The organism is Shewanella indica (assembly GCF_002836975.1).
Lineage (GTDB): Bacteria > Pseudomonadota > Gammaproteobacteria > Enterobacterales > Shewanellaceae > Shewanella > Shewanella indica.
In genome coordinates, this window is the sequence record NZ_NIJK01000019.1 from 1 (window position 1) to 55,653 (window position 55,653).

At 51.5% G+C, this 55,653-nt stretch carries 60 protein-coding genes and 1 pseudogene (1 of these 61 only partly in view); 26 read left to right on the plus strand and 35 right to left on the minus strand.

The features are described from left to right. The 3 genes and pseudogenes from CX650_RS04245 to CX650_RS20230 form a co-directional block, all read right to left on the minus strand. A pseudogene (locus tag CX650_RS04245) lies at window positions 1–642 on the minus strand (transposase); the annotation flags it as partial. A gap of 148 nt (window positions 643–790) precedes the next feature. Then, complete coding sequence (locus CX650_RS04250; RefSeq protein ID WP_208622103.1) at window positions 791–2,050, minus strand: AlbA family DNA-binding domain-containing protein; 1,260 nt, start codon at window positions 2,048–2,050, stop codon at window positions 791–793. A 47-nt stretch (window positions 2,051–2,097) separates the two neighbouring features. Next, window positions 2,098–2,559, minus strand: a complete 462-nt coding sequence (locus tag CX650_RS20230; RefSeq protein ID WP_208622104.1) for a DUF262 domain-containing protein — start codon at window positions 2,557–2,559, stop codon at window positions 2,098–2,100. A gap of 687 nt (window positions 2,560–3,246) precedes the next feature. Between CX650_RS20230 and CX650_RS04255 the strand changes: the two genes are divergently transcribed. The 6 genes from CX650_RS04255 (at window position 3,247) to CX650_RS04280 (ending at window position 5,824) form a co-directional block, all read left to right on the plus strand. Then, window positions 3,247–3,525 carry a hypothetical protein gene (locus CX650_RS04255; RefSeq protein WP_101095105.1) on the plus strand — a complete coding sequence of 93 codons (279 nt, stop codon included), beginning with the start codon at window positions 3,247–3,249 and terminating at the stop codon, window positions 3,523–3,525. A 3-nt stretch (window positions 3,526–3,528) separates the two neighbouring features. Then, entirely contained in the window at window positions 3,529–3,945 is a 417-nt protein-coding gene (locus CX650_RS04260) for a GNAT family N-acetyltransferase (RefSeq protein ID WP_093983237.1), read from the plus strand. Between the two features lie 127 nt (window positions 3,946–4,072). Further along, window positions 4,073–4,741: a DUF445 domain-containing protein gene (locus tag CX650_RS04265; RefSeq protein ID WP_044735846.1), complete on the plus strand. Its 669-nt coding sequence runs from the start codon at window positions 4,073–4,075 to the stop codon at window positions 4,739–4,741. A 110-nt stretch (window positions 4,742–4,851) separates the two neighbouring features. Then, window positions 4,852–5,202: a VOC family protein gene (locus CX650_RS04270; protein WP_025011943.1), complete on the plus strand. Its 351-nt coding sequence runs from the start codon at window positions 4,852–4,854 to the stop codon at window positions 5,200–5,202. Between the two features lie 34 nt (window positions 5,203–5,236). Then, complete coding sequence (locus CX650_RS04275; RefSeq protein ID WP_096141831.1) at window positions 5,237–5,581, plus strand: 5-carboxymethyl-2-hydroxymuconate Delta-isomerase; 345 nt, start codon at window positions 5,237–5,239, stop codon at window positions 5,579–5,581. 9 nt (window positions 5,582–5,590) lie between these two features. Next, window positions 5,591–5,824, plus strand: a complete 234-nt coding sequence (locus CX650_RS04280) for a DUF1289 domain-containing protein (protein ID WP_101095106.1) — start codon at window positions 5,591–5,593, stop codon at window positions 5,822–5,824. A 132-nt stretch (window positions 5,825–5,956) separates the two neighbouring features. Here the strand turns inward: CX650_RS04280 and asnB are convergent, their stop codons facing one another. The 5 genes from asnB to purM form a co-directional block, all read right to left on the minus strand. After that, entirely contained in the window at window positions 5,957–7,621 is a 1,665-nt protein-coding gene (gene asnB / locus CX650_RS04285; RefSeq protein WP_101095107.1) for an asparagine synthase B, read from the minus strand. 321 nt (window positions 7,622–7,942) lie between these two features. Further along, a complete protein-coding gene (locus tag CX650_RS04290; RefSeq protein WP_101095108.1) occupies window positions 7,943–9,589 on the minus strand; it encodes a M28 family metallopeptidase in 1,647 nt (548 codons plus the stop codon). A 131-nt stretch (window positions 9,590–9,720) separates the two neighbouring features. After that, complete coding sequence (locus CX650_RS04295) at window positions 9,721–10,467, minus strand: HAD-IIA family hydrolase (protein ID WP_039035484.1); 747 nt, start codon at window positions 10,465–10,467, stop codon at window positions 9,721–9,723. Between the two features lie 311 nt (window positions 10,468–10,778). Continuing rightward, a complete protein-coding gene (purN, locus tag CX650_RS04300; protein ID WP_101095109.1) occupies window positions 10,779–11,423 on the minus strand; it encodes a phosphoribosylglycinamide formyltransferase in 645 nt (214 codons plus the stop codon). Next, complete coding sequence (purM, locus tag CX650_RS04305) at window positions 11,423–12,460, minus strand: phosphoribosylformylglycinamidine cyclo-ligase (protein WP_071476868.1); 1,038 nt, start codon at window positions 12,458–12,460, stop codon at window positions 11,423–11,425. The genes purN and purM overlap by 1 nt, the downstream gene beginning before the upstream one ends. 260 nt (window positions 12,461–12,720) lie before the next feature. Between purM and upp the strand changes: the two genes are divergently transcribed. After that, window positions 12,721–13,347 carry a uracil phosphoribosyltransferase gene (gene upp / locus CX650_RS04310; RefSeq protein ID WP_039035481.1) on the plus strand — a complete coding sequence of 209 codons (627 nt, stop codon included), beginning with the start codon at window positions 12,721–12,723 and terminating at the stop codon, window positions 13,345–13,347. Window positions 13,348–13,439: 92 nt separating this feature from the next. Here the strand turns inward: upp and CX650_RS04315 are convergent, their stop codons facing one another. From CX650_RS04315 to CX650_RS04330, 4 genes are all read right to left on the minus strand, one after another. Further along, window positions 13,440–13,769, minus strand: a complete 330-nt coding sequence (locus CX650_RS04315; RefSeq protein ID WP_039035480.1) for a multidrug/spermidine efflux SMR transporter subunit MdtI — start codon at window positions 13,767–13,769, stop codon at window positions 13,440–13,442. An 11-nt stretch (window positions 13,770–13,780) separates the two neighbouring features. Then, on the minus strand, window positions 13,781–14,170 hold the full coding sequence (locus CX650_RS04320; RefSeq protein ID WP_101095110.1) for an SMR family transporter: 390 nt from the start codon (window positions 14,168–14,170) through the stop codon (window positions 13,781–13,783). A gap of 199 nt (window positions 14,171–14,369) precedes the next feature. Continuing rightward, the gene (locus CX650_RS04325; protein WP_039035478.1) at window positions 14,370–15,299 is read right to left on the minus strand and encodes a LysR family transcriptional regulator; all 930 of its coding nucleotides are present in this window, start codon (window positions 15,297–15,299) and stop codon (window positions 14,370–14,372) included. A 299-nt stretch (window positions 15,300–15,598) separates the two neighbouring features. Next, the gene (locus tag CX650_RS04330) at window positions 15,599–16,948 is read right to left on the minus strand and encodes a dihydroorotase (RefSeq protein ID WP_071476872.1); all 1,350 of its coding nucleotides are present in this window, start codon (window positions 16,946–16,948) and stop codon (window positions 15,599–15,601) included. 213 nt (window positions 16,949–17,161) lie between these two features. Here CX650_RS04330 and CX650_RS04335 point away from each other — a divergent pair, with 213 nt between their 5' ends. The 3 genes from CX650_RS04335 (at window position 17,162) to CX650_RS04345 (ending at window position 20,627) form a co-directional block, all read left to right on the plus strand. Then, window positions 17,162–18,046 (plus strand): 6-carboxytetrahydropterin synthase, encoded by an 885-nt coding sequence (locus CX650_RS04335; RefSeq protein ID WP_039035476.1) that lies wholly within the window; start codon window positions 17,162–17,164, stop codon window positions 18,044–18,046. 203 nt (window positions 18,047–18,249) lie between these two features. Continuing rightward, window positions 18,250–19,086 carry a M23 family metallopeptidase gene (locus tag CX650_RS04340; RefSeq protein WP_101095136.1) on the plus strand — a complete coding sequence of 279 codons (837 nt, stop codon included), beginning with the start codon at window positions 18,250–18,252 and terminating at the stop codon, window positions 19,084–19,086. A 140-nt stretch (window positions 19,087–19,226) separates the two neighbouring features. Further along, complete coding sequence (locus tag CX650_RS04345) at window positions 19,227–20,627, plus strand: GGDEF domain-containing protein (protein ID WP_101095111.1); 1,401 nt, start codon at window positions 19,227–19,229, stop codon at window positions 20,625–20,627. A 17-nt stretch (window positions 20,628–20,644) separates the two neighbouring features. Here CX650_RS04345 and CX650_RS04350 read toward each other — a convergent pair whose 3' ends face one another. Continuing rightward, a complete protein-coding gene (locus CX650_RS04350; RefSeq protein ID WP_101095112.1) occupies window positions 20,645–21,211 on the minus strand; it encodes a VOC family protein in 567 nt (188 codons plus the stop codon). Between the two features lie 14 nt (window positions 21,212–21,225). Further along, a complete protein-coding gene (locus CX650_RS04355) occupies window positions 21,226–21,729 on the minus strand; it encodes a L,D-transpeptidase family protein (protein ID WP_039035474.1) in 504 nt (167 codons plus the stop codon). Between the two features lie 252 nt (window positions 21,730–21,981). Between CX650_RS04355 and CX650_RS04360 the strand changes: the two genes are divergently transcribed. Together CX650_RS04360 and CX650_RS04365 are read left to right on the plus strand one after the other, a co-directional pair. Beyond that, the gene (locus tag CX650_RS04360) at window positions 21,982–22,842 is read left to right on the plus strand and encodes an ion transporter (RefSeq protein WP_101054519.1); all 861 of its coding nucleotides are present in this window, start codon (window positions 21,982–21,984) and stop codon (window positions 22,840–22,842) included. A gap of 94 nt (window positions 22,843–22,936) precedes the next feature. Continuing rightward, window positions 22,937–24,373 (plus strand): MATE family efflux transporter, encoded by a 1,437-nt coding sequence (locus CX650_RS04365; RefSeq protein ID WP_229800101.1) that lies wholly within the window; start codon window positions 22,937–22,939, stop codon window positions 24,371–24,373. 32 nt (window positions 24,374–24,405) lie between these two features. Here the strand turns inward: CX650_RS04365 and CX650_RS04370 are convergent, their stop codons facing one another. From CX650_RS04370 to CX650_RS04380, 3 genes are all read right to left on the minus strand, one after another. Then, window positions 24,406–24,639, minus strand: a complete 234-nt coding sequence (locus tag CX650_RS04370; protein WP_039035473.1) for a DUF2986 domain-containing protein — start codon at window positions 24,637–24,639, stop codon at window positions 24,406–24,408. A gap of 126 nt (window positions 24,640–24,765) precedes the next feature. After that, window positions 24,766–25,122, minus strand: a complete 357-nt coding sequence (locus CX650_RS04375) for a hypothetical protein (RefSeq protein ID WP_039035472.1) — start codon at window positions 25,120–25,122, stop codon at window positions 24,766–24,768. Window positions 25,123–25,188: 66 nt separating this feature from the next. Beyond that, a complete protein-coding gene (locus tag CX650_RS04380) occupies window positions 25,189–25,623 on the minus strand; it encodes a hypothetical protein (RefSeq protein ID WP_101095114.1) in 435 nt (144 codons plus the stop codon). Window positions 25,624–25,770: 147 nt separating this feature from the next. On the opposite strand from CX650_RS04380, the gene CX650_RS04385 reads away from it, so the two are divergent. Next, on the plus strand, window positions 25,771–26,466 hold the full coding sequence (locus CX650_RS04385; protein ID WP_039035470.1) for an energy-coupling factor ABC transporter permease: 696 nt from the start codon (window positions 25,771–25,773) through the stop codon (window positions 26,464–26,466). Between the two features lie 37 nt (window positions 26,467–26,503). Here CX650_RS04385 and CX650_RS04390 read toward each other — a convergent pair whose 3' ends face one another. The 5 genes from CX650_RS04390 to CX650_RS20610 form a co-directional block, all read right to left on the minus strand. Next, entirely contained in the window at window positions 26,504–27,034 is a 531-nt protein-coding gene (locus CX650_RS04390) for an RDD family protein (RefSeq protein ID WP_082014346.1), read from the minus strand. A gap of 102 nt (window positions 27,035–27,136) precedes the next feature. Next, complete coding sequence (locus tag CX650_RS04395; RefSeq protein ID WP_101095115.1) at window positions 27,137–27,493, minus strand: glutathione S-transferase N-terminal domain-containing protein; 357 nt, start codon at window positions 27,491–27,493, stop codon at window positions 27,137–27,139. A 254-nt stretch (window positions 27,494–27,747) separates the two neighbouring features. Beyond that, on the minus strand, window positions 27,748–28,644 hold the full coding sequence (gene cdd / locus CX650_RS04400; RefSeq protein ID WP_101095116.1) for a cytidine deaminase: 897 nt from the start codon (window positions 28,642–28,644) through the stop codon (window positions 27,748–27,750). Window positions 28,645–28,733: 89 nt separating this feature from the next. After that, entirely contained in the window at window positions 28,734–29,963 is a 1,230-nt protein-coding gene (gene sbcB, locus CX650_RS04405; protein WP_420876320.1) for an exodeoxyribonuclease I, read from the minus strand. After that, a complete protein-coding gene (locus tag CX650_RS20610; protein ID WP_420876319.1) occupies window positions 29,845–30,249 on the minus strand; it encodes an exonuclease domain-containing protein in 405 nt (134 codons plus the stop codon). The genes sbcB and CX650_RS20610 overlap by 119 nt, the downstream gene beginning before the upstream one ends. A 183-nt stretch (window positions 30,250–30,432) precedes the next feature. Between CX650_RS20610 and CX650_RS04410 the strand changes: the two genes are divergently transcribed. From CX650_RS04410 to CX650_RS04420, 3 genes are all read left to right on the plus strand, one after another. After that, a complete protein-coding gene (locus CX650_RS04410) occupies window positions 30,433–31,233 on the plus strand; it encodes a hypothetical protein (RefSeq protein ID WP_039035466.1) in 801 nt (266 codons plus the stop codon). 42 nt (window positions 31,234–31,275) lie between these two features. After that, complete coding sequence (rlmA, locus tag CX650_RS04415) at window positions 31,276–32,079, plus strand: 23S rRNA (guanine(745)-N(1))-methyltransferase (protein ID WP_101095118.1); 804 nt, start codon at window positions 31,276–31,278, stop codon at window positions 32,077–32,079. A 253-nt stretch (window positions 32,080–32,332) separates the two neighbouring features. Then, window positions 32,333–32,542, plus strand: a complete 210-nt coding sequence (locus CX650_RS04420; protein WP_025009607.1) for a cold-shock protein — start codon at window positions 32,333–32,335, stop codon at window positions 32,540–32,542. 386 nt (window positions 32,543–32,928) lie between these two features. On the opposite strand, the gene CX650_RS04425 is transcribed toward CX650_RS04420, so the two are convergent. Both CX650_RS04425 and CX650_RS04430 read right to left on the minus strand, forming a co-directional pair. Next, window positions 32,929–33,606, minus strand: a complete 678-nt coding sequence (locus tag CX650_RS04425; RefSeq protein ID WP_101095119.1) for a hypothetical protein — start codon at window positions 33,604–33,606, stop codon at window positions 32,929–32,931. A 129-nt stretch (window positions 33,607–33,735) separates the two neighbouring features. Beyond that, a complete protein-coding gene (locus CX650_RS04430; protein WP_039035463.1) occupies window positions 33,736–34,338 on the minus strand; it encodes a YybH family protein in 603 nt (200 codons plus the stop codon). Between the two features lie 115 nt (window positions 34,339–34,453). Here CX650_RS04430 and smrA point away from each other — a divergent pair, with 115 nt between their 5' ends. From smrA to CX650_RS04445, 3 genes are all read left to right on the plus strand, one after another. Next, window positions 34,454–35,044 carry a DNA endonuclease SmrA gene (gene smrA / locus CX650_RS04435; RefSeq protein ID WP_039035462.1) on the plus strand — a complete coding sequence of 197 codons (591 nt, stop codon included), beginning with the start codon at window positions 34,454–34,456 and terminating at the stop codon, window positions 35,042–35,044. A gap of 111 nt (window positions 35,045–35,155) precedes the next feature. After that, window positions 35,156–35,803 (plus strand): TetR family transcriptional repressor PsrA, encoded by a 648-nt coding sequence (gene psrA / locus CX650_RS04440; RefSeq protein ID WP_039035461.1) that lies wholly within the window; start codon window positions 35,156–35,158, stop codon window positions 35,801–35,803. Between the two features lie 10 nt (window positions 35,804–35,813). Next, window positions 35,814–38,090: an acyl-CoA dehydrogenase gene (locus tag CX650_RS04445; protein WP_039035460.1), complete on the plus strand. Its 2,277-nt coding sequence runs from the start codon at window positions 35,814–35,816 to the stop codon at window positions 38,088–38,090. Window positions 38,091–38,265: 175 nt separating this feature from the next. Here CX650_RS04445 and pyk read toward each other — a convergent pair whose 3' ends face one another. Together pyk and CX650_RS04455 are read right to left on the minus strand one after the other, a co-directional pair. After that, window positions 38,266–39,705, minus strand: coding sequence for a pyruvate kinase (gene pyk / locus CX650_RS04450; protein ID WP_101095120.1), 1,440 nt, complete (start codon window positions 39,703–39,705; stop codon window positions 38,266–38,268). Between the two features lie 186 nt (window positions 39,706–39,891). Next, a complete protein-coding gene (locus tag CX650_RS04455) occupies window positions 39,892–40,746 on the minus strand; it encodes a MurR/RpiR family transcriptional regulator (protein WP_028781506.1) in 855 nt (284 codons plus the stop codon). A gap of 315 nt (window positions 40,747–41,061) precedes the next feature. Here CX650_RS04455 and zwf point away from each other — a divergent pair, with 315 nt between their 5' ends. The 5 genes from zwf (at window position 41,062) to CX650_RS04480 (ending at window position 46,661) form a co-directional block, all read left to right on the plus strand. Further along, window positions 41,062–42,534: a glucose-6-phosphate dehydrogenase gene (zwf, locus tag CX650_RS04460; protein WP_025010246.1), complete on the plus strand. Its 1,473-nt coding sequence runs from the start codon at window positions 41,062–41,064 to the stop codon at window positions 42,532–42,534. A gap of 9 nt (window positions 42,535–42,543) precedes the next feature. Beyond that, window positions 42,544–43,248: a 6-phosphogluconolactonase gene (gene pgl / locus CX650_RS04465; RefSeq protein WP_044734564.1), complete on the plus strand. Its 705-nt coding sequence runs from the start codon at window positions 42,544–42,546 to the stop codon at window positions 43,246–43,248. Window positions 43,249–43,257: 9 nt separating this feature from the next. Further along, a complete protein-coding gene (edd, locus tag CX650_RS04470) occupies window positions 43,258–45,084 on the plus strand; it encodes a phosphogluconate dehydratase (RefSeq protein WP_101095121.1) in 1,827 nt (608 codons plus the stop codon). Between the two features lie 19 nt (window positions 45,085–45,103). After that, a complete protein-coding gene (locus CX650_RS04475; protein WP_096141904.1) occupies window positions 45,104–45,745 on the plus strand; it encodes a bifunctional 4-hydroxy-2-oxoglutarate aldolase/2-dehydro-3-deoxy-phosphogluconate aldolase in 642 nt (213 codons plus the stop codon). A 499-nt stretch (window positions 45,746–46,244) separates the two neighbouring features. Continuing rightward, on the plus strand, window positions 46,245–46,661 hold the full coding sequence (locus tag CX650_RS04480; protein ID WP_025010249.1) for a hypothetical protein: 417 nt from the start codon (window positions 46,245–46,247) through the stop codon (window positions 46,659–46,661). A 73-nt stretch (window positions 46,662–46,734) separates the two neighbouring features. On the opposite strand, the gene CX650_RS04485 is transcribed toward CX650_RS04480, so the two are convergent. The 9 genes from CX650_RS04485 to CX650_RS04525 all read right to left on the minus strand — a co-directional run bounded on the left by CX650_RS04485 (window position 46,735) and on the right by CX650_RS04525 (window position 54,182). Further along, window positions 46,735–46,953, minus strand: a complete 219-nt coding sequence (locus CX650_RS04485; RefSeq protein ID WP_025010250.1) for a DUF2897 family protein — start codon at window positions 46,951–46,953, stop codon at window positions 46,735–46,737. A 21-nt stretch (window positions 46,954–46,974) separates the two neighbouring features. Further along, window positions 46,975–47,712 carry an 8-amino-3,8-dideoxy-manno-octulosonate cytidylyltransferase KdsB gene (gene kdsB, locus CX650_RS04490; protein WP_025010251.1) on the minus strand — a complete coding sequence of 246 codons (738 nt, stop codon included), beginning with the start codon at window positions 47,710–47,712 and terminating at the stop codon, window positions 46,975–46,977. Window positions 47,713–47,780: 68 nt separating this feature from the next. Further along, entirely contained in the window at window positions 47,781–48,851 is a 1,071-nt protein-coding gene (gene kdnB, locus CX650_RS04495) for a 3-deoxy-alpha-D-manno-octulosonate 8-oxidase KdnB (protein ID WP_025890026.1), read from the minus strand. Between the two features lie 20 nt (window positions 48,852–48,871). Beyond that, window positions 48,872–50,059 carry an 8-amino-3,8-dideoxy-alpha-D-manno-octulosonate transaminase KdnA gene (gene kdnA / locus CX650_RS04500; protein ID WP_025890027.1) on the minus strand — a complete coding sequence of 396 codons (1,188 nt, stop codon included), beginning with the start codon at window positions 50,057–50,059 and terminating at the stop codon, window positions 48,872–48,874. Between the two features lie 237 nt (window positions 50,060–50,296). After that, window positions 50,297–50,908, minus strand: coding sequence for a carbonate dehydratase (gene can, locus CX650_RS04505; protein ID WP_044734561.1), 612 nt, complete (start codon window positions 50,906–50,908; stop codon window positions 50,297–50,299). A 103-nt stretch (window positions 50,909–51,011) separates the two neighbouring features. Beyond that, on the minus strand, window positions 51,012–51,845 hold the full coding sequence (locus tag CX650_RS04510) for an alpha/beta fold hydrolase (protein ID WP_101095122.1): 834 nt from the start codon (window positions 51,843–51,845) through the stop codon (window positions 51,012–51,014). Window positions 51,846–51,972: 127 nt separating this feature from the next. Next, window positions 51,973–52,698, minus strand: coding sequence for a M15 family metallopeptidase (locus tag CX650_RS04515; protein WP_101095123.1), 726 nt, complete (start codon window positions 52,696–52,698; stop codon window positions 51,973–51,975). Between the two features lie 3 nt (window positions 52,699–52,701). Continuing rightward, the gene (dapE, locus tag CX650_RS04520) at window positions 52,702–53,835 is read right to left on the minus strand and encodes a succinyl-diaminopimelate desuccinylase (RefSeq protein WP_101095124.1); all 1,134 of its coding nucleotides are present in this window, start codon (window positions 53,833–53,835) and stop codon (window positions 52,702–52,704) included. Further along, a complete protein-coding gene (locus CX650_RS04525; protein ID WP_101095125.1) occupies window positions 53,832–54,182 on the minus strand; it encodes an ArsC family reductase in 351 nt (116 codons plus the stop codon). The genes dapE and CX650_RS04525 overlap by 4 nt, the downstream gene beginning before the upstream one ends. Window positions 54,183–54,573: 391 nt before the next feature. Between CX650_RS04525 and CX650_RS04530 the strand changes: the two genes are divergently transcribed. Then, on the plus strand, window positions 54,574–55,233 hold the full coding sequence (locus CX650_RS04530; protein ID WP_101095126.1) for a hypothetical protein: 660 nt from the start codon (window positions 54,574–54,576) through the stop codon (window positions 55,231–55,233). A gap of 44 nt (window positions 55,234–55,277) precedes the next feature. After that, window positions 55,278–55,653: the 5' end (the start) of a tripartite tricarboxylate transporter substrate binding protein gene (locus CX650_RS04535; protein ID WP_226684893.1), read on the plus strand. 542 nt of this gene lie beyond the right edge of the window; only the first 376 of its 918 coding nucleotides appear in the window; the start codon lies at window positions 55,278–55,280; its stop codon lies beyond the right edge, outside the window.

The following is a 55,653-nucleotide window of genomic DNA, read 5'->3' on the forward strand; positions in this document are numbered from 1 at the left end:
TCTGATGGGATTGAGGTCAACGTAGGCCATGCAGGTTAACACCGCGGCTTCATCGAGTAAGGCTTGCGATTTAAATCTTCCCTCCCACAAATTTATCCGGAATAAATTTGAACAGCTTTAGCTGGCCCGCAGGGAGAGCGCCAGGGATGGCGGCGAATAGAATCGGCCTGTACAGTTATCCTCTTGATTGGCTTGACGCGCTATCGGTTCGTTGAGACAACGCATGAACCAACTGATGTCACATAACCTGCTGCGATAAATCGCGATAGTATGCTTCAGCCTGGGGACTTCATACGCTTCAATCAGCTTACCCTGGGTGAATTTGCGGGTTAACTCATCACCTTTAAACAGTTTATGCCATTGCTCAAGCACTTCTCTGTCAGTCCATCGGTTTGCTGTCTCTATATCAATATGCAACACCAGATGCAGATGATTACTCATGATGGCGAATGCCGCCACATCAATGGCAAAAACAGCTTCCAGTTCAAACAATAACGATTCCACCCAACCACGGCGGTGGTCATAATTCTTACCCGAGTAGGCATCATCACCACACAGAAAGGCTCGCCGCACCACGCGGCTGCAACAGTGGTAGTAGGGCGTATCTTCAAGGCTGATTTGAGTTCGGCGAGGGCGCGGCATAATAACCTCCTTGTTAAATGCTTAAACAAAGCATAGTCGGAGACTAACTAGAGCGCCATTAACGCTGGGTGTCCATATTTTTTCTTTAGGTTGCTCAGCTGCAGGCACATAACGCCGCATTCACCGGCTTGTCCGGTGCAATGCTTTGTTATGCAAATAGTGCGTTAATGGCAAGAAGTTTCTTGCCTTTCGCCTCAACGGTTGAAGAGTTTTCCCGGGTATAAGCCATATCTCCCAAAAATGAGACTTCCTTTTGTGCTGGAACTCGAATCCTTATAACTGACAATCCCCTGTAGTCAACATAATCAACTTGTGTAAGAACCTGATGTTTCAAGGTGTCACTCAAATCTGAATTTCTAATGAAAGATAGGATTCTGTCGACATAAGATTCATGATCACATTTTAATTGCAAAAACTCCCGCTCTATTCCTACGACATATCGTGAGCCTACCGTAACGCAATCGACACCGTCTAATTCTTTAATTCGAGTAGCATCGCTTTTTTTGTCTGCAACTCCAATAAAGATAAATCCGTCAGCGTCAGGCCCTAAGTTTGCAATACCGCATATGGTTTCTAATATTTTATTCGGCAAATTTTTATCTTCAGATCGTTTCGGTGATAAATCAACGAATCCTTGCTTGCATTCATACCTTCCAGTCTCAACCTTTGACCTTCGAAGCGAGTTTTCTAGATCAAGGGCCAAGCCTGCTCCATGCCTCAACATTGGAGGGTCCTTTTTAACAAAGTATCTTGAAATTAGCCCCTTTGTTTTGTCAATGTTTTTGACCCTGTCCTCAGTTTTCGAATATTTCGCTGTAGTCTTAATGTCAGATTGTAGGTTTTTAAGGGCTGCCATTATATTTTTACTGCTATCCGGTGACAGCTCATCAATTATAACGAGGTGATGCATTGCCATAAAAAGGGTATAAAATGCAGTTTTTATAGGGTTTGTCGATCCAGGATTGATAACTGACCGAAGGGCATTGTTCTCAGAGCTATATTCATCAATTATTTCTCTAAGAATGGAGAGTGTTACTTTTACTTCTTCATATAATCGGTCAACACCGTACGAAGTCAAGGCGCGTCTAAGTTGTTCGTATTCACTCGTTGACGGGTCATAGTAAGAGTCTAATAACTCCTTACTTCTTGCAATGGGCTGTCCAAGTGCAAGTGATGCGCAAACGTCAGCAATAATTTCCTCGTCTTCACTTTCACGTAACTGTCTCGTCCACATTATTCCTTGTTTGCACCAAAATATTTCCTCAGCTTTTAGCTCATACCCCAAGTCCGCACGCACTGAATCAATGCTAATCTCAGGCATATCAGAAAGGGGCAATACCTCTCTTGAGGTATCACCTCTGATTTCAGAAGCCAACTTTCTTACAAGCATAGAGAAGTCGTCAACCATTCCGGCCTGCCTTCTTTCTTGAAGGCTTAACTGTCTACCACCGGAGTTTATACGACCAAAACATCTGTCGTTTTCTCCTCTCCTCCTGCCGGAAATACAGTCACAGCCAGTTGATAGTCAAGGAAATCAGCTACCTCACTTGGCGTTAGAAAGGTATTGGTTCCTTTGCTTGCCGCTGAAAACACACCCTCGGAAGCCAGTTGTTTTGCTCTAGAGAATTCATCCGTATCAAAATATCTACCCTCTATTGGGAAATGATTCTCTATGAAAGCAAAGATAGCGTTAAGCCTTTGCATTCCATCCATGATTTCATAAGAATTTTGAGATGTATCTTCGGCAAGTAGAATCAAAGGTATCGGATAATCTTTCATTATGCTATCCACCAATGATTGCTTCTCAGAAAGGTTCCATACGAGCTTTCGTTGATATTTTCGATTAACGATTAACTTCCCATCACGATAATTCCGGTAGGCTTCTTGTACACTCATACCTCTTGGTGTGATGCTCATATGTCTTCCTTAGTTAGTCTCATTGCATAACAGCTGTATAGTACGCATGCGCGTTTTAGTCCTCGGAGGAGTATAAACGCGCATCGCTATCTGTTTGTATTCGCTGGATATAATACCATTTAGTCCAAATATCCCTTGCAGCTAAACGCGCATGCGCGGTTTCCAAACCTATTATCTACCCGCTGTATTTTTTAACTTTATGAATTTAATGAAATTTCCTGAAATGTTACGGAAATAACGCGCAACCTTAGCTGCAACTTCCCGGCATATTGTCAGGAACGTCAATAATACTGTATAAAAAATCAGTTATTAGGCACTTACCATGAGCGCTTCAAGCCCTGCAACCAAGGGCCTTAAAACCAAGCACCTTAAAACTAAGCGCCTTAAAACCAAGGACCCTAAAACTCAAGCCCGACAAAAAGCGTTAAGTAAAGCCATAGCTACCGCACGGGCGCGACATGTTGTTCGTCCCTGAATACCGTTACAAACGGAAAAGTATCCTTGTTGCAGAGCTTTCGCTTAAGAAAAAGCTAAAGCTAACTGGTTGAATTGGCTATACAATACCCAGTACCTATTAGTAAAACAATTAGCTTAAGGTCAAGTTTTTTAACAAAGGCAATAAAACCCTGATTTTGTGGGGGGTGGCAACATAATTAGCTATTAAAACAACTGTGCCCGGCAAATCATATGAGCAATATTCCAATTGTTAAATTGCCTGTTTCAGTGCTTGATGGCTGGGGGCTATTTCAGTTGTTATCGCCGACCAATACCGCTAAGTCTACTTGGGTTTGTGTGCTCGTTGAAAACGGCTGCCAGGATGGGCATGAACGGGAACAGGCTTGGGGGGAGGGCAGCCTAAAGCTGCTGCCAGAGAAGCTTTTCTATGTTAGCCTTGCCTTGTTTAAGGAGTTTATTGTCGTTTTGCCTCTGGCAAATAGTAAAATTTCAACTTGTATTCAGGGATGAAAAATGCAAATACGTTTGGCTACGGAAATGGATTTGGAACAACTGGTCCTGCTGTTTGACGAGTATCGGCAGGAACTGGGGCAGGGCTCGGATCTGAGTCGTTGCCGTGAATTTTTACGGGCCCGCTTACTGGAAAACGATTCGATGATCTTCATCGCCACCGAGGGTGATTATCCGGTGGCCTTCACTCAGGTCTTTCCTTCATTCTCCTCCTTGTTGCTAAAGCCTTTATGGTATCTGGATGATCTTTTCGTATTGCCCGATTACCGTGGTCAGGGCATTGCCAAAGAGCTGACTTGCCGAGCCCGAACTTTGGCTGAGGATGCCAAGGTGCTGGCGGTCAAGCGTGAATTTGGCGAGCTGTCTCAACAAGTCGAGACAGATGGCACAGAGCAAGGTCTGTATCACGCACTACTTTAATCGACTGCCCCCTGTTTGCTACCATTAGCGGGTTTTAATTTCAGGGGATTTCAGATTGAAAACAGCAGTACAACAGACACCTGTGCTCGACAAGAGCGCCGTTACCAACCTCTTGGCGCTGGCCATTATGCTTACCGGCTATGGCATGCACTCTGATGTGTTATTCAACATCGGCCTGTTTGCCGTATCCGGCGCCATTACCAACTGGCTGGCGGTGCATATGTTGTTTGAAAAAGTACCGGGTCTCTATGGCTCAGGGGTCATCCCGGCCCGTTTCGAACAGTTCAAGCAAGCTATCAGCGAGTTGATGATGGAGCAGTTCTTCTCTGAGGCCAACATAGACCGTTTCCTGTCGACCCGCTCCGACAAACAGAGCCTGGATCTGTCCGGCGTTATCGGCAAGGTGGACTTGGCTCCAGCCTTCGATGCTTTGGTGGCCACGGTTGCCCAATCTTCATTGGGTGGTATGTTATCCATGTTTGGCGGTGAAGAAGCGCTCACCCCCCTCAAGCAACCCTTTATCGAAAAGATGCAGCAATCTCTGGCAGATATTGCCAAGAGCGATGATTTTTACGAGCTGCTCAAGGGCGAACTGGAACAGCCCGGGGTGATGGCCGATATGCGTAGCCAAATTCAGGATATTGTCGAGCAGCGGCTGGCCGAGCTTACGCCGCAGTTGGTCAAGGAGATGGTGCAGCAGATGATCAAGACCCACCTTGGCTGGTTGGTTGTCTGGGGTGGTGTCTTTGGCGGTCTGATAGGGCTGGCCAGTGTAACGCTGCAGCGCTTGCTATAACTATGACAAGCCTGCTTGAGCGATAGCCCCGGTCCAAGTTTCAGCCGCCCATAGTATTAAGTACTTAAGTATCACAGCAATCAAGTCGCCCAAGCGGCGGGAGGAAAGCCATGGCGTTACATCATAGGATTAATTATCTTGAACTTCCCGCCCGGGAGCTGGAAGCCACCAAGGCGTTTTTTCAGGCGGTGTTTGGCTGGGGCTTTGTTGATTACGGTCCGGATTACAGCTGCTTTACCCAGGCCGGGATCGATGGCGGTTTTTTTCGCTCATCACTGAGCTTTGATACCCTCAACGGCAGCCCCTTGTTGGTGATTTACTCAAATGATCTGAACGCCAGCCTGGAGGCCGTCAAGACCCATGGCGGTGAGATCTGCAAAGATATTTTCAGTTTTCCCGGTGGCCGGCGCTTTCATTTCCGCTGCCCGAGCCAAAATGAGTATGCCGTCTGGTCTGAATAGACCCGGACGCTTCTGCCTTTAACAAGGAAGGATTATGCCTCACTGTATTATTGAATATTCGGCGCCCCTGGCGCAGCAATTGTCGGTTGCCAAACTGGTTCAGGCGGTGCACCAAGGTGCCATAGATTCAGGCTTGTTCACACCATCTGCCATCAAGAGCCGAGCACATGCCTGTGAACATTTCCTGGTAGGGGAGGACAGCGCTCAAAGCTTTATCCATGTGCGTTTGGCCATTATGCCGGGACGCACCGATGAGCAAAAGCAAGCCCTGACCCAAAGCGTGTTTGCCGCACTGGAGCCAACTGCGGCCAAAGTCGACAGTGTATCGCTGGAGGTTACTGAGCTGCATCAGCCAAGCTACCTTAAACGCGGCAGCTAGGAAACCAATATGTCCAGGCAACCAAAGCGCAGTAACAGGGTGGACTCTCCCTGTATTCGTCACTGCTGCCTGGACCTGCAGGATGTTTGCCTGGGATGTTTCAGGACGCTGGAAGAGATTCTTGCCTGGCATCAGGCAACTGACAGCGAGCGGCAGGCTATTCTTGAGCGCTGCCGGCAGCGGCAAGTTGATCGCCACCAAGCCGCTGCCGGGCTTAGAGTGATGAGAAAAGAGCCCAAGTAAGGAAGAGATAAGTTAAGAAGCTTAAGGTGAACAAGCTCAAAGCAAATAAAGCGGCTCAGAAGCGAATTTAAGTTTTGATGCCCGCTAATGAATAAAGGCGCCATTCGGCGCCTTTGTTGTTTTTACTTAATCTCAATAAGATGCGGTGTGCACAGAGCGCACCGCTCGGCCGGAAGGATCTATGATGCCGGATAGGCTCTCATCCCAGGCCAGCGCTTCCGGGGTAGAGCAGGCAACCGATTTACCACCCGGTACAGTCAGTGCTGCCGACTCCAGCGGGAAGTGCTCTTCAAAGAAACAGCGATAGAAGTAGGCCTCCTTGGTTTCCGGCGTGTTGTGCGGGAAGCGGAAACGGGCGTTGGCCAGCTCTTTATCCTCCACCTGGGTGGCGGCATGTTCTTTCAGGCCGTCAATCCAGGAGTAACCCACACCGTCACTGAACTGCTCTTTCTGGCGCCAGGCGACTTCGGCTGGGAGCTTATGCTCGAAGGCTTCACGCAGGATATGCTTTTCAATCCGGCCATCGCGCGACATCTTGGCTTCTGGGTTCAGGCGCATGGCTACGTCCATAAACTCCTTGTCGAGGAAAGGTACCCGGGCTTCCAGGCCCCAGGCTGCCATGGCCTTGTTGGCCCGCAGGCAGTCGTACAGGTGCAGCTTGTCGAGTTTACGCACCAGTTCCTCGTGGAAGGCGCGGGCGTTTGGTGCCTTGTGGAAATAGAGGTAACCGCCGAACAGTTCATCGGCTCCTTCGCCCGAGAGCACCATCTTGATCCCCATAGCCTTGATCTTGCGCGCCATCAAGTACATGGGGGTTGCAGCGCGTATGGTGGTGACATCATAGGTTTCCAGGTGATAAATCACCTCCTTGATGGCATCCAGGCCTTCCTGGAAGGTGAAGTGCAGCTCATGGTGTATGGTGCCTATGGCATCGGCGACCTTTTGTGCCGCCGCCAGATCCGGCGCCCCTTTCAGGCCCACGGCAAAGGAGTGCAGCTGTGGCCACCAGGCATCGGAGGCATCGTTGTCTTCAATACGGCGTTTGGCAAAAGTTTGGGTTATGGCGGAAATCACCGAGGAGTCCAGCCCGCCAGATAGCAAAACGCCATAGGGCACATCTGACATCAACTGGCGCTTTACCGCGGCTTCCAACGCTTCGCGCAGCTCTTCGCTGGAGGCGCTGTTTTGGGCTACCGCATCATAGTCGCGCCAGTCACGCCGATAGTATTGCACCGGCGCGTCATCTGCACTGTAGAGGTAATGCCCGGGGCTGAAAACTTCCACGGTTTTGCATACGGGTACCAGCGCTTTCATCTCAGAGGCGACATAAAGGTTGCCGCTGGTATCGCGGCCGGTGTAAAGCGGGATGATCCCCATGTGATCCCGGCCTACGAGGTAACAGTCCTTGGCCTTGTCATAGAGTACGAAGGCAAAAATACCGTTGAGCTTATCGAGAAAGTCGCAGCCATATTCCTGATACAGCGCCAGGATCACTTCGCAATCCGAGTTGGTCTGGTAGCTGTACTTGTCGCCGAGCTCGGCCTTGAGTTCTTTGTGGTTGTAGATTTCACCGTTGACTGCCAATACCAACTGGCCATCTTCAGATAACAGCGGCTGGGCGCCGTGTTCGATATCGACAATGGCCAGCCGCTCATGGGCGAGAATCGCTCTTGGAGTGGTATGAATACCCGACCAGTCCGGGCCGCGGTGGCGCATCAGTTTGGACATCTCCAGCGCAGTGCTTCTCAGAGAGGCGGCGTCAGACTGGATATCGAGAATGGCAAAAATTGAACACATGGTAAGACTCCAAACTTGGTGTTTCTTCAGCAATGGCTTCACTTTGCCTGTAGAATTCTCAAAAGCCAAGCTTTATTTTTGAATATAAATCATAAAAATGGCTAAATTTGTAAATTATAATGCGTTTTGAGACCTGTTTTTTTGAGGGTTAAACAATTTAATCGCTTAATTGGTGAAAGATCTGCATTTTAGCTCGCTGTAACAGCGTGCAAATTGGCACTTTCCCAAAGCCGCTGCTTTTATCGGCGATTGATTTATCTGCCCGGAAAACAACGCAAAAAGGCGCCGGAGGCGCCTTTGGGGATGGGGAAATGTGTCTGGTTAAATCGCCGGAGTAACGCCGGTTTCCGGCCGCAGGCTATAAAACTCTGTGCCCTTGAAATAACCCGGGCGGTCGGCAGAATCCGCCAAGCCTTTGGCGGCCTTGTAGTACACGGCGAGATCTTCCAGCGCGCCGGAGAGATCCCAGTTGGCATGATACTCATCACAGAGGTTGTGATAGCAGCCTTTCATCTGCTGCTTCATCGCTGCTTTGTAGTCGGCGGTGGCCTGATCCACAGGTTCGCTGCCGCCACCGGCAAATACCGCAGGTACGCCATACTGGGCAAAACTGAAGTGATCCGAGCGGAAGAAACCGCCGGACTCGGGGTGTTTCTCTGCTGTGGCATAGCGGCCTTGGGTCTTGAGCGCGGCTTCCAGATAACGCTCCAGCTCAGACTTGCCTTTGCCCACTATGGTGAAGTCTTTGGTGCGGCCATAGATATTGGTGCTGTCGAGATTAATCACCCCTATGGTGTTTTCCAAAGGGTACGCCGGTTGGGCGGCATAGAAACGTGATCCCAGCAGACCTTGCTCTTCGCCTGTGGTGGCGATAAAAGTCAGCGAACGCTTGAGGCGCTTGCCAGCCTTGGCGTCGGCGGCAAACTCACGGGCGATGGCCAGCATGCCGGCGATGCCGGAGGCGTTGTCCATGGCGCCATTGAATACCCTGTCGCCTTCGGCCGAACTGCTCATGCCCAAATGATCCCAGTGGCCGGTAAACAGAATATGCTCATTGGCACGGCTGCTGCCCGGCAGAGTGGCAACCACATTGTAGCTGTCGCCATACTCGGCCTTGTTATCGAAACCTATGCTGGCGGTTTGCCCCAGCGTCAGTTGCAGTGGACCGTGGGCTGCGCGGCTGATGGCGCTGTCCAGTCCAAATCCGGCTTTGGTAAACACTTTTTTGGCGGCATTCAGGGTTATCCAGCCTTCCACTGCCACTCGCTCGTTGCCGGAATCCGAGGCCAGATCCTGTTGTGGGCCGGTCCAGCTGTTTTCCACCACAGACCAGGGATAAGCGGCAGGAGCCGTGTCGTGAATGATAATGGCGCCCAATGCGCCCTGACGGCTGGCTTCTTCATACTTGTAGGTCCAGCGGCCGTAATAGGTCATTGCCTTACCGTTGAATTTACCGAGATCCGGGCGGGCAAAGCCCGGGTCATTCACCAGAATAAGGGCGATTTTGCCCTTCATGTCCAGGCCCTGGTAGTCGTTCCAGTCGTACTCGGGGGCGTTGATACCGTAACCGACAAACACCAGCGGCGCGTTGGTGATATCGACGCGTTTAACATCATGGCGACTGCCGAGCACCAGATCTTGGGGATATTGAAAATCGATACCGGCCAGCTGTATTGCCTGGGTTTCACTGGCGGTATAGCTCACCATGGGCACTTTTTGCAAAAAGCTGCCGTTGGAACCGGGCTCAAGCCCCATATCGGCAAAGGCCTGGCTGAGATAGTCCAGAGTAAGCTGCTCGCCGCGGGTTGTCGGCGCCCGGCCTTCAAATTCATCCGAGGCCAGGGTTTGGATGTCCTGGCGAAACTCTTGTTCATTGAAGCTGACAACGCGGATGGGGTCGTCGGCAGTATTGTTTTGGCTGCAGGCACTCAAGAGTGCCAGGGTACACAGGGGGATCATCAAGCGCATAACGGATCCTGTTGTTGCTTTTATTGTCAGGTATGGAGTGGCAAAGGCTTTGCCCTTGCCCGTGCGCTATCATGGACGAAAAAACGCCCCCGATACAAGCGGAGGCGGTAAAAGGAATGTTACCAATGGTTTCAGATCACATCTATGTCGGCGGCGCAGGCAAAGACATGGTTGGGTCGGAAGGGCTCTTTCTCTATGTCTTCCAGCTTGCTGACACCACTGGTGACCAGTATGGTTTCCAGTCCGGCCTGAAAACCGGCCAGAATATCGGTACGCATGTTATCGCCGATAATCACGGTATTTTCTGAATGACCATCTATATGGTTCAGGGCCGAGCGGATGATCCAACTGCTGGGTTTACCCACGTAGAAGGGCCTGCGACCGCTTATTCTTTCTATAGGCGCACAGAGAGCGCCACAGGCGGGACTATAAGCCGGGCCATGGGTATCCGGGTTGGTGGCAATAAAACGGGCGCCATCGGCAACAAAACGGGCGGCCTTGTGGATCATGTCCCAGTTGTAGGAGCGGGTTTCGCCGACGATAACAAAGTCGGGGTTGATATCGGTAATGGTAAAGCCAGCCTTGTAAAGTTCGTGGGTGAGGGCACCTTCACCTATGACAAAGGCCTTGCTGCCTTCCTGGTGCCTGAGAAAGTCGGCGGTCGCCATGGCCGAGGTATAGAAACACTCTTCGGGAATATGCAGCCCGGCGGCGCCGAGGCGGTTTTGCAGATCTTTACCCGTCTGTACCGGGTAGTTGGTCAAGATGACCAAGGGATTTCCCTGTTCCAGTACCCGGGCGATAAACTTGTCACTGCCGGGGATTAACTTGTTGTCGTGCATCAGCACGCCGTCTATATCGCAGATAATATTCTTCATGCGCGTCTCGTTCTGTCCTGATAACTGCCCCTATCTAACGCCATTGGTCATAAAATTACAATTGGCCGCGGTAAAAAGCCGGTAACGGAGCGTCATATCCAGGTAAATTAAGGGAAGAGGCAAGCTTGTGCCATAGCTGTAATAGCCATTGTTGGAATGAAAAAAGGAGCCGTATGGCTCCTTTTTGCTGAATTAATCAACCTAAGGAAGGTGCGAACAAGTCCCATGCGTGCTCTGCGTCGGCTTACGGACATGGATGCAAGGCAAATGGCCTTAGTCCTTTGTAAGAATTCCCTAGGTTTACTCAGAGATCAGTCCGGGGCGTAGCCGTTGGGGCCGATGGCTTCATCGTCGAGCCAGGCCTTACCGTCAACCATCTTCAGTCGGCCCTGGCAGAACCAGCGCACCACTATCGGGTAGATGGCGTGTTCCTGCTCGTGCACCCTGGCCGCCAGAGTTGCCACTGTGTCATCGGCAAACACAGGTACTTTGGCCTGCAAAATCACCGGGCCACTGTCCAGTGCCGGGATAACGAAATGAACACTGGCGCCATGTTCGCTGTCACCGGCTTCGATGGCGCGCTTGTGGGTATCCAATCCAGGATACTTGGGCAGCAGTGACGGGTGGATATTGAGCATCTTGCCCAGGTAACGGCTGACCAGCTCATCACTGAGAATACGCATAAAGCCGGCCAATACGATGAGGTCGGGCTGATATCTGTCGATAGCCACCTGCAGTCTGGCATCGTATTGGGCGCGGGACTCCTCTTTGCGGGCGATGACGCAACTGGTGTCTATTTCGGCATGATGGGCCCGGATCAGACCATAGGCATCGGCCTTGTTGCTGATCACTCCGACCACGCGCCCTGGCATCTTGCTATCACAGCTGTCGATAACAGCCTGCAAATTACTGCCATTGCCCGAAATCATTACCAATATGCGACAACTCTCCTGCATTAAAGGATCTCCACTTGCTCTTCTTGTTGAGTACGATTGGCGATAGTGCCTATCTGCCAGGCGTTTTCACCTTTGGCCTTGAGTAGTTCAATGGCGGCGGCGGCTTCAGCCTGAGGCAGGGCAACTATCATACCGACACCACAGTTAAAGGTGCGGTACATTTCATGTTCTGTGATATTACCGGCTTGCTTGAGCCAGTTGAATACGCGGGGCCACTGCCAGGACTCGCCCTGGATAACGGCCTTGGCGCCTTCGGGCAGTACCCTTGGAATGTTTTCCCAGAAACCGCCGCCTGTGATGTGTACCATGGCGTGAACCGGGTGTTTTTCCAGCAGTTCCAGCAAAGGTTTGACATAGATGCGGGTTGGTTCCAGCAGGTGATCGATAAGCGGCTTGCCGTCCAGATCTTGCTGTGGGTCAGCCTGGCTGACTTCCAGGACTTTACGGATCAGTGAGTAACCGTTGGAATGAGGTCCACTGGAGCCCAGGGCTATCAGTGCATCACCGGCCTGTACCTTGCTGCCGTCGATGATGGCTTCTTTCTCCACCACTCCGACACAAAAACCGGCCAGATCATAGTCCGCGCCTTCGTACATGCCGGGCATTTCGGCGGTTTCACCACCGATCAGGGCACAACCGGATTGGAAGCAGCCTTCGCCGATACCTGTAACCACGTCGGTCGCCACATTGACGTCCAGCTTGCCGGTAGCATAGTAGTCGAGGAAAAACAGCGGCTCGGCGCCTTGAACCAGCAGGTCGTTGACACACATGGCCACCAGGTCGATACCGACAGTGTCATGCTTTTTGAAGTCAATGGCCAGGCGTAGTTTGGTGCCCACACCATCGGTACCGGAAACCAGTACAGGGTGCTTGTATTTGGTTGGCAGTTCACACAGGGCGCCAAAACCACCCAGGTTGCCCATGACTTCAGGACGGTGAGTGCGTTTGACTACGGACTTGATGTTATTGACGAGTGCGTTGCCTGCATCGATATCGACACCGGCGTCTTTATAGCTCAGTGGGGTAGGGGTACTCACTTGATCCTCTCGGGTACATCGTTATGGATTTTATGCGGCGCTATTCTAGCAGTTTGCCGGGGGGCTCGAAAGCCAAGATTGCACTTTATTCATAGGGATATAAGTCACGATTTACCAGATTTATAAAACTTTCTGTTTTACCGCTGGAACAAATCAACTAAAATCTCACAAATTTGCCCAAATCCGGCTGGTTTGTGCTCTGCACGCCTGGAGCTGCCAGTCTGATTGCTCGTCCCGCCCGCAAGATCAGGAGAAAAAGAATGAAAGTTGTCGAGGTTAAACACCCGCTGGTACGCCACAAAATTGGTTTGATGCGTGAAGCTGAGATCAGCACCAAACGTTTTCGTGAGCTCGCCGCCGAGGTTGGCAGCCTGTTAACCTACGAGGCAACCGCAGGTTTGGAAACCGAAACAGTGACCATTGAGGGCTGGAACGGTCCGGTTGAAGTGGAACAGATCAAAGGCAAGAAGGTGACTGTAGTGCCTATCCTGCGTGCCGGTCTAGGCATGATGGATGGCGTGCTGGAGAACATTCCCAGTGCCCGCATTTCTGTCGTCGGTGTTTACCGTGACGAAGAAACCCTGGAGCCTGTGCCTTACTTCGAGAAGCTCGCCAGCGATATGGAAGAGCGTTTGGCACTGGTGGTTGACCCCATGCTGGCCACAGGTGGCTCCATGATTTGCACCATAGACTTGCTGAAAAAGCGCGGCTGTAAGCATATCAAGGCGCTGGTGTTGGTTGCGGCGCCTGAAGGTGTTAAAGCATTGGAAGAGGCGCATCCCGATATCGAACTTTACACGGCTTCTGTCGATGATTGCCTGAACGACAAGGGCTATATCCTGCCAGGTCTGGGTGATGCCGGTGACAAGATTTTCGGTACCAAATAAGTCTCTTTAGTGAGCATAAGAAAAGGCGCCCGAGGGCGCCTTTTTGCTTATTTCAGCCTTACTTGCTTAACCCTTACTTGTTGCTACTGACCTTAGGCGGTTTTCATCACGATAACAGCGGCGATAACCACGGCTATGCCGACCCAACCTATGGGCTTGAGTCTTTGTTTGAACAGCAAGGCGCCGCCGATAGCTGTGCCCAAAATGCCGATAGCGCCCCAGGAGGCATAGGCGATCGCCAGGTCTATCTCTTTCACTGCCTGTGCCAGCAGAGTAAAGGCGCTCAGCACCAGCAAGATTGCCAGCACGCCCCATAATTTACGTTTGAATCCGTTGGAGCGGGTGAGCGCCATATTGGCGGCAATATCAATCAAGGCGGCCAGCACCACATAGCCAAACGAGAGCGTCAGAAACTGGTTCATGTTAACCTCCGTTACAAGCTACTTGCGGCGCTGCTTGCTCTCAAACCAGTGTCCTGACCTTTGGGTTTATCACCTTGATAGCCCTCGCCCAGAGTCACCAGCACTATACCCAGGATGGCCAAGGCCAGTCCGGCAAGTTCCTGCGGGTTGAGCCTGGAGTCAAATAACAACATGGATACCAGAGTGATCAGGGCTATGCCCAAGCCTTCCCAAACCGCATAAGCCACGCCTATGGCAATTTTTTTCGCCGCCAGTGATAAAAAGAAGTAGGACACACCAATCAAGAGGTACATCAGCAGATAGCCCCAGATAGAACTTTCAGGTCCCAGTAGGTTCATGGTACTGGTACCTGCCACTTCGGCGGAAATTGCAAACAATAGAAATACCCGTGCAAGGATCATAATTCACCTTCTACATGAAATGAAAAATATGCATAACGGAGAATCGCACATTACACCCGAATCTATCTGGCCAGATAAGTCATAAAAAAGGAGTAACAATAATTTAAGCGGCAATTCCAAACTTACACCGCTAGGTTAACTGTTCGGGTTTTGACTTGATAGGTAATTGAGATATTCAAATATGAATATCTGTTACGCTCTAAACTGATGTTGGCGTTGGTTGAAATGTGTCTTGTACCACCTTGTGAAGATGCTGGTGCAGAGGGTGATTACGGTAGGTCTGTAAAAAGCCGCCGGAAACCACGAAATGACTGAATTCGTGATTAACCTGGGGCATGGGGAAGGAGGCCAGTTCGGGCATCAACCTGGCAGTACCTTGACTGGCGTACATGATGGCGTCGGTTTCCAACAACATCTGACAGGCTACCCTCAGGTTGTATGATTTGAGTAATACATGAGGCTGATAGCCCATACGCTGATACTCAGATTCCACAGTGCATTGCGGATTGTAGGAGGCCGGTGCTGGCAGGGAGACTATCGGCAGCGTTGACACAGTTTGCCAATCATTTTCAGCGCCGAGCAGCGGATGATCTTTGCGTGCCAGGATCACCCGTTTTTCGGTGAATAGCGGCCGCATATAGATATCCTTCGACAGCTCGGTTTCCTGATCCAAAATACAATAATCGTGAATGCCTTCGAGCATCTCATCATGGCTGTAACCGTTCCAGCTGGAAAAGGTGAAGCTGGCTTTGGGAAAGGCCTGGTGACAGCTTTGCAGCAATCTTTGTCCCTGTTCATCCATAAGGTAGGGATCTGTCACTATGGCTATTTGCCCAGTGTAGGTGTTGGCGCTGAAGTCTTCGAACTCCAGCAGAACTTTTTCGATAGGGGCCAGAATATTGTCAAACTCTTCTGCCAGTCGCAGCGCCATGGGGGAGGGTTCTACACCATGGGGTTTACGAACAAACAGGGGGTCCTGGAAGGTTTGCTTAAGGCGCATCACACCGCGGCTGGCACTGGGCTGAGAGATCCCAAGTTGCATGGCGGCCAGTTTTATACTGCGATTGTCGACAACCGCCTTAAGCAGGCGCATCAGATTAAGATCCAGGGTATCCAGTTCGTGAGCCATTTATCTATTAACCATTATGTTATCAGGTGCCGTCTTAATTTGAGCGAACGGCAGAAGATAAAGCATTCAACCTGCAGCGGCAATGACTACAGAGAGTTTCAGAATAACACAACCAGTTTTAAAAGCGTGAAGCTGGTATTGTTTCATGCCGGACTTTAAAAAAGCACTGACACAGTTGGCACGGGATTTAAATGGCTCCAGTTGAACCGCTTAATCTTGATTGTTTTAGTGAAGGGAAAGGGGCCATTCCAATAATAAGTTCAAGGGCTCCGCTAAAGGAGCCCTTGGTTTATCAGCGATTAAGTGCGATTAAATGTGAGGCGTTGGCCCAGGGTATTGTCGATAAAGCGACTGCCGTCAAACAGTTGCTTACCATTGACCCAGGTACCACTGATAGAGGCGGCAAACTTGTGGCCGGTGAAGGGTGACCAACCGCAGTGATAACGGGTGTTTTCCAGCGTGGCCTCGAAGGGCTTGTTGAGATCCACCAATACCAGATCCGCCAGATAACCTTCGCGCAGATAGCCCCTGTCTTTGAGTTCAAAGCGCTCGGCCACCGCATGGCTGGTCTTTTGGACGATTTTTTCCAGACTGAAGTGCCCCTTGGCATGCAGATCCAGCAGGCTGAGCAGTGCATGTTGCACCAGCGGCAAACCGGACGGCGCCTTGAAGTAGCTGTCGGCTTGCTTCTCTTCCCAGGTGTGCGGCGCGTGATCTGTGGCGATAATGTCAATGATGTCGCGATTGACGGCATCTATCAGTGCCTGTTGGTCGGCAAGGGTCTTGATCGCCGGGTTACACTTTATCTGGCTGCCGAGGCGGGCGTAGTCACTGTCGTTGAACGAGAGATGGTGCACACAGACTTCGGCGGTAATGTTGGCACCCCTGAGCTGTGCCAGCTGCTTGGCTGGCTCAAATAGATAGAGTTCGTCGGCCGTGGTCAAATGCAGTACATGCAGGCGCGCCTTGTGACGAATAGCCAGGTCGGTCGCCAGTTGAGATGACTTGAGGCAGGCTTCGCGGGAGCGGATTTCGCCGTGCAGCTCCATAGGTATGGCGTCACCGTATTTTTCACGCATGGCGGCTTCATTGGCAGCTATGGTGGGGCTGTCTTCACAGTGAGTGGCAATGACCACAGGAGAGTTGGCGAAGATGCCGTCCAGAGTGGCACTGTTATCCACCAACATATTACCGGTAGAGGCGCCCATAAAGATTTTCACCCCGCAGGCCTGGTTGGGATCGAGACGTTTAATCTCTTCCAGGTTATCGTTGGTGGCGCCGAGATAGAAAGCAAAGTTGGCCAATGAACTTTGAGACGCGCGGGTATACTTGTCTTCCAGCGCCTGCAGATTGGTGGTCTGCGGATTCACATTGGGCATTTCCATAAAGCTGGTGATACCCCCGGCCACGGCGGCGCGGGATTCACTGGCGATGGTGCCCTTATTGGGGAAACCCGGCTCGCGGAAATGCACCTGATCATCGATCATCCCCGGTAGCAGGTGTTTACCCTGAGCATCTATGACCTGAGCCCCTGCCGGAGCCGTGATCTGGGAGGCAATCTGGCTGATGCGGCCGTTGTCGATCAGCAGATCCTGAGTACGGATTGTTCCTTCATTAACCAATTGGGCGTTGCAGATGAGGGTTTTCATAGGATACCTGATTAGCGTTATTAATATTGGCAGTGACTTGCGTATAATACCGGAAACTCAAGCAAAAAGCTGTGGAGCTTTTGGACAAGATCACAGACTTTTTGCGAAAGATACGTCAAGTGTCGATACCCTGGCCGGTATTGACGTAATCGGCGGCCAATATCGGCCGGCCGATAACACATGGGTGGACTGTTTATCTGCCTGGGAGCGAGAATGCAATTATTTGTCAAAGATTTAACTGTGGTTGATTTTTCTTACCTGTGCCCGTTTCGCGGCATGGTAGGCGAAAGCTGGATAGTCGATGTGCTGCTCGACGGTGGCCTGGATGAGCAAAACATGTTGCTCGACTTTTCCAAGGTCAAGCGCACCATAAAGCAAACCATAGATGAGGTGGCCGATCACCGTTTATTGATACCCACCGCCTGTAGCCAGGTGCGCTGGCAACAGCAGGGCGACAAGGTGTGGATGGACTTCCATAGTCTGCGCGGCAGCATTCACCTGGCTTGTCCGGCGCAGGCTTTCGCCCTTATCCCCAGCGAGATTATTGACTTTGACAGCGTGAACCAGTTTTTGCACAAGGCGCTGACAGATGCCTTGCCGGACAATGTTCAGGGCATCAGCCTGACACTTCGCAACGAGGTGCTGGAAACGCCCTATTACCATTACAGTCACGGCTTGCGTAAGCACGACGGTAACTGCCAGCGTATCGCTCACGGTCACCGCAGTCCTGTCAATGTGTTTGCCGATGGTATCGCCGCGCCCAAATGGGATGAATACTGGGCCAAACGTTGGAAAGATATCTACCTTGGCAGTGAAGAAGATGTGGTTGGTGTCAGTGAGCTTGAGTTGTCACCCCAAACCAAGATAGATGACAAGAGCCATATTGGCTTCAGATACCAAGCGCCGCAGGGTGATTTTCAGTTGGCGATGCCAAGAGACTGCTGTGATTTGATCCCCCACGACACCACGGTCGAACTGCTGGCCCATTTTATGGCCGACAGCATGGCGGGCTTTGAGCCGGGCAAACATTTTAAAGTGGTAGCCTTCGAGGGCATAGGCAAGGGCGCTATCGCATCGGCGCAGCATCAGGGCGACTGATAGATATTGCTTGGCCTGAGCCGGACCAAGAATAAGGTCAACCTATAAGTAATCTAAAGGTATCCGCAAGTAGGCTGCACCTTGGCGTCTACGCGGCGCAAAGATAAAGAGGAGCAAGAGTGAAGTTCAATAACAGCAAGATGCCAATCCCATCTTTTAAGGCGCTGCCGTTGATGCTGCTGGGCACTTTGGTTGTGAGTCCTATGCTGCAGGCCGAATCCAAGTCTGAGCCCAACATCAAACCTGAGTCATCACGGGTGCAGTTTCAGGGCAAGTTTGAACAGGGAGCTCTGATTAGAGCCAGAACAGAGCCGGGTACTGAGGTAAGTCTCAATGGCGAGAGCATCACCTTGACGCCGGATGGCAGGTTTGCCTTTGGTTTTGAGCGTGAGGCCGCGCTCGAGCAGACGCTGACACTCAGTTACCCGGATGGCAGCAGTGAGAGCCGTGACCTCAAACTCGACAAGCGGGATTATCGCATTCAATACGTTGAGGGGATCAGCAAGAAAATCATGAAGCCGGATCCCAAGGCCCAGGAGCGCGCCGCCAAAGACAGCGCCCAGGTCAAGGCGGCCCGCAGCCATTTCAGTACCCAGCAGGCGTTTGCCGACGACTTTATCTGGCCGCTGACCGGGCGAATTTCAGGGGTTTATGGCAGCCAAAGGGTATACAACGGTAAGCCTGGCACACCGCACTATGGTGTGGATGTTGCCGCCAAAACCGGCACTGTGGTGGTGGCACCGGCCGATGGCGTTATCAGCCTGTCGGTACCTGACATGTTCTATTCCGGTGGCACCATGATTATCGACCACGGCTATGGTGTCAGTTCCAGCTTTTTGCACTTAAGCAAGCTGTATGTCAAAGAGGGCGATGAGGTGAAACAGGGCCAGGCGGTGGCCGAAGTGGGGGCAACCGGACGAGCCACAGGGCCACATCTGGATTGGCGGGTGAACTGGTATCAGATGCGTCTGGATCCTACCACTTTGGTGCCGCCAATGAGTCAGGTATTACAGCAAGCCAAGAGTGACGCAAAAAAGTAGCGCTTTACTTTTACTGACCGACACTCAATTTCATACGCCGCCGGACTTACCCCTCCGGTGGCGTTGTTTTTTCCTTTGGCAGCTACAGGGTTGGAACGGCTTGGCTATACTCATTTTTATGAATATTGCCGGAAAAATAAGTGACTGATTTGAGACGTTGGGGGCGAGCCGATTGGCTACTGCTTTTGCTTGGAGGTCTGCTCTGCTATATCAGCGGCCGACTGGGGATGGCCACTCTGGTATTGCAGCCGAGCAATATCACCCTTCTATGGTTGCCTTCGGGGATAGGGGTGATCTTGTGCTTGCGTTTTGGCACAGTGGCTATTATCCCTTTATTTATCGCCTCCTTCCTGGCCAATTTCCCCGGACTCAATAGCAGCAATCTGCAGCAGGCACAGCTACACACCTGGATATCTGCCGCAATTGATGCCCTGATGCCGCTATTGGCCGCCCGAATGTTACGTTGGGCCCTGCCCATGGGGCTGCAAAGAGCCAGGGAGTTATTGCTCTTTGGTTTCTATGTTTGTGTTATCCCTGTGGCGCTGTCCAGTATTTTGCTGGCGCTAAATCTTGTTTGGGGCGGTTATATCGACCAGAGTTCTTGGCCAACGATGGCTGTGATGCTGTTTTTGGCCGATTCTCTGGGGATTGTCTTGGTTTATCAGGTGTATCTGGGCTGGTCGGAGCGGTTTTTTATCAATCAACGGCAGATCCGGGCATCTCTTCTGTCGATTTTGGCTCTGATTGTTATTTTTACTTTGGCATTTGGCAATCAACCCTGGGTCTTGTATTTGCTGCTGCCTGTGTTGGTGATGCAGGCATTTGAGGGCAGTTTCCTGCTCACCTGCAGTCTCAGCAGTGGGAGCTTTGCTGTGGTTATTTACGTAAGTGCCAAGGGGCTGGGGCCGTTCGATGCCGGATTGTATTCGGCAGAAACAGCAGAACTGGCCGCTTTTTGTTTTGCCAATGCGCTGGTCTTACTGGGGATTGCCCTGCAAAATCGCCAGTTGCGCCTATCCGAGCAGCATAGAGATGCCTGGCAGCAGGTGGCCTTTCGCGATCCGCTGACAGGTTTACTCAATCGCCGTGGATTCGAGCCGCAATTGGAATTGGTGGACAAGCAGGCCAGGCTCAATCGTGAAGACTACAGCCTGGCGCTTTTGGATCTGGATCATTTCAAGTTAATCAACGACAGTTTTGGCCACGCTACCGGCGATAAAGTATTGAAGCAACTGGCGGGCTTAATGCAGGCACAGTGTCGCCAGTCGGATGCCATTGCCCGAATTGGTGGTGAGGAGTTTGCTATCTTGTTGCCAAACTGCGCGCCGGCTCAGGCTGTTAATCTGATGGAGCGGTTGCGGGCCCGCGTGGACGATGAAGACTTCCATGATGAGAGCGGCCAACCTATCCGTCTCAGTATCAGTGTCGGCCTGGTGTCCGGCCCCGCCGGTTGCCGCTCGGGCAAAGATCTGCAGGATAAAGCCGATCATTTTCTTTATGTTGCCAAGGCTGAGGGGCGCAACCGGGTCGTTCAAGGGTAAAGCGGCATCAGAGCCGCTTACTGCTCGCTGGCGATAATGGCCTGAATGCTGTGTGGGTGCACCTTGACGCACACGCCGCCGGCCTTGAACGCCAACGTCGGGTTGGCCAGGCGTTCGGCTTCGCCTTTGGGGCTGCTGGCCTTGAGTTTGATGTCTGTGTCGCCATCAAGTGTGGCTTGGGTTAGGGGGCAGAGGGTACGCAGTTGCTCAGCCAGTTCATCGCAGCTTTGGGCACCACGGGGCAAAACCAGCTCCAGGTGTTCCCATCCCTCTTCGGGATAGTGTTTATTGCCGGGGAAGGGCAGTTCGACACAGGGAATTTGCCATTGACCCAATAGCAGAGGCTGCTGCAGCCGTATGATCAGGATAGGGCGGCCGTTGATGATATTTTCCGAGATAATTTCACCACATTGAGCAAATTCGGCCTTGAGCTTTTCTGCCGCGGCGACAGAGTTGACCCGCAGCGCGGCGTGATCGCACTCGCCTAAACGCTCGAGTCCGAGACGCTTAATCAGGGGCATGATTTTGTCGGCAAAGGCTTGCCAGTCTGCCAACAACTGCGACAGAGATTGAAGGTTTTGCATATCTGATTCCTGTTTCAGGGCCAAATTTCTATTGGCGTGCCCGGCTCAATCAATTGCCAGAGTTCATCCATCTCTTTATTGGTGAGGGCAATACAGCCGTTGGTCCAGTTAAACTGCTGCGCCTCTTCCGGAGTTAACCCAGAGCGGGGATTTTGGCCGTGGATCATGATTTGGCCGCCAGGGCTAACCCCAAGCGCCTTGGCCCTGAGTCTGTCCTCGTCATTGGGGTAGGAGATGTGAATTGAGCGGTAAAAGGCGCTGTCGGCCTTTTTGTAGTCCAGCAGATAGCGCCCCTCGGGAGTGCGTTGATCGCCTTCCTGATATTTGTGGCCCTTGGGCATATCCCCCAAGGCGATGCGATATTCCTTGATGACTTTACCGGCCTTAATCAGGCTCAGACGTGAATCTGACTTGTTGACCAGCACCAAATCCACCTGTGCCGAGGCAAAGGGGCTGTATAACTGGGCAAACGCCAGCAGAAATATTGCATAAACTATATGACGAAACGATGGGCCCATGACCACTTGGCTCTGATTATGGTTATTTTGACGGGATAATAACTGATAAAGGGGGCGCTCTTGAAGCCCTTGAACAAGATTGTTGCCGAGAGTCGCAGAGCGTCAGCCAGAGAATATTTGGCACACTCGCCAATGCGTGGCAGACTTACGCCCCTGCCTTTGGGGCGCGGCGTCAAGAGACTCGAATGCATAATACCCGAAAGGGTAAAGATTGAGGTGCCGTTTGGTTGGAAAGTAAGGGAAGCTTAGCGCATGAATCAACATAAGGTGACAGATACGCCGCCGGAGCCGGAGCTCAAGCGTAAGCTCAGGATCATCATCTTTGGTACAGAAACACCCGCTGGCCGCTGGTTTGATATCGGCTTGATCATCTGCATTATTCTCAGTGTTGCTTTGGTTTTTCTCGATACAGTGGCCGATATCCATGCCCGTTTCGGACATATCATCCTGGCACTGGAATGGACCTTTACCTTGGTATTCACTTTGGAATATCTGCTGCGGCTCTATTGTTCCAGCAATCGTTTGAGTTATGCCCGCAGTTTTTACGGTGTAGTGGATCTGCTCAGTATCCTGCCCAGTTATCTGGCGCTGTTCTTCCCCGGGGCCAATTTTACCCTGGTGATCCGTATTCTGCGGCTGTTCAGAGTTTTTCGGGTACTCAAGTTGCTCAGATACTTGAGTGAGGGGAATCTGCTGCTCAAGGCGATGCTGCAGTCGAGTCGCAAGGTGTTCATCTTCTTTTTCTCTGTGAGTCTTATCATTATGGTGCTCAGCGCCATCATGTATGTGGTCGAAGGCCCGGACAACGGCTTCAGCTCGATCCCCAAGTCTGTCTATTGGACCATAGTGACCATTACCACAGTAGGGTACGGTGATATCACTCCCAAGACAGAACTCGGCCAGGCGATAGCGGCGTTTACCATGCTCTTGGGTTACTCGATAATCGCCATCCCCACAGGGATCCTCACCGCCGAAATCTCCCAGGAGATGGGCCGTAACCGCGATCTGCGCCGCTGCGCCAACTGCTTGAAAACCGGGCATGATCACCATGCTCTCTACTGTAACCGTTGTGGCAGTGAACTGGAGCCACCTCCGGAAGAAAACAAGGACTAGGGTGTCAAACAACCAATCATCTGCTAAGGCAGCCACTCAAGCCGTCACTCAGGCTAAGTTTGTTGAAGGCAATATACTGCGCCACATTTTGGTGATGAGCTCTACTGCGGCCGTTGGGATCTCGGCACTGTTTGTGGTGGACCTGCTGGATATTTTCTTCCTCAGTATGCTGGGAGAGCTGGAGTTGGCAGCGGCCGTGGGCTATGCCGGTACCATCTCTTTCTTTACCACTTCCATAGGTATCGGCCTGTCGATTGCGCTGGGGGCCCTGGTGTCCCGCGCTGTAGGTGCAAGAGACACAGAAGGGGCCAAGCGTTTGCTGCTGAATGCCGCCATGGTAACTCTGCTGGTATCCAGTTTGATGGCGATAGTGGTGACGGCCTTAATCCCTGAACTGCTGGCGCTGGTGGGCGCCAAGGGACATACCGCTGAGCTTGCCGCCGATTATTTGTATATTCTGGTGCCTTCCTTGCCGATCATCTGTTTGGCGATGGCGCTTGGCAGCGCTTTGCGCGCCGTGGGTGATGCCAGACTCTCCATGCTATCGACCCTGGCGGGCGGCGCGGTCAATGCAGTATTTGACCCCATTTTTATTTTCCTGTTTGCCATGGGTATAGAAGGGGCGGCTACCGCCTCGGCATTGGCACGCCTCACTGTACTGCTGATCGCGGCAAGAGGCGTGTTCATCAAACACGGCCTTTGGAGCCGTTTCGAACTTGCGAGCTTTCGCGGCGATCTGTGCGCCATTTTTGCCATCGCCGGGCCGGCGATGATGACCAATGTGGCCACCCCCATAGGCAATGCGGTAGTGACCCGGGCAATTGCCGATTTTGGTGACAGCTTTGTCGCCGGATGGGCCGTCGTTGGGCGTTTGACCCCTGTGGCCTTTGGAATGATCTTTGCGCTTTCCGGCGCCATAGGACCCATCATAGGGCAGAATTATGGTGCCAGGGCTTATGACAGGCTCAGCGAATGCCTGACAAGGGCGCTGCAGTTCTGTATCGCCTATGTGCTTGGGATGTCGCTGCTGCTGTGGTTGCTGCGCGAGCCTTTGGTATTGGCATTCGACATGCGCGGGGATTCTGCCGAGCTGGTACGTTTCTTCTGCCAGTATATGGCGCTGTTTTTCCTGTTCAACGGCGCGCTGTTTGTGGCCAACGCCTCGTTCAACAATCTGGGTAAGGCCAAGTATTCGACCGCCTTCAATGTGGGTAAGGCCACTATCGGGACACTGCCATTTGTTTATCTGGGAGCCGAGCTCGGTGGGGTATATGGGGTCTTGATTGGTCAGGCACTGGGTTCAGTGCTCTTTGGTGTATTGGCGGTGATCACCGCTTATCGTTTGGTTGCCAGCGTAGCTGCCAATGGCCGCCAGCAAGGTCGCGAAGCTGACAGTCTTGATGATGAGGAGCTCTCCATGGCCTCCAGTAGTCCGCTGTCATCTTCCTGTGCCCAAATGGGGCAGATGACCGAAGAGTTGGAGCCGATAGCCAGTGCCCAGGCGACCTCGCCCCAGCGGCAGAAGCCATAACGCGATGCATTAAAGAAGAGCTTGAAAACGCTTTATAGGCTGTCAGATTGGGGAGTCGCGGCGGTAGTGTTTGCAGCTGCGCCGTCATCTGGCTGCTCAGCGGTACAGTTTTTTGCCTGCTCGGCCTCGGCGGCAGCGATTTTGGCACGCTCAGCCTTGGAGATGTAACCTTGCTTGGCGGGGCCTGCATTGGGGAGCTCTTTCTTGTTTTCCCGGGCTTTGGCACGCTTGGCCAGTTTTTTGGTCAGTTTTTGTCGCTTGTTCATGCAAAAATTTCCTGGTACTTCCCACTTGGGATGGGCAAAGGGCAGGCATTTTAGCCTGCCGGCGGCCGGGCAACAAGCTCAACCTGCCTCGGCGCAGGTGTTGATGCTGTGGCGAAAGGGGTTTTCTTAGAGGAATAGAGTCATAAAGACACCGATATAGCTCATGGAAACCGCGACGCCTATACTGAGCAGCGCCATATCCAACATCAGTGGCCGCTCCGGCGTTTTGGCGGCTTTGATAAGCTCTATCACGCTGGTGGGGATCACTATTAACCCCGAGACTATCAGCAACAAAAAACCGGGGCGGAACAGGCTGAGTTGCAGTGCGCTTTCATCCTGCCAAAGGTGAGCATATTGATCGCCAAACAGCAATAACGCCATAGCGACCAGTGCAGATAGGCTGGTGGCCAACAACAACTGACGATTTACCCTGCTGCGGCTAATCGGCTCTTCTATCTCCTGAATAATTCCTGTGGGTTCCATCTCAAATGCACCTAAAGCAGTAAACTGCGGCAAAACTAGCAAATTTGAAGCTCATATTCAAAAAAATTACTTGTTGTTGAAGCGGATCCTGTCCATCTTACTGGCGCCATCGTGGCATTCACCGCGGATTTCTCCCCAACTGGAATGAAGCACGCGGCTGAGTTCGTAGAAGCCTTCTTGGCAGTATTGATTCATCTTGAGGGTATTGTTGAGCCCAAGAACCAGCTGTTGTTCAAAGACGGCAAGCCGGGCTTCTCTTATAGCCAGTTGTTGGCGCATTTCCTTTGCCGTACGGGGCGCGGGGGCTCTTTCCCTGTCATTGTGGTCTATTTCTGGCGCAACCAAGCGTGCCTTATAGGTGAAGAGTTTCAAGCCATCTGTTTTGATATCTGTCTGGAAACTGTCTTTGATGGCACCGGCAAAATCGGCCGGATCTATGTTGGGTTTTGAGCTGCAGCTACAAAGCAGTAGGGGCAGTAATGACAGAAAAAGCGTGCGCATAAGTAGAGGCAGTTATCCTTATTATTTTTTTGAGATACAAGCTATCGTTAACTTACTGCAGAATAAGCATAATTGCATTAACGGCGTGATAAGTTAGCATAGCTTCGTCGTTTACCGCCTTTGTTTGATAACCGGATGGTCAATTATATGTTCGAGTATCTTCAACATCTTTGGGAGCAAATCCAGTGGCAGCCGGATCTGGCTGATATCCTCTATTTGCTTGTGCTCATCGGTTGGTTTGCCTGGATTTGGCCTCAATGGGACTGGCAGCAACTGTTGGCTGACAAGAGCTTGCAGTGGCGAGCCTTGTTTTGCACCTTGGCTATTAATGGCCTTTGGCTGCTCAATGCCAGCGTCACCGAAGGTATTCATGTGCATTTTCTGGCCTTGGTAACCCTGATGCTGATGTTTGGTTGGCGTTTGGCGTCTATATTGATGCTGCTGCCGGTGAGTTTCTTTTGCCTGTTTGTCTATCATCAGCCCTGGGTGTTGGGGCCCATGATGTTGTTTGGCGTTTGTCTGCCACTGTTGCTGGCATTGACAGTACACAGCTTGAGCTATCATAAATTACCCAAGCATTTATTTGTCTTTATTTTCGTAGCAGGTTTTTTCAACGCAGGTCTTTCTGTGGTGAGTCATATCTTGGCATGGGCCGTTTATCTATGGTTTGATATGGATTACGGCGCAGCTTATCTGGTCGATAATTATCTGTTGCTTATTCCGCTGCTGGGGTTCCCTGAGGCCTTGCTTAACGGTATGGCAGTGACGCTGTTGGTGGTTTACCGGCCTGAGTGGCTCTACGATTACTCGGACCGGGTTTATCTCTGGCGCCAAAAAAGATAGCGGCAGTGGGTACTGCAATCCCCCTTATTGAGCGTTTCTAATCCTTGGGGGCGCGGATCACCAGGGTACCCGCCAGTTTGTCATGCCAGCTTTGTTTACGGGGATCGAAGGCCACCCAGATATAGCCCAGGCCGAATAATAGAGTTGAGGGAATATAACCCAGGTATCGTATTATCAAGCTGGCAGTTGATGGTTTTTGTAAAGTCTCGGCATCGACTATGACGGCTCTTAACGCCATTTTTCCAGGAGTCGCCGACTTATAACGCCAAAATAAGATGACCAGAACTATAGGCAATAGGTAATTGATCAGCAGATCAAGTGGTCCTTTTATAAAGGTATTGCCCGTCATTATAGGGTCGATGCCGTAGACATAGAGGGTCAGTGGCACTGTGATGCACATCAGCATGAGAGAGTCCAGTAGGGTTGCTGCAAGCCGCTCCCAAAAACCGACGTAAATGGGATAGCTGGATTCTGGAATTGATGTCTGTGCCGGAGCTGTGGTGTCAGGGGCTTGTTGGTGATGAGCCAAATCTGGCTCGATACTCTGCGGGGTGTGTTCAGCTGTCATTCTCTCAGTCCCTGATTAGCAATTATCTAGTTGAAGACAATACACAGGAATAACAGCTGCAACAAGCATGGCCTACCTTTGGTGCTGGTAGGCCGAGGTCTGTTAGCCGAAACGCTGATCAAGATAAGCTATGATGTCGTTGGACTCATACATCCAAGTGACTTCGCCGGCTTGCTCTATTTTCAAACAAGGAACTTTCATGGTTCCGCCTCGGTTTTGTAATTCACTTCTGTGTGGCTCTTGTTTGGCATTCAGAGTCGCAATATTCAAGCTCTGTCGCTTCATGGCGCGTCTTACCTTGACACAAAAAGGGCAGGCCGGATATTGGTACAGGCTAAGGTTACGACATTGCTCATCGATATCCGCCTGCTGTTCGGGTTGACGTTTAACACTCTTGGGGGAGAAAACAAAATTGAGCAGCAAAATGATCCGTCCCAGGATCCAACGAATAACAAACATAAGTATCCTCTATATAAGCTTGAAACGGCAGGCAGTTTAACTCAGTGGCAGCGAAACTCAAGCTCGGACTCAGCATGTCGGGATGAGGAGGATTTTAAGCTTATCTTGGGGAAGATAAAAACGGAGGTTATAGGGCGTAGCGATGAAAAATAGTTGTCAGTTTCTGATTCTGGGGCTGTTGAATCTCGGTTTCTTTTTCAGCCCAGCCGAAAGAACAGTCAACACTGTTCTTTCAGGGGATTGTGAGCCAAGTATCAGTTGGGCTCGGGGCTGACCACTATATGTTCCAGCTCTACAGGCGCCACTGCGTGCAGGGCGTCCATGCTGGCTCCCACCAGGGAGATCTTGCCATCGGCTGATTCCAGTAGCAGGGCCCGTTTGATTTCGCTGAAGCTGCGGTTATGGCGCAGCAGGGTCGACAGTGCCATCTGCATCGGCATCATGGATGGGTTAAAGGCGGCGTTTTCGGCGTAACGGCCACAAAAGGTGGCGCCATCAGCCGTTTCCAGTACTACGGCACAATGGCTCTTGCTGTATGGAGCATAACTGAGGCTGGCGTGATCCAACGCTTCAATCACCATGGGGTCGGAGCTCTCAAGCGCCAGGTTTACCTGTTGCTTACTCAGCAAAGGCTTGGTGACATTGAGATCTTTGGGACCAAAGGCGTAGGGCAGGTAATGACTCAAAGGCGCAGCAGGCTGCTTGGGTAGGTGAATACGGATCTCTTGCCCGGCCACCAACTCATTCATAAACTGACGGCAGTGACCGCAGGGACTCTCGTTGACTATGATATCGACTATCTGGCTTTCACCGCTCAGCCAGGCATGGCTGATGGCGCTTTGCTCAGCGTGAACCGAGTGGCACAGAGCCTCGCCCGGCAGCTCGATATTGGCGCCCATATAGATATCACCGCTTTTGCCTTTGGCGATGGCGCCGACATAGAATTCACTGATTGGCGGATTGGCCATTGCCGCAGCAATAGGCAAGAGTGCCAGTAGTAACTCATCATCACCAAGGCCGCTCACTTTGGCTAACTCACTCAGCTGCTGTGCATCCAGATGACCGGCGAACTCATCGTTGAGCAGTGGCACCAATTGTTCGGCAAGTGCCTTGGGCAATTGGTTCAGGCTGTTTACAAATCTGTCTTGCATTGGCCATTCCTTGTTAAATGTTAAGCTAATGGTTATCCAGTTTAGTCAGGAAGTTACAGTTGAAACGGGACTGACTTCGCAAAATCCCGTTAAAGCGCCTGTAAGTATTGCACCAGAGCCTTGAGAAGTCGCTGGTGACTTTCATTTTCGGCAGTTTCTTCCAGCAGGTTTTCCAAGCGAATGACATAATCCGGATCGTTAAGCCTTTGCTGACAGAACTCATGCCAGCGCAGTGTTTCTTTGTCCGTAAGTGTCGAGGGATAGTTGCGGGCGCGGTAGCGAAACAACATCTCCTTGAGCCTGGAATCGTCAAAGCTGAGATCCAGCGCCGCCAGGTTATCGGGGGCGGTATGGCGGATCATCTCCATCTTGGCTTTATCTGCCGGAGAGAAGAATCCACCGCTGTATAGCATTAGATCCGGATCGGTAATCGGGTTGTCTCTCGGGGTATCAAACAGGCTTGCCAACTTGGTGCGGATCTGCGGATGCTGGCGCAGACGCTTGTACTGTTCGCGGGCAAAGGCCTTGTCAAATCCAATCCGCTCGGCGGCTTCATCGGTCAGTGTCTTGGCGGGGGCAATAAAGGGGCACTTATTGATATGAACCTGTTTGACCGGTATGGGTAATTCATCTTCTGCCAATTCGCTTCTTGGCGTATAGAGGCGCTCGCGAATGCTGTCTACATCCAGTTCAATCAGCGGGCTGATATCCATATGCAGGTTAACGCAGACAATGGCATTCTTGTTCTCGGGATGATGGGCCACAGGGGCAATGAGAGTGGCACAGCCCTGAGTCGCCGGGATCTTGGAGCTGATATGCACCAAAGGTTGCATATTGAGTACATCGATTTGTTCGGAAACTGCCTGCTTGCGTCTGAGTTTGAAATAGTAGTCAAACAGCCTTGGTTGTTTCTCTTTTATCAGTTTGGCCAAGGCTATGGTGGCGTAAACATCTGACATGGCGTCATGCGCCTTTTCATGGCCGAGTCCGTTGGCCTGGGTCAGGTGTTCGAGCTTGAAGCTGGGAGAACCGTCCTCTTTGGTTGGCCAGTTGATCCCGTCCGGGCGCAGGGCATAGCAGGCCCGAACCAGATCAATAATATCCCAGCGGGAATTGCCTTGTTGCCACTCTCTGGCATAGGGATCGATAAAGTTACGGTAAAAACCATAACGGCTGACCTCATCATCAAATCGTAGCGAGTTATAACCGGCGACGCAGGTATTGGCTTGGCTGAACAGGGCATTGATCCGCCCCATAAATTCGGTTTCCGGCAGCCCTTTGCCATTGGCCAGTTGCGGCGTGATCCCTGTGATGAGAATCGCCTCGGGTNCTGAACAGGGCATTGATCCGCCCCATAAATTCGGTTTCCGGCAGCCCTTTGCCATTGGCCAGTTGCGGCGTGATCCCTGTGATGAGAATCGCCTCGGGTGAGGGCAGGTAATCGCTGGCTATCTGGCAGTAAAAGGTCTCGGGCTCGCCAATAATGTTCAGCTCCAGATCGGTACGTATCCCGGCAAACTGCGCCGGTCTGTCTTTCGCCGGATTGGCGCCGAATGTTTCATAATCATGCCAGAATATGGAAGGCTGAGGTTGGGCTTGACTCATACTGATGACTTTTGCTCTTCAGACAAAAGCTTATCTTAACATTTTTTTCCGCAAATGGGATTTTACGCCATAACACAGTTATTTCGGTTAAAAGCCGCCCTTGGTGAATCGACGGCCTCTGAGTACAATATATGCCTGCCGGCAGGGACGACAAAGAGGTTCGGATTACCCGAAGGGATGCAGATGCATAGTCAGTTTTTCAGTTCGCCCACTATAGTCAATCTTTCTATGCCGACCAGGTTGTGCCTCAGCTTACCTGATAGTGTCAGCGATTTTGTGTTGTCGGAGGCGCTGCGCTCGCCACTGCTCGAGTGGGTAATGCTTGAAGGAGAAGACAAGGTTTCGCAGGGACAGTTTGTTTTGAGGCTGCAGCCATTCCTGACCCAAGAGTTGCTACCTTTGAAAGCAGTCAGGAAGGATGGAGTGTCGCGCTCGGCAGGTCAGGGCTTTAGACTCTACTTTGAAGTTGGGACCAGTACTTCAAGTTGCATCGCTGCCCTGAGGCAAGGCGTGAATCTCGATTTATGGCCTGGGCAGACATTTCTCTGTTCGTTGCAAACCAGTAGATTCGAACTACTGCCTTTGGAACAAGATTTACGTTTGTCCCAGGAGCCAAGAGAGATCATTCTCGCCAAGGCAGCTTTGGCTGAACCTCAAGATTATCAGGCCAGCAGTGAAAAACTGGCGTTGCAGCTCAATGAAGTCACCCGGGCGAGGAAGCGGCTGGAATGTTACCAGCAAGCGCAGGGAACTGAGTTACCCGAAGGCCTGCTCAATGAAGTGTGGCACCTGCTTACTGGCCTGGTGCAGAAGCGCCAATGGCTGCTGCGATGTTATAATCAGTCACTTGAACGCCCAAGTTACCGCCTGAGTGCCAACCAAGATATCGCAGAAGAAAAACTCAGGCGTATGCTGGAGTGTTATGAGCTGCTGTCATCACCTGAGCTCAATGCCATGGTCAGACAGTTGACCGACGAAGAGTAAAATCACTTGGGCTGCAAAGCCCGATTCTGATGGAAGTAATGCATGACTTATATTTGTCCCCTGTGCCGCAGCGAGTTGCTACAGGACGGAAAACAATGGCGTTGTAGCCAAAACCACAGCTTTGATCAAGCCAAAGAAGGTTATATCAACCTGTTGCCGGTGCAGAAGAAAAACTCCCGCGATCCCGGTGACAACAAGCAGATGATGCAGGCCAGGCGTAGTTTTTTAAATGCCGGCTATTATCAGGCTCTCAGCAGCAGGGTCAACGAATTGGCGCTGGAATATGGCAAGACACAACCCTCCATTTTGGATCTGGGTTGCGGTGAGGGCTACTACAGCCAACGTTTGCAACAGGCTGTTGGTGGCGAGCTCTATGGTTTGGATATTTCCAGAACGGCTATTCGCTACGCCGCCAAGGCACATCCACAGATGCACTTTTGTGTAGCCAGCGCCTACGACATGCCTTTTGCCGATGCAGCCTTTGATCTTATGTTGCGTATCTATGCACCATCAAAAGTGCAGGAATTGGCACGGGTGTGTAAGCCCGGTGGCATTTTCATCTGTGTATCCCCCGGCCCAAGACATCACTTTCAGTTAAAAGAGATCATCTATAGTGAGCCAAGAGAGCATGAGCTTACCAAGGCAGCGCTACCGGGTTTTAGTTTGTTGCATGATGAGAGACTGCAGTGGCCGCTGGTTCTGCCAGCCGGACAGCTTTGCAATGACTTTCTGGAAATGACTCCCTATGCCTGGAAGCTCAACGCCGAACAGAAACAGCAGCTGCAGGCTGAGGGATTACGTTGTGAGCTGGATTTTCACATTCAAATTTACCAACGTAATACATAAGAGCTAGAACTATAAGATAGGTTTCAACTTGTTACGGCAAATACTCGAAATTTAAGTAAAAAAAACTAAGAAGGGTTAATTAAGTTTGTTGACTTATCTCCAGAATGATTTATAGTCTTCATAGCTTGAAAGTTGGGCTTATTTTTATGTCTTCAATACGACCAGTTCGTCCTGTAAACATAAGTAATACCGGCATTTTCAGCTCCACCGCCGTTAAGGCTTAAAAGATAGTTTTATTTACAGGATTTATATCATGTCACAAGTAACTGGTGTAGTTAAGTGGTTCAACTCTGACAAAGGTTTCGGTTTCATCGAGCAAGAGTCTGGTCCAGACGTGTTTGTACACTTCCGCGCCATCAACTCTGACGGCTTCAAGACTCTGGACGAAGGTCAGAAAGTATCCTTCACTGTTACTCAGGGCCAGAAAGGTCCTCAAGCTGAAAACGTTTCTGTTATCGGCTAATCGCTTTTCGGGGTAACCCGAGCGATACAGTAATAAACCGCGCGAGCCTACACTCCTAAGGAAGTGTAAGGAAAGCGCGGTTTTTTTATATCCGCAGGCAATCGCTTCAACTTTACACTTTCCTTTGTATCTTTCACTGAATTGTTAACCGCATGATTTTTGTGGGACGTCGTCGTTTTCGCTATTCTTATATTGCTGTAAGCCTTTGATACTCAGCTCTTAGGTGACTCTTGTGTCAAGATTTACGCAGAGGCAGGATCCGTTGTCGACACAGACGATAACTTGTTACTGATGGTTTTGATAAAGCCAGGCATCAGACCTGCTTTGAGTAGTTTATGGGGCATCATTACTTTAAAAAGGCGTTGGTTCACTGTGCCTGACTTCACTCAACTGATGACAAAAAGCATGACAGCATTGAGTGTGAGTACACTGATTGCGAGTAAGGTGGCAAAATGGATAAGGCGTTCCGCTTGAGGGGAAACTTGGAGCAGTGTTACTGGGTAGCCAAAGAAGATAGTAAGGTAAAGCAGGCTTCTTAAAGGATATGCCATACCCGAGAGACGGTACTCACGGCCATTCTTCAGCTTAACTGTCACAGCGTGAGCTCGTTTTCGCTCAATCTGATGATTGTTATGATAGCCTACCCAGTGGAACACCATACTCGCGATATCTTCTTTGGCAACAGCGGTCGTTGCTCCTGTGAGATATTGAGGCAGAAAAATATGGGTTTGGTTTATCCTTATCTGTCGCTCGTCTTTGGCACTGCTTTTCACGCCTAACTGAGTCAGTATCCGGCCTTTACGTACCTGGATATATATCAAAAACCAGATGACGCTGCAGGCAGGAAGCAGCAACTGAACCTTTCCTATAAACGGCGCCACCAGAGTGGCTAGCGCAATAACGGGAACTAGGCTCAAAAGCAGCGGCAGCTCTTTTCTCCAGGGCAGGCTGAAAAAGCTTAAAGAGATGGGTAAAGTGATTTCGCTCCCTAAATCCAGATTAGCGTATTTGCCGGTAAAGGTGCTATCGAACCATTTGCAATCATTCAGTTTGAATGGTGTCATCTGACTCATAATTCCTTTTACTTGTCGTGAACTTCAGCAAGATAAGTGAATAAAGTAACCCGTCATTGTTATTGCAGCAAAAACGATAGCGCCCTTCTATTTGCAGGGCGCACTCTCAAGTACCGCTAATTACTTGGCATGAACGATTTCAATTTCAACACTGGATGGGAGATCGCTGGCAGGGGGGGCAGGGGCAAATTGCTCGCCATAATACAGGTTAGGTTGGGGTTTGGCGTTGAAATAATGCTCCGGCTCGGCGCGGTTGCTGGTATCAACATCCACTAACCAGTTACCTTTTTTATCTTTGTGGCTGACGATAACGATTTTACCGGCAAACTCGCTCATGGGTTCTTCTGTGTCTTTCGGCGGGTGAAAACGCACCAGATAATAGCCTATGTCGGTGGCGCTCTTGCCGTGTGCCTGACGCTGAACGACCCGAAAATCCACATCTATTCTGGCTTGTTTATGGCGGATGCGGTCAAAGAACTTTTGATACAGTTTGAGTACGTTTTCACGTCCCTGAACTATGGCAAGGCTTTGCTGTTCAGGAATATAAGTGGCATCCTCTGCGTATATGTTTTCCAAAGGGGCGGAGTTAAGTTCATTAAATGCCCGGTTGAACATGACATAGACACGATTAAGGGCTGCTTGGTCTTTATCCTGCAATTCGGTAGCCTTGAGGGGCTGAAGCACAGAAATCAGGCAAACGAGCAATAAGGTTAAGAATTTCATTAAAATCATCTAAGCAGGCTCATCTGACCTCACTATAATAGAAGCCCTTTGGTAACAGAAGATTGATTTCTTTACAAAGTGTGTAAACCTCGTCATAAGTTGGAGGAGTCGCATCATGAAAGCAGATGATCTGACACTTTTTATGCAAGAAATGGCCGATGTGGTGCCGCTCAAACAGCAACAGCAGGCCCTGACCAGAGCGAAACCTCTTTCCAGCGAGTCAAAACAGGCACGCAAAGCCGCCGCCGAGGCCCATGAGTATCTGCAGCGCCTGACCTTGGATTTAGCACTGATCCCCAGAGTGAAACCCGATGATATGCTCAGCTACAAGCAGCAGGGGATCCAGGAGGCGGTATTCAAGAATTTACGTCTCGGTAAATACAAGATAGCCGCCGAGCTGGATGTTCACGCCATGTCGGTGCGCCAAGCCAGAGATTATTTGCTCGGTTTCATTCAATCTCAGGTGGTTTTAGGCCATCGCTGCGTGCTGGTGATCCACGGCAAAGGACAGAATCGCAAGCCGTTTCCTGGGCTTATTAAATCTTGCGTCAACTTCTGGTTGTCGCAGATGGATGAAGTGCAGGCCTTTCACAGCGCCCAGCGCGAACATGGCGGCTATGGCGCCCTCTATGTGATGTTGCCTAAATCAGATGCCAAACGGATTGAATCCCGCGAGACCAACCATAAAGGAGCGGGCTTTCGCTGAGCTGTTTGGGACGGCAGATTATCTGCCTTGACCGTAGCCGAGATTTCGTTTGACATAAGTGTAACCAGTGTTTAATTTAAACGAGTGTTTTAAATTAACTAAGGTCACGGAATGGCAAGTCGATCTGATACCAAGACAAGAATTCTCGATGCTGCGGAGAAGCTGTTTGCCGAGCGGGGGTTTTCGGAAACCTCCCTCAGGCTTATCACCAGCAAAGCAGAAGTGAATCTTGCATCTGTAAACTACCATTTTGGTTCCAAAAAAGAGCTTATTCGGGCGGTTTTGGCACGTTATCTGGACGTGTTTATGCCATCGGCGTCAAACGCCATCAATGAGCTTATCAGCCAGGATAAACAGGCTTCTTTGGATGCCATTTTCTCCTCTCTGGTGGGGCCGCTGCTTGAACTTAACAAAGTTCGCAACGAAGGAACCAGTATCTTCCTGCAACTGCTTGGCCGTGGCTACATCGAAAGCCAGGGGCACTTGCGCTGGTTTATTACCACCCACTATGGCAAGCATCTGGATCAGTTTGTTCAGGCGGTCTCCGGCAGTGCACCGCACATTCCACCGGCAGAGATGTTCTGGCGCTTGCACTTTACCCTGGGAACTATAGTTTTCACCATGGCCTCGGCCGATGCGCTCAATGAAATCGCCGAAGCCGACTTCGGTGAACATAATGATATTGAGGCAGTGATCCGCAAGGTGATCCCTTACATGGCCGCCGGTGTGGCTGTGCCGCTGGTTTCTCAAGCAGAATAAAGGTCTGGTTATGAGTATTATCCTCTTAATAATAGTTGCCCTGATAGCACTGTTCTTTGTGCGCAATATACGCTTGCAGTTTGTGACCCGGCCGATATTGGCCTTCTTTCGCAAGGTGTTACCACCACTTTCGGATACAGAGCGTGAAGCGATGGAGGCCGGTGATGTCTGGTGGGAAGCCGAGCTGTTTCGTGGTAAACCCAACTGGGAAAGTCTGCACGCCTATGGTAAACCGGCGCTGAGCGCCGATGAGAAAGACTTTATCGACCATCAGGTGATGACGGCGCTAAAAATGATCGATGACTATGACATAGTCAACAACCGCAAGGACTTACCGCCTGAGCTGTGGGAGTACTTCAAGAAAGAAGGCTTCTTCGCGCTGATCATCCCGAAAAAATACGGTGGCCGTGAGTTTTCAGCCTATGCCAACTCCACCATAGTCAGTAAGTTGGCGAGCCGCAGTGTCAGCGCCGCCGTGACTGTGATGGTGCCCAACTCACTCGGTCCGGGTGAGTTGCTGACTCATTATGGTACCAAGGAGCAGAAAGAGCATTGGTTGCCGGCTTTAGCCAAAGGGGAAGAGATCCCTTGTTTTGCCCTGACCGGCCCCGAAGCCGGCTCAGATGCCGGTGCTATTCCCGATGAAGGGATAGTCTGCCGCGGTGAGTTCCAGGGCGAGGAAACTCTGGGGCTTAAGCTTAGCTGGAACAAGCGTTACATCACTCTGGCACCTGTGGCTACAGTGCTGGGACTGGCATTTCAGATGCGCGACCCAGACGGGCTGTTGGGGGACAAGGTGAACTTGGGGATTACCTGCGCCCTGATCCCAACCGATCATCCCGGCGTGAAAATTGGTCGCCGTCACAATCCGCTTAATATGGCCTTTATGAATGGTACCACTCAAGGGGACGAGGTGTTTATTCCGCTGGATTGGATCATAGGTGGCCCGCAATACGCAGGTCGTGGCTGGCGTATGCTGGTGGAGTGCCTCTCTGCAGGACGTGGTATTTCACTGCCGGCGCTGGCGACGGCGTCCGGGCATATGGCGACCAAGACGACAACCGCTTACAGCTACGTGCGTAAACAGTTCGGCATGGCCATAGGTCAGTTTGAAGGGGTTCAGGAAGCGTTGGCAAGGATCATTGCCAACACCTATCAGCTGGAAGCGGCCCGTCGTCTGACAACCACAGGCATAGATCTCAAGGTTAAACCATCTGTGGTTACCGCGATTGCCAAATATCACATGACAGAGCTTGGCCGTCAGGTGATGAACGATGCCATGGATATTCAGTCCGGCAAGGGTATTCAGATGGGGCCAAAAAACTATCTTGCTCATGGTTATATGGCCAACCCCATCTCCATCACAGTGGAAGGGGCCAACATCCTGACCCGTAGTTTGATGATCTTCGGTCAGGGCGCGACCCGCTGTCATCCTTATGTGCTGGCCGAGATGGAAGCTGCCGGCATGGAAGACAACAGTGAAGCGCTGGAGCGTTTCGACTCTTTGTTAATGGGCCACATAGGTTATGCGCTGCGTAACGCCTTTGGCTCTTTGGGCAACGCCCTCAGCCGTAGCTATTTTGAGCGCTCACCCGTGAGTGGCGATACCCGCGACTATTACAAGCAGATGGCCCGTCTGTCCAAGGCGCTGGCGCTGGTGACCGACTTGTCGATGCTTATTTTGGGCGGCGATCTCAAGCGCAAGGAGATGATTTCGGCCAGACTCGGTGATGTGCTCAGTCAACTGTATCTGGGCTCGGCCACATTGAAACTGTTTGAAGACAATGGCCGCCAGTTTGACGATCTACCGATAGTCAAACATGTGATGGATACCCGATTGCAACTGGCTGCCAAGGCGCTTGAGCAGGCGATAGCCAACTTCCCCAATCGTCCGGTTGCCTGGGTCATGCGTGTGCTGGTATTCCCGCTGGGGAATCACTTCAACGGCCCGAAAGACAGCCAGTCCATTGAACTGGTCAAGAGCATGCTTAAACCGGGTCCGGCCCGCGACAGGCTGACCTTCCTCTGTCCTGAATTTGACGGCGACACCAGTGGTATTGCCGAGGTGGAAGCGGCATTCAAGGCTCAATATCAGTGCCGTGAACTGCACAGCAAACTGAGAAAGGCGCAAAAGGATGGCCGTTTGCCTGCCAAACTGGCACCTTTATCTCTGTATCAGGCGGCATTGGATGCTGAGGTTATCAGTAAAGCCGAGTATGAGCAGTTGCTTGAGGCCGATAAGCTGCGCTTGGCGGCAATCAATGTCGATGATTTTGAAACTCTTTAATTGAGATTGATTGGTATGTGAATTTCAGTTTGGTAAGCCTGTCCCGGGTAGGCTTAGCTCTGATGTAAACAAAATCACCAAGCCTGAAACAGCAACGAAAGCAGCAGAAATTAAAAAGGTACGCCTCGGCGTACCTTTTCTGTTTTGTTATCAGCTTAGCGTCATTGGCAAGCCATTAGGCGACGATCAGCACCTTGCAGGTGTTGGTGCCGCCTACGGTTTCCATGGCATCACCCTTGGTCATGAGTACCATGTCACCACTCTCCAGGTATCCCTTGGCCTTGAGGCTTTCTAGGGCCTTTTTCGCCAGCTCATCGGCGGCATAAACGGTGGAGTCAAACTCTACAGGATAGACACCCCGATAGAGTGCCATCTTGGCCAAAGTGGGTTGATGACGGGCGAGGGCGAAGATAGGCAGCGCTGAGCTTATCCGTGACATCAACTTGGGCGTTGCGCCGGATTCGGTCAGGGCGATAATCGCCTTAACACCTTGCAAATGGTTGGCGGCATACATGGTAGACAGCGCTATGGTTTCTTCTATGGAGCTGAAGCTTTCATCCAGGCGGTGCTTGGATACCCGCACACTGGGATGCGCTTCGGCGCCAAGACAAACTCTGGCCATGGCCTGAACCGTTTCTTCCGGATAATCCCCGGCAGCGGTCTCGGCCGAGAGCATCACTGCGTCTGTACCGTCGAGTACGGCGTTAGCCACGTCCATGACTTCGGCGCGGGTCGGCATAGGGCTGCTGATCATAGACTCCATCATCTGGGTCGCGGTGATCACTACCTTATTGAGTTGACGCGAGCGGCTGATCAGCTTTTTCTGTACGGCAACCAGAGCCGGATCGCCGATTTCTACTCCCAGGTCACCGCGGGCTACCATGACGGCATCGGAGGCGAGGATTACATCGTCCATCGCTTCATTGGAAGCTACGGCTTCGGCGCGCTCTACCTTGGATACTATCAGGGCATTGCTGCCGGCCTTTTGCGCCAGTTCGCGGGCATAGTTAAGATCGGCGCCGCTACGAGGGAAGGATACCGCCAGGTAGTCGACCTGAATTTGTGCCGCTGTGACAATGTCCTGCTTGTCTTTATCTGTCAGCGCAGCGGCAGACAGGCCTCCGCCTTTCTTGTTGATCCCCTTGTTGTTGGATAGGGGGCCAGCAACTGTCACGCTGGTATGTACCTTACGGCCTTCTACCTTTTCGACTTTCAGTTGTACCCGGCCATCGTCCAGCATCAGGATATCACCGACAACCACATCGTCCGGCAGTTCCTTGTAATCGATACCTACTTGAGTTTCGTCGCCTTCGCCTTTACCCAGCTCGGCATCCAGAATGAATGGTTGGCCGAGCTTAAGTTGGACTTTCTTATTGTCCTTGAAGGTGGAAACACGGATTTTCGGCCCCTGGAGATCGCCGAGGATGGCAACGTGTACACCAAGCTCTTTCGCAATGCTGCGGGCTTGGCTGGCGCGTTTTAGGTGATCTTCGGGGGAACCGTGGGAGAAGTTGAGGCGAACAACGTTGGCACCTGCTGCTATGATACGACGCAGGTTATCATCACGATCTGTGGCGGGGCCCAGCGTGGTAACGATCTTGGTTCTGCGGAACATAATATACTCCGTTTAAGTTTTAAAAAATCTTACGCTATATTAACAGACATCGGCTCAATATGTAGGAAACTTACAGACAAAATGATCTAACTCAAAGTTTTATTTTTGTGAGTTACGGCTAATTTTAGGCGGGGCTTGGGCAGTTGCCAATTTTGGTAACTGCCCAGGTGCTTACGGGAAAGGGGATTACAGTGGCTCGCTCTTATCGATGCGGGATTCTTTCAATACCTCTTTTACCCGCTTTAGACTCTCTCTGAAGCGTGGCCCTCGGCGCAAGGTAAATCCGGTCGCCAGCACATCAATAATCACCAACTGGGCCAAACGAGAGGCCATAGGCAGGTACATATCAGTGTCTTCAGGCACTTCCATGGTAACCGGCAGGGTACATTCCTGCGACAGCGGCGAGTGACGCGCGGTAATACCAATCACGGCTGCGCCGTTTTCTCTGGCCAATCTTGCTATATCGATCAAAGACTTGGTGCGGCCTGTGTGGGAAATCAGCACCACTACATCGCCTTCATCACTATTGATACAGCTCATGCGTTGCATCAACACATCATCGAAACATAAAACCGGTACATTAAAGCGGAAGAACTTGTTCTGGGCATCGTGTGCTACTGAGGCCGAGGCGCCAAGACCGAAGAAAGAGATCTTTTTCGCTTGAGTCAGTATGTCTACCGCCTTGTTGATAGCCGTGGTATCTATGCTCTGGCGTGCTGTATCCAAAGAAGCCATGGAAGATTCGAAGATCTTGGTGGTGTAAGACTCGGGTGTATCATCTTCCTCAACGTGACGACTGACGTAAGGGGTACCATTCGCGAGACTTTGGGCCAGATGTAATTTAAAATCCGGGAAACCTTTGGTATCCAAACGACGACAGAAGCGGTTGACTGTAGGCTCGCTGACATCCGCCATCTTGGCCAGAGTTGCTATGCTTGAGTGAATAGCTGTCTGGGGAGATGCCAGGATAACTTCGGCTACTTTGCGTTCTGACTTGCTGAAATGGGGGAGGTTTTTTTGAACCTTTTCTAGGGTATTCATACGCGTACGTCCGCTGGGTTGAAATTATGTAATTTTATTATTTCTTTGAGGCATGAGCACTACAAAGTAGGGTGCAAACCAATCTTGACGTAAGTCCTGTATATACCGGAATGAAAACAGGCTAACTTCCGAGATAAGAAGGTTTTAAGCAAGAAAAGCATACCAGATTATTGCCAAACCTGCCTAGACTGGCCTCATGGCTTTATTTGCAAATTATAGATGCATTTAATAAATGCTGTTGTTATATTACAACAAAAGTGTGGAATTCTTCATCGCATAGCGGAACCACCACCGACAAAAGGAGAGCATTAAGCAATGGGCAAAACAACATCAGAGGCCAAAGCTTGTGATTTTGTACTCTTTGGTACCAAGGGCGACTTGGCAAGGCGCAAATTGTTGCCTTCGCTCTACCAACTGGATAAGGCTGGCCTGCTCAATCGGGACACTAAGGTCATAGGTGTTGCCAAAGACGAATTCTCTGCCGAAGATTTTCGCGAACTGGTTAAAACAGCCCTGAGCACCTTTGTTAAAGAACCACTGTGTGACACCACGCTTTCCCGCTTCCTCGAACGTTGCCATTATGTCGGCACCAATTTTACCGAATCTGAAGGATACAAAGCCTTCCACCAATTGCTCGAGCCTGCCAAGCGGGTGATGGTCAACTATTTTGCTACTCCTCCAGCCATCTTCGGTGATATCTGCCGTTGCCTGCATGAACAACAACTGATCCATCCCGATACCCGAGTGGTGCTGGAAAAGCCCATAGGCTCAGATCTGCAGTCATCAAGAGTGATTAACGATCAGGTTTCTGCCTACTTCAGTGAGAGTCAGGTCTATCGTATTGACCATTATCTGGGTAAAGAAACAGTACAGAACCTGATTGCTTTGCGTTTTGCCAATTCACTGTTTGCCTCCAAGTGGGATAACCGCACCATAGATCATGTACAGATCACAGTGGCCGAAGAGGTGGGCATTGAAGGGCGCTGGGGCTATTTCGACAAAGCCGGCCAGATGCGAGACATGATCCAGAACCACCTGTTGCAGGTGTTGACCTTGATTGCCATGGACCCCCCTGTGAACCTGGATGCCGATAGCATTCGCGATGAGAAGGTGAAGGTGCTCAAGTCGCTGCGTCCCATCAATCAGGACAATGTATTTGAAAACACTGTGCGCGGCCAGTATTCGGCCGGATTCCTCAAAGGATCGCCGGTTCCCGGTTACCTGGAGGAAGAGGGTGCCAACGTGGATTCCAACACAGAGACCTTTGTCGCCTTGCGTGTCGATATTGACAACTGGCGCTGGGCCGGGGTGCCTTTCTATCTGCGCAGCGGTAAACGTATGCCGTTCAAGAGTTCTGAAATTGTCATCTATTTCAAGAATCCACCCCATAACCTGTATCGTTCAAGCCATCGTAACCTGCCTCCCAATAAGCTGACCATTCGTCTGCAACCACATGAAGGGGTGGAGATCCAGATGATGAACAAGGTGCCCGGGCTTGAGCAGAAACAGCGATTGCAAACCACCAAGCTGGATTTGAGCTTCTCAGACACCTTCAAGAACGAACGTATCGCCGATGCTTATGAACGTTTGTTGCTCGAAGCTATGCTGGGTAATCAGGCATTGTTTGTGCGCCGCGACGAAGTGGAGCAGGCCTGGACCTGGGTAGATGGCATTATTCAATCCTGGGAGATGAGCAACGAAAAGCCCAAGCCTTATCCTGCCGGTACCTGGGGGCCTGTGGCCTCAGTGGCCTTGATCACCAAAGACGGCCGCTCCTGGGATGAATAAGGAGACAGCATGATTAAAGAAACCGTATTCAAATCGTTCGACAACCCAACTGCGCTGGAAGCCCAGTTGGCCGAGCGTATTGCCGGCGCGCTGCAAAACGCGATAGATAGCCGCGGCAAGGCTAGCCTGGTGGTTTCCGGTGGTTCGACGCCACTGAAACTGTTTGCCGAGCTCAGCCACAAGATGATCGACTGGAGCGATGTTTACATTACGCTCGCCGACGAGCGCTGGGTGGATGCCGAAGACAAGGACTCCAACGAGCGCCTGGTGCGCGAGCATCTACTGCAAAATCGCGCCGCCAGTGCCAAGTTTCGTGGCCTGAAGAATATGTTTGCCAGCCCGGAAGCGGGTTTGAGTATGGCCACAGAGCAGTTGGCCAACTTCCCACGGCCTTTCGATGTGGTCGTGTTGGGAATGGGCAATGATGGTCATACCTGCTCCTGGTTTCCCTGCGCCCCCGAAGCGCAACTGACCGAGGCGCTGGAAACCGATGCACTGCTGTGCGCCGTGCATCCGGGCAATGCGCCTCACGCCAGGATCAGCCTGAGCCGTAAAGCCGTGCTCGGCAGCCGCCAGATCTATCTGCATCTGGTCGGTGAAACCAAACTTTCCGTATATCACCAAGCTCTCGAGAGTGACGATCCCAGGGAAATGCCGATCCGCGCCGTGTTGGCGCAGCGCAAGACCCCGGTCGATGTGTTCTGGAGCGCTTAAGGAGGCAAGATGCACCCAAGAGTTCAAGCCGTAACAGACAGGATTATTGCCCGCAGCCAAGAGCACAGGGGCAAGTACCTGGCGGCATTGGCCGAAGCCAGGGCCAAGGGCGTGCACCGCAGCAGCTTGAGCTGCGGCAATCTGGCCCATGGGTTTGCCGCTTGTCAGCCAGCCGATAAATACAGCCTGCGCCAGCTGACCAAGGCCAACATAGGCATAGTAACAGCATTCAATGACATGCTTTCGGCGCACCAACCCTATGAACACTATCCTGAATTGCTGAAACAGGCCTGCAATGAAGTGGGCAGTGTTGCTCAGGTGGCAGGCGGTGTACCGGCCATGTGTGACGGTGTCACCCAGGGGCAACCCGGAATGGAGCTCAGCCTGCTGAGCCGTGAAGTGATTGCCATGGCTACCGCTGTTGGCCTGTCCCACAATATGTTTGATGGTGCCTTGCTGCTGGGTATTTGTGACAAGATAGTCCCTGGGCTACTGATAGGCGCCCTGAGCTTTGGTCATCTGCCCATGCTGTTTGTGCCGGCGGGACCGATGAAGTCTGGGATCCCCAACAAGGAAAAAGCCCGTATTCGCCAACAGTTTGCTGAAGGCAAGGTCGATAGAGCCGCCTTGCTCGAAGCCGAGTCCAAGTCCTATCACAGCGCGGGAACCTGTACCTTCTACGGTACGGCCAACAGCAACCAGTTGATGCTGGAAGTCATGGGGCTGCAGTTACCCGGCTCCTCATTTGTCAATCCGGACGACCCTTTGCGTGAGGCGCTCAATAAAGCGGCCGCCAAACAGGTGTGCCGTCTGACCGAACTTGGCAGCCAATACAGTCCCATAGGCGAACTGGTTTGTGAAAAGTCGATAGTCAACGGCATAGTGGCTCTGCTGGCCACCGGTGGTTCGACCAATCTCACCATGCATATAGTGGCGGCGGCCCGTGCGGCCGGCATCATAGTCAACTGGGACGATTTCTCCGAATTGTCGGATGTGGTGCCGCTGCTGGCCAGGGTTTATCCCAACGGCCATGCCGACATCAACCATTTTCATGCTGCCGGTGGTATGGCTTATCTGGTGCGGCAGTTGCTGGATGCCGGTTTACTGCATCAAGACGTCAACACAGTGGCCGGCTTTGGTCTTGAGCGTTACACCAAGGAGCCCAAGTTGCTCAATGGCGAGCTCAGCTGGGTGGATGGCCCGACCGAAAGTCTGGACAGCGAAGTGCTGACTTCAGTGGCCAAGCCGTTTCAGAGCAACGGCGGTCTTAAGCTGCTCAAGGGTAATCTGGGCCGGGCGGTTATCAAGGTTTCTGCGGTGCAGGAGCAACACAGAGTGGTGGAAGCACCGGCTGTGGTTATCGACGATCAGAACCAACTCAATGAGCTCTTTACCAGTGGTAAACTGGATAAGGACTGCGTGGTGGTGGTCAAGGGGCAAGGCCCCAAGGCCAACGGCATGCCCGAGCTGCATAAGCTGACCCCCATTCTCGGGACCTTGCAGGACAGGGGCTTTAAAGTTGCCCTGGTGACCGATGGCCGTATGTCAGGAGCCTCAGGCAAGGTGCCAGCGGCCATTCACCTGACGCCGGAAGCGCTAGATGGCGGTATGATAGCCAAGGTGCACAGCGGTGATTTGGTGCGGGTCGATGCCGAAAAGGGCGAACTCAGTCTGCTGGTCGATGAGCAGCAACTGGCCGCAAGAAGTGCCGATAAAGTGGAATTGAGAAGTGTGCGTTACGGCATGGGCCGTGAGCTGTTCAGTGCGCTGCGCGCCAATCTCAGCAGCCCTGAAACCGGTGCTCGCAGTACCAGTGCCATAGATGACTATTACTAATCATTAAGGAATAAAGTACATGCTTGAGAATAACTGGTCCTTGCAACCTCAGGACATATTTAAACTGAGCCCGATCATTCCGGTAATGGTTATCAACAAGATTGAACATGCGGTGCCCCTGGCCAAGGCCTTGGTTGCCGGTGGTATTCGGGTACTGGAAGTGACGCTGCGTACCGATTGTGCCCTCGAGGCCATAGGGCGGATAGCTGCCGAGGTACCGGAAGCCTTGGTCGGCGCCGGTACCATACTGAATGAAGCGCAATTGGCGCAGGCAGCAGAGGCCGGCGCTCAGTTTGCCATCACCCCGGGGGCAACTGTAGAACTGCTCAAAGCGGGTAAAGCCGGTAAGATCCCGCTTATTCCTGGGGTGGCCAGTATCTCCGAAGTCATGGTGGGGCTGGGTCTGGGCTATACCCACTTCAAGTTCTTCCCAGCAGAGGCTTCTGGCGGGGTCAATGCGCTCAAGGCTTTCAGTGGTCCACTGGCCGATGTCCGTTTCTGCCCAACAGGCGGGATCACCCCGAGCAGCTATAAAGACTATCTGGCGCTGGGGAATGTCGATTGTATCGGTGGCAGCTGGATTGCCCCGGTGGAAGCGATGGAGCAGGGCGACTGGGCCAGGATCACCAGGCTATGCCAGGAAGCCATCGCGGCGCTGTGAGCATCTGGCAGTGAATGAATAAGGCTACCCGAGGTAGCCTTTTCTTTGCTCCGGTGTTTTTATAGGCAACAAAATCAACAATTTTAGTCCTTTAGGCTGGCTTGCACTGTTATTGGCTTTAGGGTAGCTTGATTTGGAAAGGGTAGGCGATTGGTTTTTATTGGTCAGTTCTGTTGTTGCTGCAACGGCTGCCGATAAATAAGCTGTATGACTCAGGGAGGAGCCTTTTGTGAGACTTGAGCGCATCATCAAGCATTACAACGCCTGTCATTGTCCGGCATGTTCGTTTCAGCCCCAAACCGACCATATCACTGAAGCCAAGATCATTTCTCATTTTGCCAGCAACTGGTTAGCAGTACCAGTTGGACTCTGCATCATGGTTTTACTTGGATTTCAGCCGTTACCCATTAAAATGTCTTGCCCTGTCTGTGGAAACACCTTTTTCGCCAGCGGCTTTCGTCACTAATCGTTTCAGGATCTGATTAAAAGGAGTTTTGTCATGTACGACTCAGCGGTAATTCCTTCATCTGTTTACTCATCTAAAGCCAGCAAACTGAGCGGGCTATGTTCCGGTCTCAGATATATGCTGGTTTTGGCTTTTGCCTGGCTCCTTGGTGGTTGCGGCCAGCCCTTGCCGCTGGACAAGGCCGAGTATGCCGGAGAGTGGCAGAGTGCTGACATGTATCTGCTTATTCAGCACGATGGCTCTGTGGAGTATCAGCGTTATGATGGCAACAGCCGCACCTCGATAAGTGGTGGTATCCAGAAGTTTGATGGTAACGACTTTGAAGTGGGGATCGGTTTTATCTCCAGTCGTTTTGAAGTGTCAGAGCCGCCACACAGGGTCGGAAGCGACTGGCAGATGGTGGTTGATGGTGTCCGGTTGACCCGGGTTTCCGATGTGCAGTTTTATTGAGCCTAAGCCCTGTTCAAGTCTAGGTTTAAGTAGAGATGGATATGGAAAAGGCGCCAATGGCGCCTTTTTTGTGTCAGTCTTTGTTTTTGTCCTGATGTTTTCCATCAGCCTGGGAGCTCGGGGCTTTATCCGTGTTGCCAGCGGCTTCACCCTTACGCTTTATCTGCTTGTCTTTACTGTGCTGGCCAAATTGCGGCATTTTGAACTTGGCACTGTACTTGAGCACTGCCAGGTTGCTGGCAATAACGCCTATCACCAAAATGATGATCAACCAGACTTCCAAAGATGACATTTCCATCTCTTGCTACCTGCTTCAGTCTACGGCCAGGCGCTGTTCACAGCGGCGGATATCTTCAGGTGTATCTACCTCTGGCGAGTCAAATGCGCTGATGGCGACCTTGATCTTGTGACCATATTCCAGGGCCCGCAGTTGCTCCAGTTTTTCCAGATCTTCCAGTCTGCCCAAAGGCAGCTTGGCAAAGGTCTCGACAAAACGACGGGTGTAGGCATAAACCCCAAGATGCTTATAGACAGGGTAGTCGCTGACATCACGGCCGAATGGGATCCGGGCGCGGGAGAAATAAAGCGCATAGAATTCGTTGTCGAACACCATCTTCACATGCTTGGGATCGTCCAGTTCTTCCTCTTCGGTGATCTGATAGCCGAGGGTGGCCATTTCAAACTCACCGGGATGACGCTGGAACAGACTGATGATCTGCTCTATGGAGATGGGATCAATCAGGGGTTGATCCCCTTGCAGATTGATCACCAGATCGTCATCCGCCAACCCCAATTGAGTAATGGCATCGTTAATCCTGTCGGTGCCGGAGGCCGCTTCGGCGCCGGTCATCACAACATTGCCGCCAAAGGCCTCTACAGCGTCCTTGATGCGTACATCATCGGTTGCCACATAGATGTTATCCAACCCTTTGGCCAGTCCGGCGCGCTCATAAACGTGCTGGATCATAGGTTTACCGTTAATCGGTGCCAGAGGTTTGCCGGGAAAGCGGCTGGAACCATAGCGTGCAGGGATCAACAGGGTGACTTTCATTCAATTTTCCTAGTATTCAAGAAGAAAGGGCTCATAAAGAGCCCTAATCATAGCAGTCATTTACCGGCTTAGATACGACGGAACAGCTTGGTCAGCATCTCATCGGTGACTTTTTCCTGCCAGCTGTCACCATAGACGTTGGCCCACAAAGGACCCATGCTCTTGGTGACTTTAACCATGGCGGCAATGGTTTCGTCCGGCAGGTCTTTACAGATGTTTTTAGGCAACTGGATGTTGTGCTTCTTCATCATGGCGCGGAACTCTTCAACCCCTTCAGGGTAGAATTCTTCCAGTACGTCGAAGGCGATACAGTTACCAATACCGTGGTGATAACCCAGAATATAAGACAGACCGTAAGAAACCGCGTGACAGGCACCTACCTGGCTATAGGCGATACTCATACCGCCCATGAAGGAGGCCATCATCAGCTTGTCGTCTTTCTCAGGGTGATCGCCCAGGAATACTTCACGGCACATATCCATGGACTTCTCGGCGTAGGCGCGTGAGAACTCGTTCAGGAAGGTACCTTGCAGAGACTCAACACAGTGGATATAGCAGTCCATACCTGTGTAGAACCATTGGTCTGTGGGTACGCCGGCAATCAGCTCGGAGTCCATGATGATCTGATCGAATACTGTGTAGTCAGAGTTCAGACCCAGTTTACGCTCAGGGCCGCACAGCACCGCAGTACGTGAAGCTTCGGCACCTGTACCGGAAATGGTAGGGATACCGATATGGTGAATCGCAGGGTTCTTGATCAGATCCCAGCCTTGATACTTGGCAGAACCGCCTGGGTTGGTCAGCATCAAAGATACGGCTTTGGCCAGATCCATGGTGGCGCCGCCGCCAAGACCGACTACGCTCACTGGCAGTTTGCTGTTGAATGCCTGAACCTGCTCGGTAAGGCTGTCAACCTGCTCTGTGGTTGGCTCATCATCGACATTGACCCACAGCAAGAAATCTTGCTCTTTCAAAGGCAAACGGCCTTCCAGTGGCTTGCCCTTGTGAACGTCATCCACTACGAAAACCACGAAATCGTTGGCTTCTTTGCGCTCGGCGGCCAGCACTTCATCCAGTTGGACAAAAGAACCGCGACCAAAGATCATTTTGGGGACGACTTTAAAATTCTTGAAACTCATAGCAACCAGCTCCCTTTAGGTTATTGGGCAAATGCTTTCTTGATGTTGGCAATGCGCTCGGCAATCTGTTCTTCAGTCCAGGACAGCTTGATCAGCATGGAAATGGTCCGGCTCATGATAGCGTCAGATTTGGGCACAGAAACCTTAGTATAATCCGGACGATCTTCGATTAATGTGATCGGCAGGGCAGCAGGGCTCTTGAGCTGCTGAATGTGATGCCAGTTCTTCAGGTAGTGCCAGTTGTTGACATACCAGTAGAAGCAACCATCTACACCGTTGGCGGAGAGCGCCTTGCTGACTTCCTGAGTGCGCTGCTCGGTTGGCAGCATAAAGCTGAGGAAACCGGCGCTGTCGCCTTCAGGATCCGGAATTTCGCGGAAAGTAACTTCTTCAATATCGGCCATGGCGTCTTTGATAAGCTTTTTGTTGCGACGCTGGATCTCCACTATGGTGTCCAGTTTGCGCAGCTGAGCCAGACCCAGGGCGGCGTTCATCTCGCTGATACGGAAGTTGAGACCCATGATAGGGTGAGACTCGGCGCCGCGGTCATTACCTATATGATCATGGCCGTGGTCAGAGAACATGTGGGCGTGGTTGTAGATGGTTTCATCATTGGTGATCACAGCGCCACCTTCACCACAGGTGATGGTTTTAACCGAGTCGAAAGAGAAACAACCTACAGCACCTATGGTACCCAGTGCCTGACCTTTGTAGCTGCCGCCGATAGCCTGACAGGCATCTTCCAGCAGTACCAGATTGTGTTTTTCACAGATGGCTTTGATTTCGTCCATCTTGGCCATGGAACCGCACATGTGTACCAGGTTTACTGCCTTGGTGCGAGGGGTTATAGCGGCTTCAATTCCTTCTGGTGACAGACACAGAGTTTCATCGATTTCGGCAAATACCGGAATGGCGCCGGCCATGAATACTGCCTCAACAGAAGCGACAAAGGTGAAAGGAGGAACAATCACTTCATCCCCGGCGCCGATACCGGCGGCGGCCAGCGCGGTTTGCAGGGCGGCAGTACCGCTGGAGAGCAGGTGAGCATGCTTGACATTCATCTTGTCACATAAGAGCTGCTCCATATCGCGGGTTTTCCAGCGATCATTACGCATGGCATCAAAGTTGTAACGGAAGGTGAATCCGTTCTCCATGACGTCTGCTACTTCCTGTTTTTCTTCAGGACCAAACAATTCAAAACCGGGCATGGAAGGTGTCTCCTTAGATAGTGTTGTGCTCTGGGAGGGTCACGCCAGAAAAGGCCTTATGCCATAAGGCTGTCACGCGAAATGCGCCGGGTGACCGGATGACTGAGCACCCGTGTTAACTGCAGAATTATAACGGGGTGGCCAACATACTGCGATGCTTTCTTTCGGAAAAAATCCAACTGCGTAAAATTTCACCGATAAAGCAAGGGGCGCTGCTGCGCCCCTTGTCTGTTTGGATCATTCCACCCTTTGATGTCCGCCATCCACTGTGACGTCAAGATCGGTCAAAAGCCCATTGTCTATTCCATATATCCAGCCGTGTATCGACAGATTTTGTCCCTTGGCCCAGGCTTCCTGGACTATGTTGCTGCTGGTGACATTGGCGACCTGCTCAATCACATTGAGCTCACAGAGGCGGTCAAACTTCTGCTTGTCATTGAGGTGTTCAAGCTCCTGATGGTGCAGGCGGTAGATATCCCTGAGATGCCCCAGCCAGTTGTCGATAAGCCCGAGTCTGTCGGTACCCATGGCGGCCCTGACGCCGCCGCAGCCGTAGTGGCCCACCACCATGATATGTTTCACCTTGAGGACATCGACCGCATATTGCAGAACAGACAAACAGTTGAGATCTGTGTGGATCACCATGTTGGCGATATTGCGATGTACAAATACTTCTCCCGGCATCAGATCTATGATCTGGTTGGAGGGTACCCGGCTGTCGGAACAACCTATCCAGAGATATTCGGGGTTTTGCTGTTTGGCCAGTTGCTCGAAAAACTGTGGGTTTTCTGTGCTTATTCTGGCTGCCCAGCGGCGGTTGTTTTCAAAAAGCGGTTTCAGTATTTTCATTCAGGCTCACAAAATAGCTTATGGGAACACCACAGTGTCCGGTTTATTTCCGGCAGTGTATCAGAAAATAAAGCCGCGCTGGTCTATCCATCGCGGCCGGATTTCAGTGATGCTTTTCAAGAAACGTCAGCAGGGCTTGGTTGATAAAATCGCCCTGTTCCAACACAGAAATATGGCCGGCTGCCGGTATCTGCACCATCTCGGCGCCGTCTATGGCATCGACCATCAAAAAGGATTCCAGTACAGTGCGCGCCGTGTCTTCTACTCCTGACATGATTAAACAGGGCAGAGTCAAGTTATCGGCATCTTCCATGGCGTCGCGGCGATTGAAAATCAGTTTGCCCATGGCGACGGTATCAGGGATCCGTTCTGGTGAAATACTTTGCAGGGCGCTGGCGAAATCACTCAGCAGTTGTGGCCGTAAACTTGCTGTGGTCACGGCAAAAAACATAGGTGCTATCTGCTCGGCCATGGGCGCAGGAATTTGTCCCAATTGGTTGATACCATCCAACATGGCCATATATTTGTTGCGAGTAACTTCGGGCTCAAAGCCGAGGAAGCTGCCCATCATCACCAACGCCTTGACTCTAGAAGGCGCCTTCAGAACCAGCTCAGCCCCCCACATGGCACCGACCGACAAGCCGATAACAGTGAATTCATCGACACTGAGTTTATCCATCAAGGTCAACATATCGGCGGCGATATCCGCCAGGCTCGCGGTATGCGCGGGAATCGCGCCTGACTGCCCATGGGCCCAGAGATCCGGTACTATGCAGCGGTAGTGTTTCGCCAGTACAGGCAGTTGTTGTTGCCACATGGTGGCGTCCCAAAGGTAGCTGTGGCCGAGCAGCAGCACAGGGCCCTGGCCCAGATCCAGATAGCTGAGGGTTTCGCCCCTGAGTTCGATTTGCTGCCGATATTGATTGAAGTCAGTCATTGTTGAAAGGTATCCCGGATTTATTGTTTGGGACACAGGATACCTCAAGTTTGCCGGCTTAGGATCCGGGGACGAAATTGCATGATGTTTATTTAAACTCGCTCATTCAAACCTACTTCAATGGCATTTATGTGAGGCTTTCCGGATAGGGGGCAATGTGCCTCACATAAGTCTCGACCAGTTCCGGCAAACGTCTAAGCAAACCTTGCTTGAGTGTTATGTCACTGTGGTCGAGTATTTGCCGCAGACGCTCGCTATTAAACTGCTCGAGAAACCCTTTGGCCTTTGGTAGGAAACTTAAGTGCCAGCGCTCCGGGCTGACGCCACTGAGGCCTGCCTGAAAAGGGCGGTAGAAGCCAAAATCCGGGGCGCGTTCGTCCAGCCACAGGTTCAATTTATAGCAAGGGCCCTGGGGTTCATACTCGGCGTTAACCAACTTGAGTTCATGCTTGCTGATTTGGGCGCTGTCGAAGAGATCGACGTCCGTCCCCCAGTGGTGGCGAGAGGCGCCAGGCAGCGCCGACCAAAGCAAAATAAGCGCCACTAACTCATCATCACTGAGCGCGCCGATGTCACTCACTGGACGTGAGTCTTTATCCAGTAGAGGGCGCTTCCCTGAGGCTTTGGCATTCCAAATTGTGAGTTGACGCTCAAAGCTGCGATAACCAGAGCAGATGGCCAGGGCGATGCCATCTTGCTCGGCAGCGGCCTGCATCTCAAGAAAGGCCTTGGCCGTCTCGGCTTCCAGCCAAACTTCAGCGCCTGAACCGCTTTCACTGCCGCTTAGACTAACCAGTGTCCTTAGCGGCGCTTTTTCAGTCTCCATACCATAGAGAAAATCGCCCCTTGCCATCACTTACTCCAACAACAGTTTTTCCAGGATACGCTGATAACACTGGGCCAACAGCTCGAGATCTGCGACTTTCACGCACTCATTGACCTTGTGAATGGTGGCATTCACCGGACCCAACTCTATTACCTGAGCACCGGTAGGGGCAATAAAGCGCCCATCTGAAGTGCCACCCGAGGTTTGCGGATCGGTCTCTGAGCCTGTTACCTCTTTAATCGCTTGGCGGGTCGCTTCAAGCAGTGGGCCATCGCCGGTCAAAAATGGCAGGCCGTTGAAGATCCAGCCAAGCTCATAATTCAGTCCATGGGCATCGAGGATATTCTCGACCCGCTTAATCAGTTCTTCGGCGGTGACTTCGGTGGAGTAACGGAAGTTGAACATCACCTTGAGTTCACCCGGGATCACGTTGGATGCCCCGGTGCCGCCATTGATATTGGCTATTTGAAAACTGGTCGGCGGGAAAAACTCATTGCCTTTGTCCCACTGCATGGCGGCAAGTTCGGCCAGCGCCGGCGCAGCCTTGTGCACTGGGTTATCCGCCAGATGAGGGTAGGCCACATGTCCTTGAATACCCTTGACGACGAGATTACCGGTGAGGCTGCCGCGGCGGCCATTTTTGACTACGTCGCCCAGTTTGAGGGTACTGGATGGCTCACCGACCAAGGCCCAGGTGATCTTTTCATTGCGCGCTTCCAGGGTGTCTATCACCCGGGTGGTGCCGTTGATAAAGGGGCCTTCTTCATCGCTGGTGATCAGAAAAGCGATAGAGCCTTGATGGTGCGGATGGGCGGTCACAAAACGCTCGGTGGCCACCACCATGGCCGCCAGCGAGCCTTTCATATCCGCGGCGCCGCGGCCGTGAAGATAGTCGTCGATGACCACTGGCTCGAAGGGCGGAGTATGCCAATTGGCCAAGTCCCCCGGCGGTACCACATCGGTATGGCCGGCAAAACAAAATACCGGCCCCTGAGTACCGCGGCGAGACCAGAGATTGGTGGTATCTTCAAACACCATGGATTCGTTGGCAAAACCCAGCTTGGCGAGTCGCTCGGCCATCAATGCCTGACAGCCCTCATCCAGAGGGGTAACAGATGCCCGGGAGATCAACTCCTTGGCAAGTTCAAGCACCTGTTGACTCATAGTCCGAACCACGCTTGGTAGTCGGTTTCTTTAAAGCCGGTCATCACATCTTGGCCCCGGGTCAATACTGGACGTTTGATAAGGGTTGGATTGGCCAGCATCAGGGATATCGCCTTGGCACTATCGATATCCTGCTTATCGGCGTCATCCAACGCGCGAAAACTGGTGGAGCGTTTGTTCAGCACCGCCTCCCAGCCGATGCGCTCGACCCAGGCCTTGAGTGTGTCTTGTGAAAGTTCCTGCTCACGAAAATCCACAAATGTCACTTGCAGGCCCTTGGCCTCCAACCATTTTCGTGCTTTTTTTACCGTGTCGCAGTTTTTAATCCCATAGAGTCTATCTGTCATGATGAGTCCGTTTCTCTATATTGCTTATAGTTCGTGATTGTCAGCGAGTATAACAAAGGCTAAACCGATGAAAAGGGCTATCTTGATGGGGGAATTTACAGTAACCGGCTCTCTGCATTATCCAACTTCAACAGGCCCGGCATGACTTCAGTCAGATGCCTTGAACGCCAATTGCTGTGCAAGCCACTCTTTACCTCAAGAGAGTGCTACGAGGACTTATTCGCACCATCCTTAGTTTTGTTCATTTTGGGCATGCGTTTAATGGAGAAAATTTCGTCAAAGGTTTTTATGGAAATTAATTTCGCAATCTTATATTAACCCCGGTTTAACACTAGGCTGTCCTGTACGTCAGCAACCTTATTGAATGCGGACGCAGAATAGGAATTAGCCAATGAATAATAAGCTTATTTTTATCAATGCCCTGGGTTATCGGGAAGTAACCGAGATAATAGCAAAGTCACAGTCCCATGCTCTTTCTTGTAAAGCGCAAACAGATATTTTGCCAATTAGCTTTGTTGGTGGATTAGGGGCAGTTATCCCGGTCGTCCGCGTACTCTGCTTAGGCATTAGACAGTTAAAGCGTGCTATAGAACGCAGATTTCTCTGTTTAACGCAATGGCGAACTGAGCCTGGTTGCCCACAAAGATGTTTTAAACATTTTCCCGCCATCTATCAGGTGTTTGACTGTAATTCTTCTGGGCAGTTCAGAGTGAAGAACACATATCCATTCAAGGGGCTTAATTGCGATAAATGGCGAGTCTATAGGCAAAAGTCCCGTAAGTTCGCTGACGGTGGTTGTTTATTCGAATGCCGAATCACGAATGATTGCTTTCTTGGAAGGGGGCAAAACGATGAGTTAAAGGCACAGCGACGTAAAACCAACGTAAGAACATTATTCGTCCGGAACACCTTATCAAGGCGATTAAGTAATTTTGTTCTACATCCCTCAAAAGAAATTAAAGATTACGTCCGGGAAATGGTGTTCATGGTTTTCCCTGTATTGGATGCGACGCACCTGTACCAAATCCGGGTTAAAGGAGAAGGACAATGATCAAGATAACTTATCGGTTGATCGCCATAGTGGCATACGCCTTGATGCTCTGCAGTGTCCAAGGTCGCGCAGAAACGCACTTTCTTATTCCAGGAGGGCCAGGCGGGGGCTGGGATACAACAGCAAGAGCTGTTGGCGAAGCCATGGTGAAGTCGGGACTGGATGACAACACCTCATTCCAGAATATTTCTGGTGGTGGAGGCGGCCGCGCGATTGCTTATTTGATTGAGTCGGGAACGAAAAAAGGCGATATGTTGATGGTTAATTCTACGCCGATAGTGCTGCGAGCGCTTTCGGGACAGTTGCCTTACAGCTATCGCGATTTGACACCAGTTGCCAGCGTTATTGCCGACTACGGGGCGTTTGCTGTGCGTGCAGATTCTCCCTATCAAAGCTGGCACGATGTTATTGAAGCCTTAC

Coding starts and splice junctions, on each gene's coding strand:
- can (WP_044734561.1), bottom strand. CDS start 50,908: ATGAAAATACTGAAACCGCTTTTTGAAAACAACCGCCGCTGGGCAGCC.
- kdnB (WP_025890026.1), bottom strand. CDS start 48,851: ATGAGTTTCAAGAATTTTAAAGTCGTCCCCAAAATGATCTTTGGTCGC.
- CX650_RS04335 (WP_039035476.1), top strand. CDS start 17,162: ATGCAATTATTTGTCAAAGATTTAACTGTGGTTGATTTTTCTTACCTG.
- rlmA (WP_101095118.1), top strand. CDS start 31,276: ATGACTTATATTTGTCCCCTGTGCCGCAGCGAGTTGCTACAGGACGGA.
- asnB (WP_101095107.1), bottom strand. CDS start 7,621: ATGTGTTCAATTTTTGCCATTCTCGATATCCAGTCTGACGCCGCCTCT.
- CX650_RS04420 (WP_025009607.1), top strand. CDS start 32,333: ATGTCACAAGTAACTGGTGTAGTTAAGTGGTTCAACTCTGACAAAGGT.
- CX650_RS04360 (WP_101054519.1), top strand. CDS start 21,982: ATGAATCAACATAAGGTGACAGATACGCCGCCGGAGCCGGAGCTCAAG.
- CX650_RS04390 (WP_082014346.1), bottom strand. CDS start 27,034: ATGACAGCTGAACACACCCCGCAGAGTATCGAGCCAGATTTGGCTCAT.
- edd (WP_101095121.1), top strand. CDS start 43,258: ATGCACCCAAGAGTTCAAGCCGTAACAGACAGGATTATTGCCCGCAGC.
- kdsB (WP_025010251.1), bottom strand. CDS start 47,712: ATGAAAGTCACCCTGTTGATCCCTGCACGCTATGGTTCCAGCCGCTTT.
- psrA (WP_039035461.1), top strand. CDS start 35,156: ATGGCAAGTCGATCTGATACCAAGACAAGAATTCTCGATGCTGCGGAG.
- CX650_RS04350 (WP_101095112.1), bottom strand. CDS start 21,211: ATGCAAAACCTTCAATCTCTGTCGCAGTTGTTGGCAGACTGGCAAGCC.
- CX650_RS04380 (WP_101095114.1), bottom strand. CDS start 25,623: ATGCGCACGCTTTTTCTGTCATTACTGCCCCTACTGCTTTGTAGCTGC.
- CX650_RS04295 (WP_039035484.1), bottom strand. CDS start 10,467: ATGAAGAATATTATCTGCGATATAGACGGCGTGCTGATGCACGACAAC.
- CX650_RS04385 (WP_039035470.1), top strand. CDS start 25,771: ATGTTCGAGTATCTTCAACATCTTTGGGAGCAAATCCAGTGGCAGCCG.
- CX650_RS04330 (WP_071476872.1), bottom strand. CDS start 16,948: ATGAAAACCCTCATCTGCAACGCCCAATTGGTTAATGAAGGAACAATC.
- CX650_RS04530 (WP_101095126.1), top strand. CDS start 54,574: ATGAATAATAAGCTTATTTTTATCAATGCCCTGGGTTATCGGGAAGTA.
- CX650_RS04475 (WP_096141904.1), top strand. CDS start 45,104: ATGCTTGAGAATAACTGGTCCTTGCAACCTCAGGACATATTTAAACTG.
- CX650_RS04395 (WP_101095115.1), bottom strand. CDS start 27,493: ATGTTTGTTATTCGTTGGATCCTGGGACGGATCATTTTGCTGCTCAAT.
- CX650_RS04325 (WP_039035478.1), bottom strand. CDS start 15,299: ATGGCTCACGAACTGGATACCCTGGATCTTAATCTGATGCGCCTGCTT.
- CX650_RS04340 (WP_101095136.1), top strand. CDS start 18,250: ATGCTGCAGGCCGAATCCAAGTCTGAGCCCAACATCAAACCTGAGTCA.
- CX650_RS04375 (WP_039035472.1), bottom strand. CDS start 25,122: ATGGAACCCACAGGAATTATTCAGGAGATAGAAGAGCCGATTAGCCGC.
- CX650_RS04255 (WP_101095105.1), top strand. CDS start 3,247: ATGAGCAATATTCCAATTGTTAAATTGCCTGTTTCAGTGCTTGATGGC.
- CX650_RS04270 (WP_025011943.1), top strand. CDS start 4,852: ATGGCGTTACATCATAGGATTAATTATCTTGAACTTCCCGCCCGGGAG.
- CX650_RS04425 (WP_101095119.1), bottom strand. CDS start 33,606: ATGACACCATTCAAACTGAATGATTGCAAATGGTTCGATAGCACCTTT.
- CX650_RS04265 (WP_044735846.1), top strand. CDS start 4,073: ATGCTTACCGGCTATGGCATGCACTCTGATGTGTTATTCAACATCGGC.
- pyk (WP_101095120.1), bottom strand. CDS start 39,705: ATGTTCCGCAGAACCAAGATCGTTACCACGCTGGGCCCCGCCACAGAT.
- smrA (WP_039035462.1), top strand. CDS start 34,454: ATGAAAGCAGATGATCTGACACTTTTTATGCAAGAAATGGCCGATGTG.
- CX650_RS04370 (WP_039035473.1), bottom strand. CDS start 24,639: ATGAACAAGCGACAAAAACTGACCAAAAAACTGGCCAAGCGTGCCAAA.
- pgl (WP_044734564.1), top strand. CDS start 42,544: ATGATTAAAGAAACCGTATTCAAATCGTTCGACAACCCAACTGCGCTG.
- CX650_RS04455 (WP_028781506.1), bottom strand. CDS start 40,746: ATGAATACCCTAGAAAAGGTTCAAAAAAACCTCCCCCATTTCAGCAAG.
- CX650_RS04410 (WP_039035466.1), top strand. CDS start 30,433: ATGCATAGTCAGTTTTTCAGTTCGCCCACTATAGTCAATCTTTCTATG.
- CX650_RS04515 (WP_101095123.1), bottom strand. CDS start 52,698: ATGGCAAGGGGCGATTTTCTCTATGGTATGGAGACTGAAAAAGCGCCG.
- CX650_RS04355 (WP_039035474.1), bottom strand. CDS start 21,729: ATGGGCCCATCGTTTCGTCATATAGTTTATGCAATATTTCTGCTGGCG.
- CX650_RS04525 (WP_101095125.1), bottom strand. CDS start 54,182: ATGACAGATAGACTCTATGGGATTAAAAACTGCGACACGGTAAAAAAA.
- CX650_RS04280 (WP_101095106.1), top strand. CDS start 5,591: ATGTCCAGGCAACCAAAGCGCAGTAACAGGGTGGACTCTCCCTGTATT.
- CX650_RS04510 (WP_101095122.1), bottom strand. CDS start 51,845: ATGACTGACTTCAATCAATATCGGCAGCAAATCGAACTCAGGGGCGAA.
- cdd (WP_101095116.1), bottom strand. CDS start 28,644: ATGCAAGACAGATTTGTAAACAGCCTGAACCAATTGCCCAAGGCACTT.
- CX650_RS04365 (WP_229800101.1), top strand. CDS start 22,937: ATGAGCTCTACTGCGGCCGTTGGGATCTCGGCACTGTTTGTGGTGGAC.
- CX650_RS04275 (WP_096141831.1), top strand. CDS start 5,237: ATGCCTCACTGTATTATTGAATATTCGGCGCCCCTGGCGCAGCAATTG.
- CX650_RS04315 (WP_039035480.1), bottom strand. CDS start 13,769: ATGAACCAGTTTCTGACGCTCTCGTTTGGCTATGTGGTGCTGGCCGCC.
- kdnA (WP_025890027.1), bottom strand. CDS start 50,059: ATGCCCGGTTTTGAATTGTTTGGTCCTGAAGAAAAACAGGAAGTAGCA.
- CX650_RS20230 (WP_208622104.1), bottom strand. CDS start 2,559: ATGAGCATCACACCAAGAGGTATGAGTGTACAAGAAGCCTACCGGAAT.
- CX650_RS04260 (WP_093983237.1), top strand. CDS start 3,529: ATGCAAATACGTTTGGCTACGGAAATGGATTTGGAACAACTGGTCCTG.
- CX650_RS04480 (WP_025010249.1), top strand. CDS start 46,245: ATGTACGACTCAGCGGTAATTCCTTCATCTGTTTACTCATCTAAAGCC.
- upp (WP_039035481.1), top strand. CDS start 12,721: ATGAAAGTTGTCGAGGTTAAACACCCGCTGGTACGCCACAAAATTGGT.
- dapE (WP_101095124.1), bottom strand. CDS start 53,835: ATGAGTCAACAGGTGCTTGAACTTGCCAAGGAGTTGATCTCCCGGGCA.
- CX650_RS04485 (WP_025010250.1), bottom strand. CDS start 46,953: ATGTCATCTTTGGAAGTCTGGTTGATCATCATTTTGGTGATAGGCGTT.
- purN (WP_101095109.1), bottom strand. CDS start 11,423: ATGCAGGAGAGTTGTCGCATATTGGTAATGATTTCGGGCAATGGCAGT.
- CX650_RS04430 (WP_039035463.1), bottom strand. CDS start 34,338: ATGAAATTCTTAACCTTATTGCTCGTTTGCCTGATTTCTGTGCTTCAG.
- CX650_RS04320 (WP_101095110.1), bottom strand. CDS start 14,170: ATGATCCTTGCACGGGTATTTCTATTGTTTGCAATTTCCGCCGAAGTG.
- CX650_RS04290 (WP_101095108.1), bottom strand. CDS start 9,589: ATGCGCTTGATGATCCCCCTGTGTACCCTGGCACTCTTGAGTGCCTGC.
- CX650_RS04445 (WP_039035460.1), top strand. CDS start 35,814: ATGAGTATTATCCTCTTAATAATAGTTGCCCTGATAGCACTGTTCTTT.
- CX650_RS04250 (WP_208622103.1), bottom strand. CDS start 2,050: ATGGTTGACGACTTCTCTATGCTTGTAAGAAAGTTGGCTTCTGAAATC.
- zwf (WP_025010246.1), top strand. CDS start 41,062: ATGGGCAAAACAACATCAGAGGCCAAAGCTTGTGATTTTGTACTCTTT.